Here is a 57,671-nt window from a genome sequence, read left to right on the forward strand (position 1 = left end):
TTCGGTCAACTGTTGATATGTCATAGTGATACACTTTGTCTTTGGCGAGAAGAAGCGTACCACGGTCAGCAGTTGACCACCTCTCCACCTTTAGCAAAAAGTGTCGCACTTATTATATGAATCCCCGCGTGGGTTAATAAAGCCCTTGATAGGGTGAACTTTCAGGCCATTAGGTTCTCCAATCGCTGAACGCCAGTTTTAGGGGGATATAAAGCGCCTCTGAAAGTTGTTTAATCGGCGTAAATATTATTTTTTGTCAGAAAAAATGCAGATTTTGAGCGCTGATCTCGCTACTATCAGAGCCTGTTTTTCAGATTTCATCAGAAGGGGTTAGAAACGTGCCGGATAAAATGTCGATCTGGAGCCTAGTGGCAAATGCCAGTTTTGTTGTTCAATTGGTTATGTTGCTGTTATTGGTGGCTTCAGTGCTGTCTTGGGTTATGATTTTTCAACGTCACTTTGTGTTGCGCCAGGCGCAGCGTAAGTTACGCGCCTTCGAAGATCGTTTTTGGTCCGGTGTCGACCTTAGTCAGCTGTTCCGGGAAGTCAATGCTGATCCTGATGCCGATAATGGCGCTGAAAATATTTTTCGCGCAGGGTTGAAAGAGTTTAGTCGCCTGAGTCAGCAATCCGGTGCCGATAGTGATGCCATTATGGAGGGCGCTCAGCGGAGTATGCGTGTTGCTCTAGCGCGTGAAGAAGAGAAGCTGGAAATGCATCTGCCGTTTCTAGCCACCGTAGGTTCAACGAGCCCTTATGTGGGCCTGTTTGGTACGGTATGGGGGATCATGAACTCGTTTCGAGGCTTAGCGAATGTGCATCAGGCAACGCTAGCTTCAGTAGCGCCGGGCATCTCGGAGGCGTTGATTGCCACCGCGATTGGTTTGTTTGCTGCAATTCCCGCGGTTATTGCTTATAACCGGTTCTCGGCTAAAACCGAAACCCTAATGAATAGTTATGAGACCTTTGCGGATGAATTTTCAAGTGTTCTGCACCGCCGTGTGCACGCTTCAAACTGATCTGTAACGGGCGGCTACTATGATTCGCAGAGTAAAAAAGAAACGTAAGCTGAATGCCGAGATCAATGTTGTGCCATACATCGATGTGATGATGGTGCTATTAGTGATCTTCATGATTACGGCGCCGATGCTGACTCAGGGCGTTGATGTACAATTACCTAAGGCGGGGTCCGATCCGGTTGATACTCAGGATAATGAGCCGCTGATTGTGACAGTCGATAAAGAGGGGCGCTACTATATCGATGTGGGCGGCGACCCCCTGAAAGCGATCAGTGGTGAGGTTGTCGAGGAGCGGGTGGCTAAAGTCTTAAGTAGCAATCCGAAGAAACTATTGTTGGTTCGTGGTGATAAAGGTGTCGATTATGACCATGTTATTCAATTGATGACCCTTTTACAGCAGGCAGGTGCTGAAAGTGTCGGACTGGTAACAGAGTAATTTGATTGTGAATTTACGAAGCTACCTATTTCCCACACTCTTGGCGCTGGTGCTCCATGCAGTCATTCTCAGTGCGCTATTCTATAGCTGGTTGGGCTATGCTGAAGATAAGAAACACCTGACCCCGCGGCATGTAAAAGCGCAGATCGTTGATCTGAAGTCACAACTGCAGGCTCAGCAACGGGATAAACAGGCAGAGGCGAAAAAGAAAGAAAGTGCCCGCCAGCAGGTTGAAGATCGCAAGCAGGAAGCCCGTGAAAAAGCAGCTCGAAAAAAAGAGCAGGCACGGCAGAAGCAAAAAGAAGAGCAGGCTCTAAAAAAAGCACAAGCTGAAAAGAAAGCAGCGGCTAAAAAACGGGATGAGGCAAAGAAGAAAGCCGAGGCCCTGAAAAAAGAAACCGCGCGTAAGAAAGCCGAAGCGCTGAAACAGCAAAAAGCTGAGCAGGCGGTTAAAGAGAAGCAGCAGGAAGAGGCTCGCCGTCAAGCGCAAGCACAAAAAGAAGCAGAGCGTAAAAAGGCCGAGCAGCAACGTATCGTGCGTGAGCGGAAAGCACAGCAGCAGCGAGAGGCTGATTTGGCCGCCGCACTTGCCGCTGAAGAGCAGGAGATGCAAGCGTTGCAGGATCAGCAGGCAACCGCCGGTTACTTAGAGTACATCGCTGCTGAGATTGAAAGTAACTGGCGTCGGCCACCGAGTGCCCGTAACGGTATGACCGTGGTGTTATCGTTGCACCTACTGCCGACCGGCGAAGTAGATAATGTTTATGTTGTTAATGGTAGCGGTGATAGCCATTTTGATGAAAGTGCTATCCGTGCGGTTAAGCGGGTTGGCCGATTCAGTGAATTGCAAAAAATGGACCCGATACTGTTTGATAGAAATTTTAGGAAGTTAACCCTTGAATATAACCCGTCAGATCTTCGCAGGTGATCAGTGATGCAGCGTAGTTTTATATGTCTCTTTCTTTGTTTTTTCAGTTTGTTCGCGCGGGCTGAGTTGACGGTTGAAATTACTCAGGGCGTCGATGAACCAACACCGATAGCCGTAGTTCCGTTTGCCTGGAGCGGCAATCAAGCCTTGCCGGATGATATTGCTAAGGTGGTGGGGGATGATCTCTACCGTAGTGGTATGTTTAAGGTGATGCCTAGGGATAATATGCTGAGCTTCCCTTCTGACCGTAGCTCTTTGTATTTTAGAGACTGGCGGATCAGCGGCAGTGAGTTTATTGTCATCGGCCGCATCAGCGAATCTGAAGGGCAGTTAAACGTCGGCTTTGAGCTATACGATATCCTTAAAGAGGAGCGTATTCTCGGTGAAGATATCAAGGCTAATCGTGATAACTTACGCGCGGTGGGTCACTATATTAGTGACAAAGTCTTTGAAGCGTTGACGGGGGTGCGAGGGGCATTCTCTACCCGTATCGTTTACGTTACCGCTAAGCAGTTAGCGCCTTCTAATCATCGCTATCGACTGATGTTAGCCGATTCTGACGGTCATAATCCGCGAACTATTTTGGAATCTAAAGAACCTATTTTGTCACCAGCTTGGTCTCAGGATGCATCAAAACTGGCCTATGTGTCATTTGAATCGGGACGTCCTGCGGTTTACATCCAGTATCTAGCAACCGGAAAGCGTGAAAAGGTGCAGTCTTTCCGTGGCTTGAACGGTGCGCCGGCCTGGTCGCCGGATGGTAAGAAGCTGGCATTAGTGCTTTCTAAGGATGGTAACCCTGAAGTCTATGTGCTCGATCTGCAGCAGCGACGGTTAACGCGCATCACCCATCATTTTGGCATCGATACCGAGCCATCATGGTCTCCTGATGGCCAATCACTGATCTTTACCTCGGATCGAGGCGGACAGCCGCAGATCTATTCTATCTATCTGCCAACCCGAGATGTCACACGATTGACCTTTGAGGGGCAATATAATGCTCGTGGGCGTTTGACCCAAGATGGCCGCTTTTTGGCGATGGTGCATCAGAACAATGGCTCGTTCCATATTGCTGTTCAAGACCTGCGTACCGGTCGGGTTGATCTGCTAACGGAAACCTTTATGGATGAGTCGCCGACGATTGCGCCCAACGGTAGTATTATTTTATATGCGACCCAAGAGGGCATTCGCGGAGTATTGGCTGCGGTGTCATTGGATGGACGGGTTAAATTCCGACTGCCTTCCTCTGATGGGGATGTGCGAGAGCCGGCTTGGTCGCCTTTCCGGTAACGCGGAAGTGTGTTGATTTTGCACCAAGTGACGGCGTTGAGTGACAAGGTGACGCCATCAACCCACAAAGTTAAATCAATTAGTTAGAAAAGTTGATCGATTGTTTAACGGCTATTGCATTCGGGCGTAGCAACCTTTACTTTAAGCAGGAATAAGGTATGTTTCGCATACGATTGGCTAATTATTAGGAGTGTTTCATGCGTACTATGAATATTGGTAAAGCTACTGCTTTGGCGTTGACGGTTGTTTGGGCGGCAGGTTGTAGTACTACAAACACAACAGATACTGACACAATGGGCGGCGGTGCAACAACAACAGCACCTACTACCACTACTCAGCCTGTGACAGACTCTTCTATGTCTGGAACCTCTATGGCTGATGTTAAAAATCTAGCCACTATCTTTTACTTTGACTTCGATCAGACTCAAGTAAAAGCTGAAGCGGTTGCAGCGCTACGTGCTCATGCTAAATACCTAGCGGCTAACCCATCTGCGACAGTTGTTCTCGAAGGTCATGCTGATGAGCGTGGTACTCGTGAATACAACATGGCTCTGGGCGAGCGTCGTGCACAAGCGATCGCACGTGTATTGACTGTTAATGGTGTATCTAACAGCCAGATCGAACTGGTTAGCTTTGGTGAAGAGAAGCCTGTTGTGATGGGTCATAACCCAAGTTCTTGGGCTCAGAACCGTCGTGTTGAACTGAAATATTAATCGCGTAAGGTTTTAGACTCTATGCGAAAAGCATATAGCTTTGCTGCGGCACTGGTGCTATTTAGCACTGGTGCCCTAGCAGCCGATCCCGTCAAGGTGATCGAATTACAGATTGATGAAAGTTCTGCGAATGGCTCAACGGCTAACAGTGGTTATCAGTTCGGTAGCAGTAACGATACTGCGATGTTATTACAGCAATTGCAGGAAGAGGTGCGTTCACTGCGCGGTATGGTTGAGCAACAGCAATACCAGCTTCGTCAGATGGAACAGCAGCAACGTGATCGCTACCGAGATCTAGATCGTCGTATTGCGGCAGGGCAGAGCAGTACGCCATCCACTTCGTCGTCTTTACCTGAGACAGGCGAGCCGGCTTCGACTTCATCCTCAACTACCCAGCCGCTTCCAGCGCCGGATAGTACGCCGACGGATGCTCAGGCCTATCAGCAAGCGTTCGGACTCGTGCGCCAGAAAGATTTTCCGGCTGCGCTTGATGCCTTTGATAAATTCATTGAGCTTTATCCCAATAGCGCTAGATTGCCTAACGCCTATTACTGGGTAGGTGAAGTCAATTTGGCAGAGCAAAAGCTAGCACCGGCTAAGGCCGCTTTTGAACAGGTATTGCAGACGTTTCCGCAGCACCGCAAAGCAGCAGATGCATCTTATAAGCTAGGCGTTATCTATCATCAGATGGGTGAACAGGCTAAAGCGAAAGAGATGTTTAATAATACTATCTCACGTTATCCTGAGAGTTCCGCTGCTAATTTAGCGCGTGATTATCTAAAACGATAACGGCTAAAAATCCTTAAGGTTTGACAATGAGTACTTCCTCCAACAATGCCGTTGTATTGTTATCGGGTGGCCTTGATTCCGCTACCGCGTTGGCGATGGCTGTTGAGCATGGCTATAACTGTTATGTGCTGAGCTTTGATTATGGCCAGCGTTCACAAACAGAGTTGACGGCGGCTAAGCAAATTGCGGCTAATCTTGATGTAAAAGAACATCGTGTCGTGCGGCTGAATCTTGAAGATTTTGGCGGCTCAGCCCTAACCGATAATGACATTGATGTGCCAGACCACGAAGAAGAAGGCATTCCGGTCACCTATGTGCCCGCACGTAATACCGTGTTTATGTCTTTGGCTCTGGCTTGGGCTGAAGTGCTTCACGCTCAGCATATCTTTATCGGCGTCAATGCGGTGGACTATTCCGGTTATCCTGATTGTCGTCCCGAGTATATTGCGGCGTTTGAGCATATGGCTAATCTGGCGACTAAAACCGGCGTTGAGGGTGAGCGTTTAACGATTGAGACACCGCTGATCGACCTAACTAAGGCGCAAATCATCCAAGAAGGAACCCGTTTAGGCGTTGATTACGGGTTAACCGTCTCCTGCTATCAGGCGGATGATGATGGCCGTGCCTGTGGTGTATGTGACAGCTGCCGATTAAGGGCGAAAGGGTTTGAGGATGCGGGCGTGGTTGATCCAACCCGTTATGTGCAGGGGGCTTAGGCTTCTTGTGCAATAATCTTTAGATGAGTGGCAGATGCAAACCGCGATAAAAAGGAGCTGTAAGGCTCCTTTTTTGTTATCTATGTTCCCACTTTATACAGAATTAACCTGTTTTGATTAACCATGGTGGTATAATATCTACCGTCTAAAATCAGTTACCGTTACATTATCCGATTAAGAAAATTTGTCGATGTTGAATAAACAAGAGCTTTCAGATCGTATCCTTGTTCAGGAATATTTTGCTAAAGAGCATCTTCCTGATGCCATGGATCTGCAGCAGCAAGAAGAATACAAAACCCGTATTAAGCAGCTTCTCAAAGAGAAGGATGCTTGCCTTGTGGCGCATTATTATACTGATGAGGTGTTACAACAGCTGGCTGATGAAACCGGTGGCTGTGTCTCTGATTCACTGGAAATGGCCCGCTTTGGCAATAGCCATCCAGCCACGACATTGGTTGTTGCTGGCGTTAAGTTTATGGGTGAAACGGCGAAGATATTGAATCCTGAAAAACGGGTTTTGATGCCGACGCTAGAAGCCACCTGTTCACTAGACCTTGGCTGTCCAGCGGATGAATTTACCGCTTTTTGTGATGCCCATCCTGACCATGAAGTGGTTGTCTATGCAAATACCTCCGCTGCCGTTAAGGCGCGTGCGGATTGGGTGGTCACCTCGGGTATTGCGTTAAAGGTGGTTGAGCATCTGGCGGATCAGGGTAAAAAAATTATCTGGGCGCCAGATAAACACCTAGGTCACTACGTGCAAAAGCAAACCGGCATCGAGATGTTGATGTGGGATGCTGCCTGTATCGTGCATGAGGAGTTTAAGGCGCAGCGGTTGCTTGATCTTAAAAAGGTTTATCCCGATGCGGCGGTCTTAGTACACCCTGAATCACCCGATGCGGTGGTTGAGTTGGCCGATGTTGTCGGCTCAACGACACAAATTATCAATGCTGCGCGGGAGTTACCGAATAAGCAGTTTATTGTAGCGACCGATCGCGCTATTTTTTATAAGATGCGTCAAGCGGCACCGGACAAAGAATTTATTGAAGCGCCTACGGGTGGTTCAGGTGCGACCTGTCGTAGTTGTGCGCACTGTCCTTGGATGGCGATGAATGGACTTGAGAATGTATTGCATGCATTGGAGCATGGTTCAGACGAAATCATCGTGGATGAGGCATTGATTGATGATGCCCGTCGGCCATTACAGCGGATGTTAGATTTTTCAGCACAAAACGGCTGATTATCGCTATTTGAAATCAAAAAAAAGCCTGCGTTTGCAGGCTTTTTTGTATCAGAGGTTTAGCGCTTAGGCTTCGCGGCGATCAACCATAAAGGTACCGTAACCGGTGGCCACTAACTTATCGCCAACATGAACATCGGTACGCATTTTAACCCGACGACGTTTCTCATCAATCTCTTCGATCGTGCCGGTTGCCTTAGCAGTGTCGCCCATATATACCGGCGCTTTAAATTTGATGGTTTGGTCGATATAGATAGCGCCCGGTCCAGGCAAGCGGGTACCCGCAACGGTGGATATTAGCGCCGCAGAGAACATGCCGTGTACGATGCGGTTTTTGAAAGGCGTCGTTGCCGCATATTCACTGTTAACATGGATCGGGTTATTGTCACCGGAGATGCCAGCAAACATATAAACGTCGGATTCGGCGATCGTTTTAGCATAGGAAGCACTCATGCCGACTTCCAAGTCTTCTAGGTAGTATCCGTGCAGTTCATCCATTAGTCATTCCTCTTTATTTCAATTGGCATTTTGGGCGACGTCTATCGGCTGTTAGGGCTAAAGCCTATGCCCTGTATGGGTCGTTATGATCGCTGTTATGCTTATAAACCTAACGCAGTACGTTAGGCCTTTCAATGGGATAACTCATTATAACGCTAAGTTACGCCGCTTTTTGTTGCAGTGCGAAAATATTATTACATTATTGGCTGTCGGTATGCTCCCTTGTCAGCCTGTGCCATCATCAGCGTCATCAAAAGGGAGGGTATAGCGTTCACTTGATGGATAATCGGCATATCATCTGTTCTTTAGTATTGCAGTTTTACTCGGGCTATGGAGAATGAAGCACCCTAAGAGTGCGTATGGATAAAGTGAGTTATGGTAACCAAAGTATTGCTGACACTACTGGTGCTTCTGATTGCCTATGTTTATCTGAAGAGGCGTGCTTTATTGAGTCAAAGAGTTCAGTGGCCTAGCGCATTAGACCAATCGACGACCAATTCGAGAAGCGATAGACAGCAGCGTGATCCTATTAAGATGATCGCGGTACTATTCCTATTGGTGTCGTTTCTGCTAACCCTGGGCTTCTTTGTTTACCACTGGGTAGATGGTCGCCAATTACTCAACGTTACCCTCATCTCTTCACAGAGTAGTGAGCCGCTTCACTATCAGGTATACAAAGCTGAGCTGCAGGAGCGTAGTTTTACCACTACCCGTGGGCAGGTTATCCGCTTAGGTGCTCAGGATCGTTTACATATCGAACCGTTAAAAGAGTGAGTGGGCTTGGTTGATGCTTTTATCGTTGAGCTTTTAGAGTGTCGTCTTTGTAAGCTAAGCCTCAGTCTATCTCGTTAGTAGGACCATTTTTTTCTGAGTTAATCACCCGTTAGTGCTGATCTTCATTTACACTGTCTTCAGCAGCTGATGAGTATTACAGGGATTTTGTATGTTTCAATGTACCAGTCTTCATAGCCACAAAATATTGCCACTGAGCATCAATAGTGATGGTGATCACCGGTTGCTGGCGAGTTCGGGTTATCAGCTCCCTCTATGTTGGTTAATGCTGTTTCAAGAAAGCGATCTTCAGGTGCAAAAGGTCTATAGCAATGAAGGTGAACAAACCTGTGAATATACAACGCTGATCTGCTCGAAAGCGGAGGCCTTGCCACGCTATCAACTGGCTGCGGAACGCTTTAAGCGTCTATTAGGTCAACGTTGCGATACCTATTTTGATTATTGGCATCAGTATCTTGAATATAATGCTGATGAATACCTCTTTCTCGATGCGACGGCGCTTTGGATGACGGGGGATGAGCAAGCCTATCTCGATAACTTAAATCTTAGCCTCAGTGGTATTCGTTGGGTGATGTCGGATGAGTGCCCGTTGCAACCTAGCCGGTTGGCTTCACTGCCGTTTATCGGGCGTTTTGTAGATCCGTTGGCGCCGATCTTGAAACATGAGGGTCTTCGTCATTTGCTCATTCAAAGTAATGTGCTGGATGCTGACGGCGGAATTTATATCGATAAGAGTGTGCTTCAGGGTAATATCTGAGGTGACGTTACTTGTGGGCCTAGTCAGGACTGAGAGATTATGAATATAACGGTTATTTTATTGTCTCTCTGTCAGGCATTACTCACCACCGGTAATGTATTGCTGATATCGGTGAATGCTCTGATTGGTCAGCAGCTTTCCCCATCTCCCGAGTTAATTACCCTACCTATCGCGATGCAGTTTGTCGGACTCATGTGTGCCACCATTCCTGCATCTTTGGTGATGGCCAAAATAGGGCGCAAGAACGGCTTCTATTTGGGTAATAGTATTGGGATCGCGGGTGCTCTGTGTTGTATTTTTGCCCTGCAGCAAGGACAGTTTCTGTTGTTTTGTGGCGGTACGTTTTTGCTCGGTATTGGGATCGGTTTTGGTACCCTGTACCGTTTTGCGGCGGTCGAAGCCTGCGCCGATGAACATAAAAGTCGAGCGATCTCGTTTGTGATGGCCGGTGGCGTGATTGCGGCTGTATTGGGGCCTAACTTGGCGATCAGTAGCCGCAGTTGGCTCGATGATAGCGTCTTCACCGGCGCGTTCATCGGCTTACTATTGCTCTATGTCACCGCGCTTATCTTGCTCTCTTTTGTACGCATGACCGATGTTGTGGTGAGTCCGCAGCATCGCCGTACGAGTCGCCCGATCGTCGAGATTATGTTGCAACCGGTCTTCATCGTGGCGGTTACCATTGGTATGGTTAGCTATGCGGTGATGAATCTGATTATGACGGTGACGCCTGTTGCGATGGCCCGTTGTGGCTTCGATTTTAGTACGGCCGCTTGGGTGATCGAATGGCATGTGTTGGGTATGTTTTTACCCTCGTTTATTACCCCACGTTTGATTAGCCGCTTTGGTTTGTTATCGGTGATGCTGCTGGGGGCGCTGTTGATGCTATTTTGTATTCTGCTAAATCTTCATGGTGTCAGCCAATGGCATTTCTGGGCTGCTTTGTTCTTATTAGGGATTGGTTGGAATTTCATGTTTATCAGTGCCACACAGCTGGTGACGTCGAGCTATCAAACCGCAGAGAAATCAAAAAGCCAAGCCGCTAATGAGTTCTTGGTTTTCGGGACCGTGACGATTTCGGCCTTTAGTTCCGGCTGGCTTGAGTCGACTTTGGGCTGGCAGATGCTGAATACCCTTATGATACCGGTATTGGTATGGGCGGTATTGGTGATTGTTGTGTTTCGCAAGGCTGTCGTTAGGCATCTCGCTGAAGCCAAGTAGGCTGTTGTTTTTAGTTTGTTTAGCTATCTCACTCAATGTTCTGCGCAGTGCTCAGATTGGGGGATAGGGGCTTGTGAAAACCCGCTAAGTATAGTGCAATGCTGCACATTAATGGACGTTGGAATGAATCGATGAAAAGTTATCTGTTTACAACTGAAACGGATCGTGGCGGTGTGATGCTGTGCGATATTAATGACTTTGATACCGCCGTGGCGTACCTCTGTAAACGGTTCGATGGGGTAGTGAAGATTGAGTCGGCAGAACAGGTTTGGCAGTTGTCAGAGACGCCATCGATAGCGGATAACTCCATGGCCGCTGAGGCCAATCAAATTGAATCTACATCGGCGCCGGTCGATGAACATGCTGAGTCACCGGATCTATTCGGTTGATCCGCTAGAACGGTCGATCGACTGTTTGTTAGATGCGTTTTTCTATAGTCCGTACAATCAAAGGATGACAAGGGGCGGCTGAATGTTTCAGATTTATCATTCCAATAAACTTGATCTACAAAAGGATTTGTTAGTACGTCTCATCAGCCGAGAACCTCTTGCTAACCCTTTCCAAGCTGAAACAATCTTGGTACAAAGCCCTGGGATGGCCCAGTGGCTTAAGCTAGAGCTGGCCGATAAGTTAGAGATCGCCGCCAATATTGATTTTCCTTTGCCAGCAAGCTTTCTTTGGAGCAGTTTCTCCGTTGTATTAAAGGATGTTCCAGAGCGTTCCGCTTTTAATAAGGAAGCATTGACCTGGGCATTGATGGAACTGCTGCCGCAACAGTTAGACCAGCCTGAATTTGCACCTTTACAGCGATATCTTGAGCAGGATCAGGGGCAGTACAAACTGTATCAACTGTGTGGCAAGGTTGCGGATATCTTTGACCAATATTTGGTTTATCGCCCGGATTGGATCGCCAGTTGGGAAGCCGGTGATGATCTTGTCGATATCAGTCGTTCCCAGCCTTGGCAGCCGATTCTCTGGCGGATCTTGCAACAGCATATTTTGAGTTTGGGGCTATCGCCTTGGCATCGGGGCAATATGTTCAACGGCTTTGTTGAGGCGTTGAAACAGGGGCATTACGACCATGGACAATTACCGGCTCGGTTGTTCGTTTTTGGTATTTCGGCACTGCCACAAAATTTTGTTGAGGCGTTACAGGCGCTAGGTCAACGTATCGATGTTCACCTGATGGTGTGTAACCCCTGTCAGTATTACTGGGGTGATATTGTCGATCCAAAATATCTTGCGCGGCTCAATCAGCGCTGGTTATCCAAGCCGGGAATGAGTGCCGATAATCTGGCCGACAATTACTATAGTCATGGTAATCCACTGCTATCTTCAATGGGTAAACTCGGACGGGATTATCTGTTTCAGATACAGGACTTGGGGGCGCCGGAGATTGAGCTGTTTGAATCCTGTGGTCGGGATACGCTATTACAATCGATACAGCAGGACATTCTTGAATTAGACGACCCGTCGTCAGATGCGGTGTTGGATAGCGATCAAAAACGTCTGTTATCGTCTGATGATGGCTCGGTGCAATTACACAGCGCCCATAGCCCATTACGCGAAGTCGAAGTGCTCTATGATCAGCTGTTGGCGATGCTCGATGAGCAACCGGATCTATCGCCCCGAGATATTATTATCATGATGCCGGATGTCGCGGCTTACGCGCCCTATATCGAAGCGGTTTTTGGTAATGCTCCCTATGAACGCTATATCCCATTTTCGATTTCGGATCGTACCTTACAGCAGGAAAGTCCGTTACTGTTGAGTTTTCTGCGTTTGTTGGGGCTGCCTGAAAGTCGTGTAGCGGTGTCTGAGGTATTAGAGATCCTCGAAGTGCCGGCGGTACTGCGTCAGTTTAATCTCGATAATGACCGCTTTGAGCGTCTTTGTCGTTGGATTGACGCCTGTCAGGTACGTTGGGGCATCGACGCTGAACAACGTCATCATCAGGGTGTGCCGGCCTTCGATCAGAATAGCTGGCGCTTTGGCTTGCGCCGGATGCTGGCGGGTTTTGCCATGGGGCAGAGCGAGTCTCTGTGGCACGGTATCGATCCCTATGCAGAGATCGAAGGGCTCGAAGCGGAAGATCTGGGGCAGCTCGCTGAGTTTGTTGAACTGCTGGAATTCTGCTGTGAGCGGTTAGCCGATGATAAACCGATCGCTGACTGGTTTGAGGTGATTAATGATATTTTGCAACGCGCCTATCAGCCCGATGAAGATGACGAGATCCTACTGAGTCAGATCCGTCAGGTGTTAGAGCGCCTACAGCAGCAGCTCAGTGACAGTTGTTATCAGGCACCGCTTAGCTGGGCGATTATCCGTGATTATTTGACCTGTGAGCTGGGTGAAAGCCGAACCGGGCAACGTTTTATGATCGGTGCGGTTAACTTCTGTACCCTGATGCCGATGCGTTCCATTCCCTTTAAGGTTGTCTGCTTGTTGGGGATGAATGATGGTGTTTATCCTCGTTCGATTCCACCGATGGGGTTCGATCTGATGGCAGAGTCCCCCCAGCGGGGAGACCGATCACGCCGCGATGATGACCGCTACCTGTTTCTCGAGGCCTTATTGTCCGCACGGCAGATACTCTATATGAGCTACATAGGCCGTAGTGTTCAGGATAATAGCCCTAAAGTGCCCTCGGTATTGGTGAGTGAACTGCTGGAATATTGTCAGCAAAACTATCGCTTTGATGATGAGGATATCGTGCAACGGTTACTCACCGAGCACCCTTTACAGCCCTTTAGCGCCCGCTACTTCTCCACCACGTCGCCTCTGTTTAGTTACGCCGAGGAGTGGTTGCCGCTCTTACGTAATGAAGGCAAATCAGAACAGAGCTTTATTACCCAGCCATTAACGCCCGAAGTGCTAGAGGAGCTGGAGCTATCTGAACTGCTGGGGTTTGCCCGTAATCCGATTAAACACTTTTTTCAGCGTCGTCTTAAAGTCTATTTTAATAACAGTATGCTTGAGCTACAGGATGAAGAACCGTTTCAGCTCGATGGGCTCACCGGCTATCAACTCAAACAGCAATTATTAGCGGCGGCGATTAACGATCAACAACCACAGTGTTTTGAACGGATGGTGGCGTCTGGATTACTGCCGGTCGGTATTGCTGCCCAGTTACAAACACGTAAGTTACGCGATGACTGTCAGGTGATGGCCGATAAAATTCGGCGTCATCTTGATCAGCCTAGACGTATCGAGTGCCAGTTAGGTCTAGCGGGTATCCGTTTGAGTGGTTGGTTGATCGGTGTGCATGAGGCCGGCTTAGTACGTTATCGGGCGGCCAATTCGAAGGGACGGGATCTGGTACAGCTGTGGCTTGAGCATCTGGTGTTATGTGCCAGCGGGTATGCGCTTAAATCATATTTCTTTGGTTTGAATGGGCGACACTGGTTTGAGCCGCTGTCGCCGTCTAGGGCCAGTGAATATTTAGAGGGGTGGTTAAATACCTATCGGCAAGGGATGTGTGAGCCGTTACCTCTGCCTGCCGATACCGCTTGGGTGTTGGCGGCGACAACATTGGAAAAAGGTGAAGAGAAGGGCGAGGCTGACGCTATGAAGTGTTTTAACGTCGATGCTTATAGTCAGATAGGCGAGTCGGGAGACCTATATATCAGTCGGGTATATCCTGATTATGCGGCGTTGGGTCCACGGTTTGCCGAGTTAGCCGAAGCGCTGTATTGGCCCTTGGCTGAAGCATTACAACAGGATGATGGCGCGAGCGTGAATGAGCCTGAAGGAGAGGGCGCATGAGTCAAGTGAACATACTCGATCCTCTGCATTTTCCGCTGTTCGGTCGACGGCTGATTGAAGCCAGTGCCGGTACCGGTAAGACATACACGATCACCGCGTTGTATTTACGACTGCTGTTGGGCCCTGAGGGTCTATCGTCGGCACTGCGGGTCGATCAGATTCTAGTGGTTACCTTTACCGAAGCGGCGACAGAGGAACTGCGTGACCGTATTCGCAGCCGGATTCAGGACGCGTTTATGGTGTTTCGCGGGGCTGAAACCTCAGATCCTTTCTTACTGGCCTTGCGGGATCAGCAGGAGGATCTGCAGCGTTCAGCGCGGATGCTTGAATATGCCGCCCGGCAGATGGATGAAGCGGCTATTTTTACTATCCATAGTTTTTGTCAGCGGATGTTACGCCAGCATGCCTTTGAAAGTGGTAGCTTGTTTGAAACACAGCTGATAACCGATACCGCTGCGTTACAGCGTCAGGCTCTGCTCGATTGCTGGCGTGAGCTTATCTACCCCGCCGAGAGTGAGCTGAGTGAAGCGATTCAGGAGGTCTGGCCCAATCCGGATAAATTACAGGCAGATCTGAATCCGCTGTTAGGTAAGCCCGATCTCAAGCTTATCCCATCGCTGGATACCAGCAACTTACAGCAGCAGTGGCAGGCGAGTCAGCAATGGCTTGAATCGTTTCGGCAGCAGTGGCTCGATCACTTAGAGCAGCCTGATGTGGATCTAGCCGAACTGATTCAAACCTCTGGGGTGAATAAAAACAGTTATCGCAAAACCTCTGTGCCTAAATGGTTGGCCGCCATCTATGACTATGCGCGGGGTGTGAGCCGCTCGGTACCTGAGGATGAGATTGAAAAACTTTATCAGTCGCGCCTGACCGAAAAAACGCCGGCCGGTAAAAAGGTCCCCGAACATCCGTTGTTTCGCCTCTGTGATCTTTATGAGGAACATCGTTTGCCGCTGCGCGAGCTGTTATTGACGACTATCAGACAGCAGATAGAGCAGCGTTTCGCTAAACTGAAGCAGGATTACCGGCTGCTGTCATTTGATGATCTATTGAGCCAGTTGGACGCTGCCTTACAGCAAGATGCTAGTGGCATACTGGCAGATGCGATTGGTAAGCAGTACCCGATCGCCATGATCGATGAGTTTCAGGATACCGACCTGCTGCAATACCGTATTTTTAGTACCCTCTACCCCGATAATCCGCAGCGGGGTTTGTTTATGATTGGTGATCCTAAGCAGGCGATCTACGGTTTTCGCGGGGCGGATATTTTCACCTATATCAAAGCGCGTCGCGAGGTGGCTGATCACTACACCTTGGAGACCAATTGGCGTTCATCCCGGCCGATGATACTGGGGGTCAATCAGTTGTTTCAACACAGCCCGTCGCCCTTTATTTATAACGATGATATTCCTTTTCTGCCGGTGAAAGAGGCTGGGAAGGCAGATAAGACACCCTTTACGCTTTATGGTCGTACGCCAACGGCGTTGCAGTTTTGGTATTCGAGTGAAGAGTTTATTAGCAAGCTGGATTATCTTGAGCAAATGGCCGACGCCTGTGCGTGCGATATCGATGCCAAATTACAGGCGGCCGCTGAAGGTAAAGCACTGATTGGTGATCAGCGGTTGCAGGCTAACGATATGGCTATCCTGGTGCGCAACCGTCAAGAGGCGGCGGCGGTCATGGCATCGTTGGCAGACAGGGGAATTCACAGTGTCTACCTCAGTGGTCGAGACAGCGTGTTCAATAGCCGGGAAGCCTTTGATCTAAAACTGCTGCTGCAAGCGATCGCTGAACCTCAGGATGAGCGTCGTTTAAGGGCGGCGTTGGCGAGTTCGCTATTGGATTATCCGGCTAGCTGGTTGGATCAACTGAGCCATAATGAGCAGCTATGGGAGCAGTTAGTCGCTGAGTTTAGCGATTACCGTGAAAAATGGTTGCAGCTGGGGGTGCTACCGATGCTGCGTCGTTTGATGCGGCAACGTCAGCTAGCCGAAACATTACAGCAGCAACCCCAGGGTGAGCGCCGCTTGACCGATCTTCTGCACCTCGGGGAGATTCTGCAGCGGGCCAGCATGGAGCAGGAAGGTATTGCCGCGCTGTTACGTTGGTACAGTGATCAACTGCAGAACCCTAATGGTGAGAGTGATGAACAGCGTTTACGGCTGGAGAGCGATGCCGATCTAGTGACGGTGATCACGGTACATAAGAGTAAGGGGTTGGAGTATCCACTGGTCTTTTTACCCTTCGCCTGCACCTTTAGAAAAGCTAGCGTACCGCTATTTCACGATGAGACTGGGCTCTGTTTTCATCTGGATTCCAAGGATCAAGATAGTCTCGAACAGGCGGAAAAGGAACGCTTAGCCGAGGACCTGCGGTTGCTCTATGTGGCGCTGACGCGCTCGGTCTATGGTTGTTATATCGGCCTTGCCGCTATTGCCGATGGCCGGTCTAAGAAAAGTGGTTTGCACCGTACTGCGCTCGGTTATCTGTTATTGAAAGGCGCGGAGGACGATAAAGATCTTGCCGAGCGATTAGAAACACTTTGTGAAGATAAGTTGATTGAGTGCGTTGAACCCCCTCATGGTGATCCCCAGCGAGGCTTGTTTGATCTGCCCGACGCATTACCGCCAAGCTGTGAGGCGCGTCGTTTTACGCGTCGACTACGGCGAGATTGGCGTATTTCGAGCTACTCCGCGCTGGTTAGCCATCATAGTAGTGCGCCACCGTTGCCGGGTTTAGATCTCGAGGTAATTGACGAACGCAACGATCTCGATGAACTGCAGGCCGATGTGGTCGATGATATCTTCAGTTTTCCCAAAGGCGCTCAGGCCGGTACCTTTTTACATGAGTTGTTTGAAGCGATCGATTTCACCGATCATGAGCGGGGCTTAGAGGCGATTTTAGAGCAAAAATGTCAGGTGTCAGGTTATGAGACCCGCTGGATACCGGTGCTGCGACAGTTATTGAACGATGTGTTGCACAGCCCACTGGGTGCCAGCGAAACTGAAGTTAGTTCACCCCGTTTAGTCGATATCGGTACCCAGCAGCGATTAGTCGAGATGGAGTTTATGCTGCCCTCCGCGGGCCTGAATGCGACCCGTTTGAATCAGATTATTAGGCAGTATGATCCGTTATCTCAACAGGCTGGTGAGCTGCAGTTCGATACCCTGAAGGGGATGCTGAAAGGGTTTATCGATCTTGTATTTGAATATCAGGGGCGCTATTACGTTCTCGATTATAAATCGAATCACCTAGGTCATCAGCCTGAACTCTATAGCGGTGCGGCGCTTGAGAATGCAATGATCGAACACCGTTACGATTTACAATATCAGTTATATACCTTGGCTCTACACCGACTGTTGAAGTTGCGCTTGCCGGATTATGACTATGAACGTCATGTCGGTGGGGTGTTTTATCTATTCCTGCGGGGTATGAGGCCAGAATTACCGAATAGTGGTGTGTATCATTGTCGTCCTGAAGCGGCGTTCATCGAGCAGTTAGATCGACTATTCAAGGAGGGGCAGTAATGGAGTTGTTGCAGGCATTACGACAGTTGCAATTGATTCGGCCACTAGACCTTCAGTTTGCGCGCTTTATCCATGCCGAAGCCCTCAAGGATGACCTCCCCGCGGAGGATGGCGAATTGCTATCGTTGATAGCGGCGTTGGTCAGTCTACAGTTGGGCAAGGGGGAGGTTTGTCTTCCTCTCAATCACTATCACACACTCATTGAACACTGGCCGATGCGGTTGAAAGAGCACGCGGCAGCATTACTCGCTGGCCTATCCGAAGATCGGCTATTAGCTTTTTCGGTGATCTCCGATGGGCAGGATGAAACGCCCTTGGTGTGTAGTCGTGGGCGTTTGTATCTTTATCGCTATTGGTTTTATGAAACCGAAGTGGCGGCCACCATTCAGCGGCTAACTACGCCCATTGATGTGGCGACATCAACTATAAAAGCGGGCTTGCAGCGGCTGTTTGAGACTCGGTCGGGTGAAACCGATTGGCAGCAGGTGGCGGTTGCCGTGGCCTTGAGTCGTCGGTTTTCGGTCATTAGCGGCGGCCCTGGAACGGGTAAAACGACCACGGTGGCGCGATTGCTAAGCCTCTATGCCGAACTCTTTAGTGAACAGCATCAGCGTGCCCCCCTGATTCGATTAGCCGCCCCCACTGGTAAAGCCGCGGCGAGACTCAGTGAATCCCTCGGTAAGGCACAGCAGCAGTTAGATATGACGGCGGCTGTGCAGGCGATGATTCCTGATCAAGCCGTCACCTTACACCGCTTACTCGGACCGCGTCCGGAGAGTAAAAACTTTCGCCATAATCGTGATAATCCATTACACCTCGACCTGCTGGTGGTCGATGAGGCATCCATGATTGATCTACCGATGATCTATCGTCTGTTGGATGCACTGCCATCCCATGCACAGTTAGTCATGATTGGTGATCGGGATCAGCTAGCCTCAGTCGAGGCGGGCAGTGTGCTTGGGGATATCTGCGCTTGGCAGCAGCAGGAGGCGACCGGCGAGCTCTGCTACAGCCCTGAACAATTGGATTATCTTCAGCAGGTTTGCGATCTACCTGCGCCGCCCTCTGAACCGGGGAACAACCCGGTTGCCGACGCGCTAGCACTGCTGCGTAAAAGTTTTCGCTTTGATGAGAACAGCGGTATTGGCCATTTAGCGAGAGCGGTGAATGGTGGTGATGGGCAGCGGGCGGTGCAGTTATTGACGGAAGGCTGGAGCGATATCAGTTTTGTTCCCCTCTCCGAGCAGGGTTATCAGCAGATGGTCGTCGATGTTGCGGCGGGTTATGGCCACTATCTTCAGTTGATGCACAGCGGGAGTGATGCGAAACAGCTGTTAGCGGCTTTTAATCAGATACAGCTGCTCGCAGTGGTACGCCAAGGGGTCTATGGGGTCGAAGGTCTGAACTTGGCGATCGAGGCGCAACTCCAAAAGCTGGGGCTGATTCGCGTATCTGGCGCATGGTACAGCGGCCGACCTGTGATGATCACGCGCAACGATTATCAGTTGGGGCTTTATAACGGCGATATTGGTATTGCGGTTGCCGATGCGGATGGCAAGCTGAGGGTGTGGTTTGAACTGCCTGACGGCGAGTTAAAAGGTGTGCTGCCCGGACGATTACCGGCACACGAAACTGTATACGCGATGACGGTTCATAAAAGTCAGGGATCTGAGTTTGATAAAGTGGTGATGATCTTACCCGCGGAAGATAGTCCGCTGTTGACGCGGGAATTGATCTATACCGGTATTACCCGAGCTAAACATCGTTTTGTGCTGCATGCGACGGCGCAGTCGTTAAAAACAGGAAGCCACCGCCGGACGGAAAGGGCCAGCGGATTAAGCTGGCGACTATGGCGACCAAACGGGGCTTCTTAGTGGGGCTGTTCAGCGAGACTTTTTAGCGAAATTTTTAGCGAGACTCTTTAGTTGGGCTTTTTAGCGGAGCTTTTTAGCTGGGCTTTTTAGTTGAGCTATCGAGTCTCGGGTAGAACATTACGCTTTAGTGTCGGCTTCCTGGGCATCAACGAAGGCTGCAAGCTCGGTGTAACCGCCGATATGGTCTTTACCGTGGAAGATTTGTGGCACGGTGTCTACTGGCTTGCCGACGGTTTTTTCCAGGTCTTCTTTAGTGATACCTTCTTCATGAATATCGATATAACGATGATCATAACCTTTCATTTCACATAGTTGCTTGGCACGGGTACAAAAGCCACAGCCCTTACGGCCAAATATAGTAATTCGTTGCATATATTGCGCTCCTTAAATCTGTTTGAATGTATTGGAACAGTTTATCAAGACTGAGGCTAATTGCCTTTTTTAATGTTTTAGATAGACAAAGGTTATCGTGAGGGTATTCTTGGTTTAGAATAAAATCTATCAAGAGATAACGGGTAGTACTGTGCCAGAAAATATTCCGATCCATCGGCTTAAAGATATGCCGGTATTTGGTGGATTGCGTGAAGATATCATTAAATTGATACTTGACGGTAGTCATTACGTTGAACGTGAAGAAGGCGAACCGTTCTTTCTTGAAGGAGAACGGGGTGATTCTTCCTTTATAGTCGAGACGGGTAGCGCAGCACTGTTTAAGGTGGGAGCGTCCGGACAGCGGCATCAGATCCGGTCTTTTTTACCCGGAGAGTGTTTTGGTGCTATGGCGCTGTTGGGCGTTTACCCTCGTAGTGGCATCGTCAAAGCGCTAGAGCCTTGCCGAGTGGTCGAGATAAAAGCTGATCAGCTTTTCTCGGTCTATCAGGCGGACCCCGAGCAATATGTGCTGATTTTTATGAATATGGCTCGGGATCTTAGTAGACGACTGCGGGACACCGACGAGCAATTGGTTGACTGCTTGGATCAACTCTTGCCTCGTTAACCGAGTCGCAAGGTTCAGGTCGTTTTGATCATATACAGTGAAAGCTCTGGCGATATGCCGGAGCTTTGTCGTCTCTGGCGTTTGCTAATCAAGTTGCTAATGAGGTTGCTAACGAGATTGGTAAGCCAATAGGTTGCCTAGCTAGGTTGCTCGCAGGGCGCATAAAATGCCTTTTGCCGGTTGTTGCTGAAAGGTACAATGCAGGCCATAGGTGAACCTGAAGCGTTTTCAGTATCAATAACGGAGAGAGCATGAAAAATAGGTATGATCTGCTAATCGTTGGCGGCGGTATGGTGGGTGCGACTATTGCGGCAGCATTAGGGAATACCGATCTTCGGATTGCGGTTGTTGATCAAGCCTATCCGCAACCTTTTGTGGTGGATGCAGAGCACGATCTGCGCGTTTCAGCGCTGAGTATTGCGTCAGAGAGAATATTTCAAACCCTTGGTGTTTGGGATGGCATTATGGCTCGTCGAGCCTGTCCCTATCAGCGGATGAAAATTTGGGAAAGCAGCGAACAGCGAGCGGCCACCGAGTTTGTCAGCGATGATATCGGTGCCGACCACCTTGGGTTTATTGTAGAGAATCGCGTCATCCAGTTAGCGCTACTCGAACGTTTGGGGCAACTGGATAATGTCGATCTTATCTGTCCAGCCGAGATCTTGGATATCGATTACTCCCCCGGTTGTAGCTTAGTGAGGCTGGCCGATGGTCGGGAGCTGATTGGCAAGTTGATGGTGGCGGCTGATGGTGGTGGATCGAGAGTTCGGTTGGCTGCCGGCATCGGCGTGCATAGCTGGGATTATGATCAGCATGCGCTGGTGGCATCGATCGTCACGGAACAGCCACAGCAGGATATTACCTGGCAACAGTTTACACCGACGGGCCCCTTAGCCTTCCTGCCTTTATCGGGACATAGAGCCTCATTAGTCTGGTATAACCGGCCGGCTGAGGTAAAACGACTACTGAGTTTGGATGAAGCGGAGTTCATCAGTGCCGTTGTTGAGGCTTTTCCGAAGCGGTTAGGTTCGATAGAGGCTTTGCTTGAACGGGGTGCATTTCCTCTACGGCGTCAGCATGCGTCGCAGTATGTCAAAGAGGGGGTAGCCCTCGCCGGTGACGCGGCTCATATGATCAATCCGCTGGCGGGTCAGGGGGTCAATATTGGTTTGTTGGATGCGGCGGCGTTAGCCGAGGTTATTCTGACGGGTCACCGCGAAGGGCTGGATATCAGTGATCTGACGTTGTTGCAGCGTTATGAGAAGCAACGGCGTCATCATAATCTGATGATGATGCAGCTGATGGATGGCTTTTATCGGGTGTTTTCAAACGATCTGCTACCGCTCAAATTGCTGAGGAATTTAGGACTGGGTGCGGCTGAACGATTAACGCCGGCGAAAAATCGTGTAATGCGTTTTGCCATGGGGTTGGAGGGGCGTCTACCTGCGCTAGCGCGAGGTGAGCAAATAGGTCAGTAAGTGGCAGCCGTGGAGAAAGACGGTTAAGACAGACCGTTGAGAAAGGCAGTTGAGAAAGGCAGTTAAAATTTGAGTTGTTGATACTATCGGTTGTGATGATGCATAAAAAAACGGAGCCAAAAGGCTCCATTTTTTTATATCAGAAAAGCTTATTTCGCTTCGTCTGCTTTTTTCGCTGCAGGGGCTGGTGCCGCCGCTTTTACGGCAGGAGCTGTTTTTGCAGCAACTTTCGCAGCAGGTGCTTCAGCGGCAGGTGCTTTTGCGATAGGTGCTTTAGCAGCAGGCGCTATCGGAGCCGTTGCTTTTTTAGCAGGAGCGGCTTTTTTAGCCGGAGCTGCTGCTTTTTTCGGTGCGGCAGGCTTAGCTGCTTTCGGCGCCGCGGCTTTTTTCGCCGGTGCTGCTTTAGGCTTAGCCGCCGGCGCTGCTTTTTCAGCGGCAGCAGGAGCCATGAACTTACTCAGATCTTCAAAGTAGTTCATGTCTTTTAGGCCGAGCCCATCAAAACTCTTTTCAATAATGGCAGTTAGCTCATCTTTTGCTGCGTTAAGAGCAGCCATCTCTTCTTCTGCAACGCTGCTCAGCTTAGTTTCAAGCTGCTTAACATAATCAACCTGAAGTTCGATTGCTTCTTTAGGATCTTTGATAGAAGACAGTGCCTGCATTTGCGCCATGGTAGCGTTAACAAAGTCAGATACATAACCGGATTGCAGCTCAATGAGTCTTTCAACCGCTTTTTTGTTGATCTCAGCCATATCAACAACGGGCTTCATATTCTTTTGGACGTCTTTCATCATTTCTTCGTACATGTTTTTTTCACCTGTGATCGCAAGAGTTTCAATCTTTGTGCGTTGCAGCAATTCTTTTTACTATATTAGGCGGTCACAATAAAGTCAATTGAATTGTTGCGGTGCAACAAAGCGGTATTTTATAAAAGAACACAACTGTTTAGCAGAAGTTTCCGGTAGTACTACCCTAAAGGTCACCAATGAAATAAACATGACATTGGGCAAATATGTAGACTATATCGGTCTCTTCGTTAGTAACTGTAGCTCAGTTCTCAATCACTGTAAGAGGAATGTGGCATTTCTTTGATGTGGGCAGGCTAAAAGGTGTTGATTTAGTTACAATGATCTCAATATCTAGAGATTAAGATCACAGACATTGGATAACGCCATGACCCGCCAACCGGCTTTTCAACTTAAGCGTACGGAAACAATTGAGTCACTGGGCATCGATGTGCAGGAATATGTGCATTCCCGTACCGGTGCTTTGCATTATCATATCGCAGCTGACAATCAGGAAAATGTCTTCCTGGTCGCATTTCGCACCGTGCCCGAAGATAACTGCGGGGTGGCGCATATTTTAGAGCATACCGCCCTCTGTGGTAGTGCTAAATACCCCGTGCGAGATCCGTTTTTCATGATGAGCCGTCGCTCTCTGAATACTTTCATGAATGCTTTTACCAGCAGTGATTGGACCGCCTATCCATTCGCCAGTCAGAATCGCAAAGATTATTTCAATCTGCTGGATGTCTATCTTGATGCGACTTTTTTCTCCCGTCTCGATCCGCTTGATTTTGCCCAAGAAGGCCATCGGATAGAGTTCAGTGAAACTGAAAATACCGATAGCCCCTTGGTTTATAAAGGGGTCGTTTATAACGAGATGAAAGGGGCAATGAGTTCGCCGGTATCCACCTTGTGGCAAACGCTGACCCGCTATCTATTTCCTTCCACCACTTACCATTACAACTCAGGTGGCGATCCAGAAGCGATTCCTGATCTCAGCTATGAAGAACTTATTCACTTCTACAAAACCCATTACCATCCATCGAATGCGGTGATTATGACCTTTGGTGATATTCCGGTTGAGGAGTTGCAGCAAAGGATTGAAGACCAAGCTCTGTCTCAGTTTGAAAAACTCAGCGACGAAATTACTGTCGAAGATGAAAAACGTTATTTCTCGCCGGTAAGAGTCGAAGAAGCTTATGCACTCGATGATGAAGATTACAGTGCTAAAACCCATCATGTACTCGCTTGGTTGTTGGGGCCCAGCATTGATTTAGAGCAGCAGCTTAGAGCGCATCTGCTATCCCGTGTGTTGTTGGATAACAGTTCATCTCCTCTGCGTTATGCACTTGAATCGACCGACTTAGGGGCGTCTCCTTCACCTTTATGTGGTTTGGAAGACTCTAACCGCGAGATGGCCTTAATGTGTGGTATCGAGGGAAGTGAGCCTGAGAAGGCTGCTGAATTCGAACAGCTGGTATTGGATACCTTGGCGGATGTCGCCGAAAACGGTGTTCCGCAAGAGCATCTTGAAGCGGCACTGCATCAGCTTGAATTGAGTCAGCGAGAGATCAGTGGTGATGGCTACCCTTACGGTATGAGTTTGATCTTAGCGTCGCTGTCCTCTGCGATCCATCGTGGTGATCCAATCGCCTTGCTCAACCTTGATCCTGTGTTAGCTAAACTACGCGAAGAGATTAATGATCCCGACTTTATTCCAGCGATGGTGCGTGAGTTGTTGGATAATCAGCACCGGGTTCGCATCACGCTAAGACCGGATGCTAAGTTGGCATCACGCCGTGATGCAGCAGAAGCGGCCAAACTTGAAGCGATTCGCCAGCAGCTCGATGAGTCAGAGAAACAGGCGATTATTGATCAGGCTAAAGCATTAGAGCAGCGTCAAAATCAAATTGATGATGAATCGGTACTCCCTAAAGTGACTATCGATGATGTGCCGGCGAAGATGCATATTCCGCAGGGGTCTGAAAATACCCTGAACGGTTTTAATTATCACTTCTACCCGCAAGGGACCAATGGCTTAGTGTATCAGCAGGTGATTATGGATCTGCCCGCACTGACCGAGGCGGAACAGCAGCTGTTGCCGTTATACAGTTACTGTGTCACTGAGCTCGGTTGTGATGGGATGAGCTACCAAGATACCCAAGCGTTGCAGTCACAGGTGTGTGGCGGCATTCATGCTTATTCATCGGTACGTGCCGATGTGAATGATGAGCAGCAGGTGAGCGGCTATATGACGCTATCGGGTAAAGCGTTATTGAATAAACAAGCGCAACTGACCGACCTGATGTACAAAACATTGGAGACGGTGCGTTTTGATGAGTTGAGCCGTATTAAAGAGCTGGTGTCGCAGCAGCGGACCCGTAAAGAACAGAGTGTGACGGGGCAGGGGCATAGCCTTGCCATCATGGCGGCGGTGAGTCAGTTATCACCTGCGGGGCATCTGGCGCATAATTCCCGTGGATTACAGAGTATTCGCGCTATTAAAGCGCTCGATGAGTCGCTACGTGATGAGGCAAACCTACAACAGTTGGCCGACGCATTGTCGCAGTTACATCAAAAAATACTGGCTGCGCCACGGCGTTTTCTGATCGTAACCGAAGCGGAATACCAACAGACATTGGCTGATACTATGGCTGCCCGTTGGGTTGGCGCTGAGGTCAAAACGGATAAGGGGTTTGTACCCTTTACCCTGCCGGCCACCCGTGAAGCGGTTAATCAAGCTTGGACCACCAGTACTCAGGTGAACTTCTGTGCCAAGGCTTATCCTACCGTGCCGGTGGAACATCCCGATGCGGCGGCGCTTACGGTGTTGGGCGATTTCTTGCGCAATGGGTTTCTTCATCGGGTTGTACGGGAGCAGGGCGGTGCTTACGGTAGTGGTGCTGGTCAGGATTCCGCCGATGGCGTATTCCGTTTCTTCTCATATCGTGACCCCCGTTTAACCGAAACGCTCGATGATTTTGATGCCTCTATCGCATGGTTACAGAGCACCGAGCTTGAGCCGCAGAAGCTGGAAGAAGCAATACTCGGGATCGTTAGCAGTATTGATAAGCCCGGTTCGCCAGCCGGTGAAGCGAAGCAGGCTTATCACAGTGCGTTGTTTGGGCGTACCCCAGAGCAGCGTGAACGTTTCCGTCAGCGAATTCTGACGGTCACACTGGATGATCTTAAACGGGTGGCAGCAAGCTATCTTAAACCTGAGCTGGCGAGTGTCGCGGTGGTGACTAGCCCGACAGCCGCGGCTGAACTGACCGATCAGTTCGAGGTTATCGCCATCTAATTGCTGCGTTAATGATCAGAGGAAAACCCATTAGCCCTTCTGTCACTGGCAGAAGGGCTTTTGTTCTTTATGAAAAGTAATCAATTTTTAGTGGGCGCCGCTCTAATACTGTTTTCCGAAATGTTTCTGGTGTTATCGGGGATGGTGATTAAGCAGATCTCAGCCGATTTACCGACCGAAATGATCGTCTTTTTTCGTAACCTGCTAGGGCTTATGCTGTTTATGCCCTGGTTAATGCGTAAAGGCACTCGCGTATTGCGCACCAGCAAATTACGTTTTCACCTTATGCGCGCGACGGTTGGTGTGACGGCGATGACCTGCCTGTTTTATAGCTGGGGGCACTTACCTCTTGCACAGGCAGCATTGCTGAAGCAGACCGCGCCCTTCTTTATGCCATTGATTGCGTTGTGGTGGTTAGGCGAACATATTTCAACGCGGGTTAAGTTGGCAATCTTGGTGGGTTTTATCGGTGTTGCACTGATTCTCAACCCCCAGGAGAGTACGGTTAACCTTGGGATCTTGATTGCACTGGCGGGGGCCTGCTTGGGTGCTCTAGCGAAAGTCACCATTAGGCGGATGCGCGATACCGAATCGCCACAGCTTATCGTGTTTTACTTTGCACTCTTTAGTGCCATTCTGTCGGCGATACCGGCATGGTTAACGGGGGCGGGTTTAACCTTGATTCAATTTGCTTGGTTGCTGGTGTTAGCCGCCACCTCAACCGTTGCCCAGCTATCACTCAGCAAAGCCTATGGCATGGCACCGGCGGGTCAGTTAGCGCCATTTACCTATGGCTCAGTGGCGATAGCGGCCTTGTTTGGCTGGTGGATATGGGATGAAGTGCTAGGCCTGCATACCTTATTGGGTATTCTATTGGTTAGCTGTGCGGGTATCGGTGCGCTGCTCGGCAAACAACAGGCAGCAGCGAAAACAGTAACCGATCCAACGTTATGAGTCTGCTGGCTTATCAATTAAAAGCTTATTAGTTGATCGATTGATAGTGGGCGTCGAGTTACGGCGGCTAATATCACTCACTGGTCTCACTGTCTTCGATGGACGTTTTGGGTAGCCCTTGAATCTGTGAATCGCTGCGGTACGGCACCTGGCTGCTAGGTACTCGTTTCGAGGCCTGTAACAGGTGAGCCGGTTGGTCATCAAAAAAAATATGTGGCCGCAGCGCACTTAACACAGGCTCTTTACTCATACCACCGAGAAAAAACGCTTGATCGACGTTCACATCCCAGGCTCTTAGGGTTTTGATCACGCGCAGGTGGGCAGGCCCATTGCGGGCGGTAACGATCGATAGCCTAAGGGGTGAGACGTCGGCACCTAGCTTTCGGTTGAGTCGAGATAATACCCGTACCAGTTTAGCAAAGGGGCCATCGGGTAGGGCGACATCTTCATTATCCGATTCGTTTTGCTGAAAACGTTCGAGCCCTTCGGTTTTAAATATGTATTCCGATTCATCCGAGAACAGCACGGCATCAGCATCGAAGGCGATGCGGATTTTATCACGGTCGGGTTGATAGCTTTCCGGTGGATCGTAGATCAGTGCGGCGGCGCAGTCCTGAGTGTCGATGGCGATCTGTGCGTCGTCGGAATGGCGGGTAAGCAGTAAATCAACACTGTAGGCGTGTAAGAACGGACTAAGTGGTTCGCCGCCGGTGAATGCAGAGCGGGTAATATCCAGATGATAATGTTGAATCGATTTTAAAATTCTTAAGCCGGTGTCGGGGCTGTTTTTTGACATCACCACGACCTCGACAAGGCGTTCATCGGATAGGGCGTTAAGGCTTAGCAGGGCTTCGACAAGATAGAAGGCGGTGCCTTTACCCAGCACTTTGTTTTCTTGCTCAAACTGATAGCGGCGGTAAGCCTCTACGTCTTGCTGTTGATAGATACTATTTTCGTGCTCAAGATCGAACAGTGCTCGGCTGGAAACGCCGATGACCAGTACCTCATCTAAATCGAAACTCATGTGAATCATCCTATCGCGGTGATCGTTACTGCCTATATTTTACCTAAAGCGGAGTCGGTTAAATAGCGTCTGTTGTTGAATCGCCAGTACGTTGTTCAATAAATCGCCAGCTTTAGGTATCATGCCTCCTCTACTCTTATTCTGGCGATTGATATTGAGCGTTTTCCGTTTTCCTGTGCGTCGTTGGTTGTGGCGCCTATTGTTGGCACTGTTCCTCATACCGTTTTTGGGGGTGTTGATGTTGCGTTTTGTCGACCCTGTTGTATGGATGTGGCAATTACAACGGGAACTGAATCCCCCCGCTAGCTACCCGGCTGAGACTCAGCATCATTGGGTATCATTAACAGAGATCTCGCCGGCGATGCAGCTGGCGGTGATCGCCTCTGAAGATCAAACCTTTCCTCAGCACTGGGGGTTGGATATCGATTCTATCTATGCGGCTATCAGCAGTAACCAACGGGGTGGCGCTGTGAGAGGAGCGAGTACCCTGACACAACAAACGGCGAAAAACCTGTTCCTGTGGCCAGCTAGGAGCTATCTACGTAAAGGGCTAGAGGCGGGATTAGCCGTGTTGATGGAATTGTTGTGGAATAAACCCCGTATTTTGGAAATCTATCTGAATATTGTCGAGTTTGGGCCGGGTATTTATGGCGTCGAAGCCGCCAGTCAGGCCTATTTTCACAAACCGGCTAAGCAGCTCACGGCGACGGAGGCGGCTCGGCTAGCCGCCGTGTTACCGAACCCTTACCGGCTGAGCGCTGCGGCTCCCAGTGATTATGTTTGGCAGCGTACTCAGTGGATTCAAAATCAGATGCGTCTGTTGGGGCCTAATTACTGGCCAGCCTCTTAGGGTTCAGTGATAGGCGTCGCAGCGGTACTCTTCTCTCTATCTGAGATCTGGCGTGGTTAGACTGCCTACCGTTCTAGCGTATAGAAAAGATCACCACCATTATGTTCGGTCGCGGTTTGGGTTTCGACACTCCATGATTCATTCAGCTTATAGCGCATAAAAAAGGTATGGGTGGACTCTAATAGCCCCACGCCGTATTTAACATACAGACGGGGGGAGAGATATTTACCGATATAGAAAGAGGTATCGGTGGTATCCCCAGCAACTCCTAAGTCATCGATATCGAAGGTCTCTGAAATCTGTTCTGCGATACTGTTTCCGCCTTTCAGTGTTAGAGCCGAGGCCGCTTTGAACAGCAGTTCCTGCTCTGTCATGGCGCTGCCACTAGCCCCCAGGGCGTGACCAAATATCAGATAAGAGAGTTGATTGCTTTCGGGCATGACGGGATCAGAAAATAGCGTTAGTCGAGGATCGCTCAGGGTACCTGATACCTTTGCCCCCGCCGTTACATCATCGACAGTGCGTGAGACACGCAGGTCTAAGCCTGGGTTATCGATAGGGCCGCCGCTATAGACCAAGTTACCACGGGTAATATCCAGATCCTGTCCATAGAGACGATATTGTCCGGTGGCGACCTGCATGATGCCAGTGGCGCGGGTCACTTGACGGGCATTGTCTTCCACCAGAATACTACCGAGCAAGCGACCCTTGAATCCGAGTGCGTCTAAATAGACCTTATCGCCGAGGGTGATGCGCAGTTGAGTCTCCAGTACCCGTTTTTTATTACCTCCTTGCCCGTCTGAGGATTGACTGCTGGCTGGGTCAATAATCACCACATCCTCCGATAGGGGTGAGCTAGTATCAATGCTGGGGGGCTGGATATGAGCTTCTGGAATTTTCAGCTCTCCGCTTAAACGGATGAGTTGCGGCTCAATGTTGAGTTTAATCTCCGGTGAGATCCAAGCTTGAATATCTTCGGTGGCCAGGGCTTGAAAGCGTTCTCCCTGCAAGGTGATCTCACCATTATCGAGGATAGGGTTATATCGACCGCTGATATTGAGCGGCCCCTTGCCAGATTGTAATGCGCCTGTCAGTTGTAGATTGTTATCGCCGGGTTTGCCGATCAGCGATAGGTTGATCCCTTCGAGTTTGATACCGAGGGCTGGCAAGTCGGTGCTGGCATCACTGAGTGTTAGGTGTCCCTGCATCAAGGGTTGATCAATCCGCCCCGTCACTGACATGTCAGAATCGATTTGCCCCGTGATCGCCTGTAGTTGAGGGGCGAATAGCGAGATAAACTTAAGGTCACTCAGGGCGAGCCTGAGTTGGGCGTCGAGTTTTTGGCTAGTATTAAGATCATCAATCGCTACCTGTGCGGTTAACTGTCCGACGGGTTGCAGCAATGGCAGCGAAAGGCTCGCATTAAGTTGGTTATTCTGGCCATTGAGATCGAGTTTAATATCCCCGGCAATGACCTGTATGTCTTCCTCTTCGAGTTGTGCTTCTGCGCCTTTAATGCGTGCGCTACCCGTGAAAATAGGAGGGTGATTCGGTTGTTGTGAGAAATTGATATCAGCTGAAAAGTCGCCTTGTAAGTCGATCTGATTGGGCATCCAAGCGCGTAGGTGGTTTAGTGATAGTTGCTGGGTTTTCAGTGTGCCGGCCATGCCATTCTCTGCCGACCACTGACCGCCAACGCAGAGTGAGCTGTTCTCTTTACCGGATTCCAAGCAGAGGTTAGTCATGGAGGCATCGCTGCGACTGAGTTGCAGCGGCACGGGGCGGGACAGGTGCCACGGGCCGAGATCTGATTGGGTCAGGTCGAGCTGATTAATCTGACCGCGCCATTGCGCTTCTTGCCACTGCCCCTTGAGGCTTAGATCTATATCGGCAGGGCCTTGCTCGGTTGTCAGTGTGAGTTGATGTTGTGCGGCACTGCCTTGACCTTTCAATGAGAGTTGTTGCCAGTGTTGTCCCTCGAGTTGCAGCTTAGTCGCCGTCAGTTGAATATGGGAGTTTTTATCGGTCCCGAGGTCGATATCGAGGTCAGCGGATAAAGAGCCGCTTTGGTAACGCTGATACTGTAGGTTTTGTCCGTTAAGTTTTGCGATCAGATGGGGTAACGCCTTTGTGCCGGTCAATGAACCCGATCCATGTAGGTCACCTTTTAACGTAGGTAGCAGCTGGCTCAGGTCGGGTGATTTGATACTCCAATTAAGGTCCAGTTGTTCATCTAATCGGCCTTGGGTTTTTAGTTCTGTTGAGGCTAGATTGAGTTGTAACTGTGGAATGCTGATTTGGCTGCCATTGATCGCTAGGCTGCCCTGTGCCGTGATCGGCTCGTTGCGTAGGACACCGCTTAGTGATGCCAATGTTAGTTGCAGTTGTAAGGGCTGCTCCGGCGGTTGGCTGCCCGAGATGCTGCCTTTTATTCTGAGCTTACCCGGCCACTCAGGCCAGTGACTCGCAGGGTTCAGTTGAGTGCCCGAGAGGTTGAAATTCCAACTAAGGGGTTGCCAAGCGAATGATCCATCGACCTGAATCTGGCCGTCTAAGGTGTCACCGATTAAGCGAATGTCGTTCAATGATTGTTGGTTACCGGTGCCGGTGAGCGTCCATTGGCCGGTCGGTATACTGGTGTCGGCAAGGGTACTGTTTAGCCTCAACGTATACTGCTGTAGGTTACCGTTAACCTGCAGTTGCCCCGATGGACTGAGATAGTCGGCATCGCCAATAAAAGGGTAACCTAGGTTTTGCCATTGGCCTTTAATATCAAAACTGATCGGTGTGTTGGCAAGATCAACATCGCCTTTCAGTGCTACCGCTAGCGGTTTAGCTAGGGTTATGTTTGTTTTGTTAGTGGGCGCTGTTGGTGGGATTGTCTGTAGCAGATCCAATTGCTCAATTTGCAGTAAACGGCCGGCTAAATGTAGCTTGAGGGTTAACTCCGTCGAACCGATCTCCGGCAGGGTGGTTTGCCAGTGACTGTTGAGTTGTAGTTGTTCCGTGTTGCCGCTAGCGTCCGCCGAACCGGTTAAACGGCCCGTTAGTTCAGGCGTCAGCTGCGTTAACTCAGCGTTAAAATCCTGCAGGCTTAGCTCGCCGCTAGGGTTGGCTAAAAGATTTTGTAAGGATGCGGTGATCTCTGTGCTCACCAAACCGGATAGTGTTTGCTGTATTTGAAGCTGATTGAGGTTGCCCCTGAGCGTGCCTTTAATACTTCCCTGTCCGGCGAGGGTTTGCTGCTGCGGTAATTTGAGGTTCCATTGAGTATTCAGCTCAATGGGGAACGGGCCGTTGGGTGTCAGTTGACCCTCTAGCGTTAGATCAGCTTGTGGTGCGGTGATACTAAAATGATCTAAAATTAATGTTTGTGCATCGGAATGTAGCCTGAGCTGGATATCAGATACCTCTGTTGTAGCGACGGCGTCCTCTTTCGTCAGCTGATTCAGGGTGAGTTGGCTTATCTGCAATTGATCGATCTGGAACGACAAGGGTAGCGTGATCTCAGGCAGCTCTGGTGAATCCGCGTTGGCTTCGTTATTCGTTGCGCCGGACAGGGTAATCGTGGGCTGTTGCACCTGTAACTGCATAATATGCAAACGGCCTGAGAGCAGGGCAGAGGGTTGCCAGTCAAGTGCAAGGCTCTCCAGGGATAAGACTATGTTCGGCTGTGTATAGCGGACATGACTGAGCTTGAGGTTATCTAGTAGCGAGCCATCTATCTGTTCAACCTGCAGCTCTCCGGGGAGCCAGCGTTGACTGGTGCTGATCAGTTGCTGCAGGCCACTGGAGGTACCTAATAGATAGTACAGGGTGCTGATGAGTAGGAGGATTAACAGGGCGAGCAGTAAGAGCGCCGCTTTGATAAAACGCTTAACCCTTGAGGTATGGGGCGTGGGGTTTTGTGTTGCACTAGCGCTCATAGGTCGGTCCCTAGGTTGAAATGCAGATGGATGCCATTATCATCGTCGTCATCTTGAGGTACCGCTAGATCGAAACGCACGGGGCCGACCGGTGAAAACCAACGTAGGCCAACACCGATACCGGTATGTAGGCTTAGATCCGTATCGTTAAAGGCGTTGCCGCTATCGATAAAGGCGGCCACTCCCCAGTTTTCAAATAGGCGGTAATCAACCTCGACGCTGCCGACCAGCAAGTTACGTCCGCCAACTACATCATCGTCATCATCCCGTGGCCCGAGGCTCTTATAATCATAGCCTCGCACGCTGTTATCGCCGCCGGTAAAAAAGCGCAGGCTGGCGGGTAGTTGATCGAAATCGTTCACCCAGGTCGTGCCCACTTCCGCACGGCCGAGGAGGCGAAATTTATCGGTGATGCTGTAGATGCCTTTCGCATTGAGGCGGGTCTGAATAAAGTCTTCGGTGGAGATCAGTGCTTGACTGGCACCCCTCAGTTGCGATGAAAAACTGTAACCGTTTTTAACCTGTAAGCGGTTTTTTGTGGATACCGTATTGTAATTCACCTGAGGAATGAGGAAGTAAGAGGTATCTGTTTCGCCGCTAAAGGTTGATTCCTCCTGTTGGTAATTGAGTGCTAACACCTGTTGCCATCGACCGCGCTGCTGCTGTTTGGAGACGCCGATAGAATAGTTGCGGGTATTAATACTATCGGAGTCTTCATCGAGCAGGCTCAGCTGTACCGCATAACGGTCTTCGCGGGGGTTGGTGCCGGGAATGGAATACTCTGCAGAGAAGTTAGTAATGATCTCTGAGGCGAGCAACTGAGTATTGAATTGATGACCTTGACGATTGACCCAGCGTTTATTCATACCCAGCTTGGTTCTCGCACCGGTGTCGGTACCGTAGCCAAATCCGGCTTGATATTTCGTTTTTTTATTGGCGTCTAAGTCAACAAACACCGGTACTTGGGTGTCACTCATCTGGTTCCAGAGGGGGCGTACTTCGACCCGTTGAAAGTAGTCACTATCGATGAGTGCCGATTGGAGTTCAATCAGCTGACTGTTTTGAATCGGATCGCCGGTTTTAAATGAGGCGTACGACTGAATAAAATCGTCATCAATGGGGCTCGGTGAGAAAGAGATCTCACCCACACTAAAGCGTGGGCCGCTATCCATATGCAGGCTGATGGCCGCACTATAATCTTCTAGGTTGACTTCGACCCGGTGTTGAGTCAATTCCGCTTGATAGTAACCCCGCTCGACGGCTAAAGAGCTAAGCTGTTTTTTTAACTGTTCATATTGGCTGTGCACCAGCGGTTGGCCGACGCGAAGTGATGTTTTGGCAAGTAGTTGGTTAAAGGCGACATCATCCTTTGCGGCGCCTATGAGTTGGATGTCGAGCTGAGTAATGGGTAATCGCTTGCCAGGCTGGATATGATACTGGGCGATCCAGTCTTGTCCTTTTTTACTTAGGTTGGTTTCAATCGTTGGTTGATAGAAACCCAATGGCTGCAACGCTGTTTTGATCTCACCCTCGGCTAGATTATGAAGATAGCGTAATCGACTGGTGTTGCTAATCGGCTGACCATCGAGGGATTCAAGGCTTAAAAAACTACGGATATTTAGTTTTTGTTCTGCGTTGACGCCATCAATATCGATGCTGAGGGTGTCGGCCATGAGATGACATGAAGTACTGCCGAGAAGTAGCAGAAATATCAAGCGTGTTAGCGTCATCATTAGGTTTCTATCGCTGAGAAAAGCATAAGCAGTAATTATACCGGCTCATCGTGTTTTTAATACTATAATCAATTCAATGGATCTCTGTCATCAGTACTTTATGTTCACTGTTGATGGGGCATACCTAGGTGTTTTGAGACTAAGCAGTCCTCTTTTTAACCGTGGTTAACTTTTTGCTATCGGTTTAGATAAGAATGCTGTATATCGTCATCTATAAAATCACTGACAAGCCCTGTTCGGGTGTCCATGTTTGTCAGTGTCGAGGCTTTAGTTACCAATCCGGTGGGTTGGTTCACTTTAAAATTTACTCATGTTTAGTGTTGGTGTTTTATCAACTCATCGATAGGTGAGCGGAGGTTGGTGTGGGCAATAAGGATAAAAAAATCATCGGTTGGCGGGAGTGGGTGTCACTGCCGGAACTCGGTATTGATCAAATGAAGGTTAAGGTCGATTCAGGCGCAAGGACCTCTGCATTACATGCGTTTCGGGTAGAGCCGTTTCAACGGGATGGGCAGGATTGGGTGAGTTTTGATGTTCACCCGCATCAACAGGATGTAGAGACCGTGGTGAGCTGTGAAATGCCGATTAAGGATATTCGCACGGTGACCGATTCCGGTGGTCATCAGAGTCAGCGGTATGTGATTGAAACCCTGGTGTCGATCGGCACAGAGCAATACCCCATCGAACTGACGTTAACGGGTCGAGATACGATGCGTTTTAGGATGTTGCTTGGAAGAACCGCCATGAATGGTCGCTTTTTAATCGACCCTGAAGGTGCATATTTAATTTCACAAGGCAAACATCAGCCTGAGTCATAAGGATTTTTTCATGAAAATAGCAATTTTGTCCCGTAATGTTTCTTTGTATTCTACTCGTCGTTTGATTGAAGCAGCTGAGGCTGCTGGCCATGAAGTGCAGGTCTTAGACGTTTTGCGCTGTTATATGAACATTAACTCTGAAGAGCCAAGCATCCATTTTAAAGGGCAGGATTTAGGCAGCTTTGATGCGGTGATCCCTCGAATCGGCGCGTCGGTTACTTTTTATGGTACGGCGGTGCTGCGTCAGTTGGAAATGATGGGTGTGTATCCTCTGAATGAATCGGTAGCGATTAGCCGTTCACGAGATAAGTTACGCTCCATGCAGTTGCTCTCCCGTAAGAAGGTCGGTATGCCTATTACAGGGTTTGCCAGTAAACCGGGTGATATCCCTGATCTCCTTGATATGGTCGGTGGCGCGCCGGTGGTACTGAAGCTGCTCGAAGGTACCCAGGGTATTGGCGTGGTTCTAGCCGAAACCCGTAAGGCCGCAGAGAGTGTATTGGAAGCCTTTATGGGCATGAAAACCAATATCATGGTGCAGGAATTTATTAAAGAAGCCGGTGGCGCGGATATTCGCTGTCTAGTGATCGGGGATAAGGTGGTGGCCGCTATGAAGCGGCAGGGTCAGGAGGGAGAATTCCGTTCTAATTTGCACCGCGGAGGCTCCGCTTCGTTGGTGAGAATTACCCCTCAAGAGCGAGCCACGGCCGTATTAGCAGCTAAAACCATGGGGTTGAATGTGGCGGGTGTCGATCTGCTGCGCTCCGAGCGTGGTCCACTGGTGATGGAGGTTAACTCTAGTCCAGGACTTGAAGGGGTAGAACGGGCAACGGGTAAAGATGTTGCCGCCAGTATTATCAGCTTTCTTGAAAAAAGTATGGATGCGAAGAAAAACTCAACCCGCACCCGTGGTAAAGGTTAATACATTATGTCACAACTGAATCAGCCTATCGAAATTGCTGGGTGTATTGTTCAGCCCGGTGAGCGCAAAACGATCCATGTCGATCTGGCGCGCCTCTATACCAATACCCATTTAGATTTGGATATTGAGGTTATCCATGGTCGCCGTACAGGACCCACATTGATGGTCTGTGCCGCGATTCATGGCGATGAACTTAATGGCGTGGAAATTTGCCGCCAGTTACTTAAACATAAGTCGCTACATCGGATTGCCGGTACCTTGATTATTGTGCCGGTGGTGAATATCTTTGGCTTTATTCAACAAAGCCGCTATTTACCCGATCGACGTGATCTGAACCGTTGTTTTCCGGGGAGTGAAAAAGGCTCTCTGGCGAGCCGAATCGCCTTTATATTTCGCACTCAGATTCTTAGCCACTGCACCCATGTGGTGGATCTGCATACAGGGGCTATTCATCGCAGCAACATGCCACAGATTAGAGCGAATTTAGATAATTCTGTTGCCAGAGAGATGGCGAACGCCTTTGGTGCGCCGGTGATTATCGATTCTAAATTACGTGATGGATCACTGCGACAGTGTGCCGATGAGGCTGATATATCACTGATTCTCTATGAAGCGGGTGAGGCCCTGCGGTTTGATGATAGTGCGATCCGCGGGGGAATTCGCGGAGTGATGAATGTGGTGCGCCATCTGAAGATGTTGCCGGCATTGAAGCGCTCTAAAAAAGAGTTAACCTCGGTTGTTGCTAACTCTTCCGCGTGGATCAGAACCAACTCTGACGGTGTGTTCCGCTCGGTGGTGTCGGTAGGTCAGCGAGTGACGAAAGGACAATCCATGGGTATCGTGGCGTCCCCCTTTGGTACACAGGAAGAGGAAGTCGTCGCCCAGCATTCCGGTATTATTATTGGCCAGAATAATATTCCAGTGGTTAATGAAGGGGATGCGCTGTATCACGTGGCACGTTTTGAAGAGAGCAGCCTGGCAGCTGAAAGGCAGGTTGAGCGGATTACGGAACAGATTGATGCTCACCCGATGCCGGAAGATGTTGATTAAGGTGCCTTGTCAATAATAGATGTGGCTACGGTTAAACGTTTGTTTGTATTTTGATCGTTGCTAGTGACAGATACATAGATGATAGAAGTCACCGATACAGAGATCCTTGATAGATTCCGTATCGGTGTTTGTTGATTCAGATCTCTTTGAGCAGTTTTATCGGCTATGCCGGATGTTTAAGTGAATCTAGATAGCAGGAAACTGCTTCCGTGGGGTCTGACTCTGGGGTAACAAGGGCTTCGATGCCTTGGCGGGCTAAACGTTTAGGTAAGCCTGCACCCATACCGCCGGTTAATAACACATCAATACCATCCAGTGGGTGTGCCGCTAAGGGCTCACTGTTATGAAAGGACTGTTCTTTGGTCAGTTCTAGCAGTGTTTTATCCGTGATCTGCTGATCATTAATAGTGAAGACCCAGAAATTACGACAGACGCCTGCATGGGGCGTCACGGTTTTTCGGTTTTGACTGGTAATAGCGATTTTCATAAGGGTTTCTCCCCGCTTTGTTCATTAGAGGCGCTGGCCGCAGTCGCATCCTCCTGTTCTGGCTCGTAACCGGTAATCATCGGTTTAATCAGGCTCAGTGGTGTTTTACCCATGGTCGCCATGTACACATGCGCAATAATAAAGATCATCATCAAAAAGGCCGCCGCGGTGTGGGTTAGGGCGATCCATTCGAGTGGTATATTGCCAAGACCTATTTGATCCAGTTGGTTATAGAACAGATATAACAAGCCGGATACCCAGATCAGTGGCGAGATTATCAACTTGAGCCATAGGTAGGCAAGCCGCTGTAATGGGTTATGCTTGGCTAGGGTAGTTTTTTTGAAAGGGTGGGCGGCGCCGGTAAAAGTACCCACCGCATAATAGTAGATAACCGCCCCTAGTTTATCGGTTACCGGTATGTATTGACGCCACTCTCCGGTCGTAAAGTGCCAGAAAATAGCAAACACCCAGAGGGTAATCAGCGCCCAAGCGGCGGTTGAATGTAGTTGCACCGCTTTGCCGAAACCAAGCACCTGATAGGTGCCATGTACTTCAAAGCCGGTAAACAACAGGAAGAAGATCAACGCGGCCTGAGACCAGTGCCAGAAGCGTTCAAAACGTTTGAATACCATCACTCTGCTCATTTCTTATTCCTCCGTCTGCGTAGTGCTGAGATACCACGTCCACCCGCATGTGCCGCACTTCCGATTAACATCAATAGAGCGGTGCCCCAACCGATTTTATCGAGCAGTGAGTTGTGATCTCGTGCTGGAATATAGATATCGGGTATTCCATTGAGCCGGCTATTACGCGCATGACAACTGCTGCATTTAACGGCACTGTCTGCGGGGCCAACCATATGACTGATTGGCCAGTACATTTCGGTTTCGATGAAATCGAATTGGCCGCTATAGGGCTGTCCGGCTATTTTGGTACCCGCGGCGAGGGCTTTGGCCCAGTCAAAATTAGTCCATAAAGCACTATCATCGGTCGGGCTATACACATGGTTAATGAGCAGGGTTTTGTTAACGGTATCGAACGGTTGTTTGCCATGCATGATTTTGAATGGCCAGATCCGAGCATCAGGATCATGAGCGCTACCCTCTATCCAGTTAACTTGGACAGGCGGATGATCACTATCGATGGTGTCCGTTTGCAGGGTGTAGTGGACGGTACCGTTAAACCAACGATACTCTGGTGTGACATTTTCGGCATAGTGGAAGTCGCCTTTGGTGCTCAGGTAGCTGAGATGGCCATTTTCATCGTAAACCGTCATCGGTTTGTTGTTTTCATCGAGCTTGCCTGCCGTTGACCAATCCCACCAGGTTTTAGTCGCCACACCTCCCCGAGCAAAGGCGGGAATATGACAGCTTTGACAGGCGACTCGGTCAACGTGTTCATTGAGCTTCTCTTCATGGTGTGGGGCTGCGCCATGGCATGATTCGCAAGAAGCCCTGCTCATATCGGTATGCCCGGGGACATCGATACCTTGGGTGTCGTGAGCATTTCCTTGGTAGCGGCTACCGGCGGTGATATGGCCTGTCGTGGTATGGCAGTCAGAACAAGCAAAGTTAGCGCCTTCGGCCGATAGGTGGACATCCAGTGATTTCGGTGGATTAACCAGTGATGAGTCGAGATCACCATGTTTAACTCCGTCACCTCCGCCACCGTAGAAGTGACATGAGCCACAGTTGGCGGGCTGGCTATGGCCGACATTTTGCGCAATAACGGTCAAATCGGGAGGGGCTTTCATATGCCCGCTGTCGAGGGGGGACTCCATCGGTTGATAGGCTGGATGACCGGCCGCGTTCGGAAGCTTAATGTAACCGCCCGTGGTGTCGTGACAGACGAGGCAATCGACACTGGTTTCATCCGTGGGTGGCGGCTGTTTCATATCCTCCCAACCGTAACCGGCGTGACAGCTTGTGCAGCGGGGTTCGTTTGAAGTGACTGAGCCGCAAAAGCTATTAATAACGTGACGTTTACCCAGTGTTTGAAGTGTTTTTGGCTGAACATACTCCCATGTCCAGTGGAGGCTCTGTTGGACTTGTTTAGCCGCTTCGGTGTGGCATTGAAGGCAAGCTTTAGTGACTTCGGGGCCACTATGAAACTGCTGCTGTAGAACTTTAAACTCTGAGTGGTCAGCCGTCGTGATGTTCTGATCCAGCTTTTCACTGGCGATGACTGCATAAGCATCGGTACTCAGACATGCGAGAATGATCAACCACAGAGATAACTGAGCTTTGCAAAAAAGATCCATCTCTGACTCCTTTCTAGTAGCGCTTTCTAGTAGCGCCAAGGATTAAGCGTGCCATTTCATATTAGCAGTGGCTAAATTAATAAACCATTATATGTTGGTTTACATTAGATGTGCGTCAATAAAAACATTGGCCATTAGCATGAACTCACAACTAGGCCATAAATAAGGCCAGAAAAAGCGCTCACAGAAAAAGACAGAAAAAGACAGAAAAAGGTCAGAAAAAGAAGCGAAGAGGCTGAAACAGCGAGGCACTAGAGGCGAAATAGAGTGTTAAGCCGTCAGCGGTAATACGCTCAAAACGGATAAGCGCGCATTGCCTGGGGGTAAAAACTATTATCGATAAGGCTGTCGATAAGGTAGTAGAGTCTAGGTGTGCCGACGGATGCCTAAAGGAATTGGGTGGTATTTAGCGGCTTGCTGTCACCGAGCCACATAATGTATTTAGTGTGGTCATCAAGATCGCTGCCGGTTACTGGGTGAATAAACACCGTGAGCCCGTTACGATTAAGCATTAACCAGGGAAGCACATTGCCGATCTGCTCTGCACTAAAGGATAGCTGGCAACTCCACTCAGGGTGAGGTCCTACGGGTTTCTGATGGACGCGACCCATGGCGACAGCGAGGTGATCGCGGGCCTGCTCACAGAGCTTGGTTGCTTGATTAAGGGTATTGGCATCGAAGTAAACATGTGCGTGATAGGCCCGAATGTCGGATGCTGCCAGTGTCATAACATTTCCTATGTGTGATGGTGTTGATAGATGATAGATGATAGATGAAAGCGATTTATAGAAGCAATTGTTATCATAAAGATGCATCATTACTCGCTAAAATGGCTTTGCCTATACAATGCGAGAAAGCGGCATCTGCCAACGGTAATAATAGGAGATATGATGAATAAAACCCATGTACAGGCATCCCTGACGCTGGATGCTGCTTTATTAATGGCAAAGGCGGCCATCGATAAAGGTAATGAATTAGGTATTAAGATTAATGTCGTGGTGGTCGATAGTGCGGGTCACCGGTTGGTGTCTCTGCGAGAACCTGGGGCACCGATGCCATCGATGGATTACGCTGAGAAAAAAGCATATACCGCCGTGCATTTTAAACGGTCCACTGATAAATGGGCTGAGGCGCTTGAGGGGCAAGCGGTGCTGGCAAACGGCCTAGCACAACATGAAAAAGTGGCTTTGTTTGGTGGTGGCCTCCCAGCTTGGGTTGATTCGGTGGTGGTAGGGGCTGTCGGTGTGTCCGGCGGTAAGGTTGCTGAGGACATAGCCTGTGCCGAAGCGGCATTAATGATACTAAGCGATGGCGATTCATAGGGGGGATAGTACAGATCTTCACTAGCTAGCTAGTGATAGGCGTCAGTTGACCAAAGTCGAGAGTGGTTATTATCTTGATAAAAGCGAGGCAGCTTTAGATGACCGTTATCTTGATATAGCCGAGGGTCTAAAGGTGGGCAATATAAGATTAAGTCTTGTTAATAGCAGTGAGCAACCAGTACATATTAATTATGTCATCGGCTAACGGCTGAGAGAAAGACGACTGGATCGCTTAACGGTGAGCCAGTGGACCTGTGAAGAAAGCCGGCAGTTCGGTTGAGAATAGGTTGATGACTTTTTGTACGCTATTAGAAAGGATCTCTTTTAGATAAGCCGCGCGCTCTTCATTAGCTTCTGCAACGATGGCTTGTAGATCACTGTTGCTCGATTCAGCGTCGAAGTTATATTTGATCATGATGGTATTCCTTTGAATGTTTACGATAAGAGACATCTTAGACCTTCGTCTAAAGTGAAACAAACGAGTAATTCTTGCACCAAAGGTTAGAAAAATTCATCATTTGGGTTGTTTTTTTATCAGATTCTTTACGCCTCTCAGTGTTAGAGTCTCATTCGTGACAGATGAGTTGACATGCAATACCTCAATACCGACAGCGGTCAAATGTAAACTTTATACTCATTAGTTTTTATTATTGGAGACTGTCGATAGCGTTGTCTAAGAGGGTATCGCAAAGCCCGTGTAGATCTATGTCTATATAAGCTCGTTAATAGCGGGATTAATCTTTACAATTCAGCCAGTTTTTTTAACGTATTACCTCCTTCGTCATATAGGTTGTCGCGTGTCGCAATTAGTCCGTAAGTTTTTTCTCCCGGTGATTTGTCCTGCCGCCATTGTGTCTACCATTCAGCAGGCCTTATTGGTGGTTTTACCCTTATACGTGTTATCGATTGGTGGAACCCTAGCGGAATCAGCGATGATTATCGGTTTTAAGGGGATTGGTATGATGCTGGGTGATCTACCAGCAGGCTTACTGTTAGCGCGATTTGGTGATAAACGCTTAATGCTGGGTGCGGCCGTCACCTCTTCTCTGTCTTTGGCTCTGATGGCTCTATTTCCTACGCTGGGCGTGTTGACGGCAGCGGCATTATTACTGGGTTTTGCTCATGGCAGCTGGCTGGTGGGACGAATCTCCTATGTCTCCGATGCCGCCGCGCCGAATGAACGAGGTCGGGTGATGTCGCTATCTGCGGGCACCATTCGGCTCGGTAATGTGGTGGGGCCCTTACTGGCAGGGTTTATGATTGCGGCGCAAGGGTATCAGGTTACACTCGCGGTCTTCACCCTCAGTTCTTTGTTGGTGGTGCTCTTTGTGGCTTTATGGGTTGTCTATAGCAAACCTCATGGAGAGGATAGCCATCATGTGGCCGCGTTGCAAGATGCGGTGGTCGACAACCGCAAGGTGTTGTTAACGGCGGGTGTCGCATCTCTGGCTTTGATGTTGGTACGCGCATCCAGAGCGTTGTTATTACCCCTCACCGGCGCGGCGTTATTGTTGGACGAAACCAGTATTGGCATGGTTATCTCCATTGGCGCGGTGGTTGATACGTTACTGTTTTACCCCGCGGGTACCATGATGGATCGCATTGGTCGTAAGCCGATGTTTATTGCAAGTTTGACGTTACTGGGCCTGAGTATCAGTTTGCTGCCGATGGCCGAAGGGTTGTGGAGCTTAATTCTGATCGCATCTTTGATGGGGCTGGGTAACGGGGTTTCTGCGGGGGTGATTATGACGGTGGGGTCGGATTTAGCACCTCGATTAAACCGGGGCGGCTTTATTGGTATCTGGCGCCTGCTGTCGGATGTGGGTTCTACTTCGGGCCCATTGCTGATTGGCTTGATGGTGAAATTATCGGGGCTGGCGATGGCGAGTTATAGTATTGGTCTGTTAGGCCTTTTGGGTGGAGCCTTCGTGGTGAAAGCGATGCGCGAGACTCACCGTAAGGATGATAGGGTTGAGGTTGATAGGAAAGGGTAGCTTTCAATGCTTAGCGCATGGCATCACTGTAAGTCGTTTAGGTGAGCAGGCTTTGAGCGTTGATCTTCGTCGTTTAAATTTGTTGGCTGATGATTGGGTCGTCTAACAAAACCCCGCTGCCACGGGGTTGCTAGAGAGAGCAAGAGTCGCGTCTGTTAAAGCATGGTGCAGGCTTGTATGACGTCTAGGTTCCTTATAGCGATGGAATGACCGTTTCCTCATTACCACCATGTTTAACGCCACCGAGCAAAATGGTTTTGTCTTTCGTAATGGTGCGTACCAGTGCGGCATAATCTGCAGCGCCATCTCCGTCGGGCAGAAACTCAAAGATGGTTTCACCGTGCGAAGGTGAGCGGCTTAATTGCTCGTCATAGCGTATTGGGGTGCAAACCTTATCGTTGTATAAGCTCTGTAGCTTGCGATAGATATGCTTGGGTTGTTCCACTCGGGTGTCGAGAAAGGTCGGTAAGATATAATTGAGATCTATATCTTTGTATTTTTTAATCGCGTGAAGGTTTTTAGTAAATTCCGCTAACCCATGGAGTGACATCACTTCTAATGAGACCGGAGTCAGTACTTCGGTGGCATAGAAGAGTACGTTGACAGTTAGCTGATCCCAGCCCGGTGAGGTATCGATAATGACGTAGTCGTAAGCGGTATCTACTTCTGCCATCGCTTCCGATAGGGTCCATTCAGAGCCAAAACTTTTTTTATCGATGATGCGTTTAACGCCGGCCAAGGATCGGCCGCCACTGAGTAGCCATAGATTGGGTCTGGCTTCGACGATTGTTTCTTTGGCGGTGAGTTCGCCGGTCAATAGTTCAGTTAAACCCGCGGGTGGTTTTTTACCCAGCATGAAGGATGACTGACCCTGGGTATCCGTATCGATTAAGAGTACCTTATAGCCCGCCATCGCCAAGCCGGCACTGAGGTTAACCGCCGTGGTTGTTTTTCCGACTCCGCCTTTGCTGAGTGATACGCAAATTTTTCGCGGGGTCTTCGGTACTCTAGGGGTTTCAATGATCGGAGCGGGTTGTGGCGCAGCAACAACGGCAGGCTGCGCCGCTGGCGGCTGTACAACTGGTTTCGATTGTATTGCATCGGGCTGAACAAGGCCGTTGTGATCAAGATTGATGACAAACTTATGCTCGCAAGCTTTACAGCGCACCACGAACCGTTTTTTCTCAGCAAAACGGCTGGTATCGGCATGATGTTTACGCGAGCAGTTTGGGCAAACAATAATAGTCATGGGTTAGCCTTCTTAAGGTCATCAAGGATGGCGTTTAATGCAATCTTAGCAAGCCTTTCTACCGAGACATTGGTCTTCGATTTAGTGATAAATTTAAGACTGATCTTGCCCTTTAGTTTCCAAGCATGAATCGCAAACTGATCATTTTCGGTTTCCCAGATGAGTTCGCCCTGATTTTTGGGTGGCTCTGCAACAACGGAGTCTTCGGCATCACAAAAAATAATATTATTGAGTTGCTGAAGTTCATCGATACTGTCGTCGACATCATCGCTTAACAGCGAGTCCATAATATCCCGATTTTTTGGCTCAGGCATCTTCAAATATCTCTTTACGGAGGTGGAGTAATGCCTGATCTAAGGCGCTGCGGGTTGTTTCATCGATGTGCTGCCATTGGATACCGCATATCCAATTACCTTCCTCATTCAGTGATGAGTGGACCACTTCACCGACTAAGCCGTCAAAATGGAATTCACCCAAAACGATCTTGCAGTCAGGTGTAATATCCGCGGAAGAGAGGGGGGCAGTGGCATCAATAGCAATGCAGACACCTTCATTGCTGATATCTATAAGCGGGTATGTTGAGTCATTCGTAATCAGTAGCGAGGTTTCTCTGTCTTTGACAGGGATGCGGTATGACTTTCGGGAGACCTCTATTGACTCTGAATCATTGGGAATCTCTTCAAATTCCAATGTGTCATCCTGTATCAGTTTCATCGCATAACCTCTTTGAACATCTGTCTCTTCCGCCATCAATTGAGTAATAAGGCGATCGTTATCGTGTACAGGCCTTATGTTTGCTGCTGGTGCCATAGGCTATAAGCAGTGATTACCTCAGGTTGAACGTATCAACTAAGGTATGTCATGACCATCTATAATGGTTATAAAAGCAGCAATTAAGGGGTATCACAAGGCTTGCACCTCTTAAAATGGGTATGAGTAAATAAAACTTGATCATTCGGATCATTGCTCTGTAGCAGTACGCAATTTATATATCAGAGAGTTTTACGCCTATTAAAGCGCGTTTTTAATCTGCTCTCTGACCTGTTCTGCTTCCCGTTGACGCTCTTCCAATCTGGCGATATCACTGCTGCTGAGTCCTTTTTCGCGTAGGGCGAATTTAATCTGTTGCAGTGCTTTATCGGTAGCCCCTATCAATAGGAAGTATTCGACTCGGGCTTCGTGGACACCCAAGGTATTACCGGCTAATCCTTGGGTTTCGGCTAATTCATACCAGATAAAACTATTATCAGGAAAGCGTTGGCTTAATTCACTCAGTATGCGGGCTGCTTTTTTATACTGACGGTTAGCGCTCAGTGCTTTGGCGTAGCGCTGCCTGACGGGGTAGCTGTCGGGGTAAAGCTTATCCAGCTGTTCCATCTGCCGTAACGCATCCTGTGTTTCGCCAGCGGCGAGTGCGAGTTCGGCGTAGGTCAGACGGATATAGAGATGTTGCTGTAAGTTACTGGGTAAGCTTTTTAATGCGGTTTTGGCTTGGCTATAATCACCTTTTTTTATCAGGGCTAGGGCTAAGCCATAGTTACTCAGTTGGTCATCGGCAGCGCTGAGTTGGTAGCCCTTAATGAGCTGATTAATATCCTTGGTGTAATACACTTCTACCCTTTTTTTCAGCAGTTGGTAGTCGTAGCCTTGCTTCTTGTAGGTGGGTTTAGGCAGTTGGCTTGCTCGGTTTTCGGCGTCCGCTATGCGGGATTCAGTGACGGGGTGAGTCAGCAAAAACTCCGGAGGATTTTGTCCGAGAAAGCGACTAGAGCGCTGTAATCGGGAAAACATGCGTGGCATAGCATAGGGGTCAAAGCCGGAGTTAGCCATATTCAACATACCGATACGGTCTGCTTCTTGTTCGTTACGGCGGGTAAAGTTGATACTGGCTTGTTGGCCTGCCGCCATTGATGACGTAATACCGGCCATGCCCGCTTGAGAATCGGCACTGGCAATCAGGATGCTGGCTAAAATACCGGCCAGTAGTAAGGGCGTGTTGCGGCGGCTCTCTTCTAATTGTTGTGCGTAATGGCGTTGCGATAGGTGGGCAAGCTCGTGGGCAATGACCGATGCAAATTCCTGTTCATCTTGAGCGCTGAGTAGTAAACCAGCATTGATTCCGACAACGCCACCCGGCACGGCAAAAGCGTTTAACGCGGCGGTGTCGAGTACGATTAGCGCTAGGCGGTGATCCTGTAGTTGACTATTTGCCGCGATTTTCCACAGTAGGCCATCGATATAATTAACCAGCAGTGGGTCGCCATATTCTGCTGCGCTACCCCGTAGCATCCTGGCCCAAGTGCGGCCTAGTTGATATTCCTGCTCAAGTGAAATAGTGGCGGAGCTGTTGGCTATTAGAGGGAGTTCATTGGCCTGTATCGGCGAGACGGCACTCAGCGATAGGATGCCCGCTAATAGATATCGTGTAAGTCCAGTTCGCAATTTTTTGATCCTTATACTGGGTTTCTGTGGCCACAGAAACAGTTAAGTGTAATTGTGGTTTATAATACCCCGTTTTTTGGTATATATTGCTGTCCTCTTAACTGTATCAGGACATTTTTTATGACTGAGTCCCACTGGGATGAACAACTCGACACCTGCGGGCTAAATTGTCCGTTGCCTTTATTGAAAGCAAAGCAGGCGTTACATAAACTGGCGTCGGGTAAAATTCTCAAAGTGGTGGCAACAGATGCTGGATCACAGCGGGATTTTAAGGCCTTTGTCGATCAATCTGACCATCAGATGCTGGAATCGTTCAGCGAAGGTGGTCGGTATACTTATTTTATCCAGCGCGGTTAAGGGAGCAAAGTGTGAGAAAAATTTTCAACAAGTGGATCGATAACTACTTTTCCAATGAAGAAGTCATTCTGTTGTTGGTGCTTTTGGCGGGCGCCTTGGGGGTTATTCTCTATTTGGGACAGGCGCTAACACCGGTCTTTATCAGTATTATTCTCGCATTTCTAATGCAGGGCATGATTATCTGGTTGAAAGAGCATCATGTACCTCACCTTGCATCCGTGATGCTGGTCTTTACCTTCTTTATTGGTGCGTTGCTATCGTTGCTACTGTTTATTATGCCGCTGGCGTGGAAACAATCGGTTAACCTGTTTAATGAGTTGCCGGGGATGGTGACTCAGGCCAAAGAAGTTCTGTTATTGTTACCGCAGCAGTATCCTGATGTTTTCTCAGAACAGCAGATTACTCAAATTATCGATTTGACCACGACCGAGCTAAGAAAGTTGGGGCAGATGGTCGTAACCTATTCCTTGAGCTCGATTACGGGATTAGTCGCGTTGCTTATCTATGTGGTCTTAGTGCCGATTTTGGTATTTTTCTTTTTAAAAGATGGCAGCAACCTAGTGCGTTGGTGGGTCTCTTTTCTACCACAAAAGAAAGCGATGCTTACCCAAGTTTGGACTGAAATGGATCAACAGATCGCCAATTATGTCCGCGGTAAGGTGATAGAGATTGTTATTGTTGGCTCAGTTACCTATGCCGCCTTCACGCTGCTCGGTATCAATTATGCGGCTCTGTTAGGCATTATGGTGGGGCTGTCGGTGCTGATACCCTATATTGGTGCCGCACTGGTTACATTACCCGTTGCTTTGATCGGCTTCTTTCAATGGGGTTGGACGAATGAGTTTTGGTACTTGATGCTGGCCTACGGCATTATTCAAGCGCTCGATGGTAATGTGTTAGTACCACTACTGTTTTCGGAAGCGGTTAATCTGCATCCTGTCTCTATTATTATTGCGGTGTTAGTGTTTGGTAGTGTTTGGGGGTTCTGGGGTGTATTTTTTGCCATCCCACTGGCTACCCTTATCAAGGCTATTTTGAATGCTTGGCCGAAAAGCCATGCCTTTGTCCAAGACGATAGAAGCGCCGAGACTAAATAATAAAAGCGACCCTAAAATATGCCTCCTCAGACATATACGCACGAGTCATTAGGCTCTGCCGACCTGACGCTTAATTCGATACTTGATCTGATCGTCGAAGGTATTTGGGATTGGAATGGTGAAACCGGCAACGTTGTGCGTAGTCCTGGTTGGTATCGTATGCTGGGCTATCCTGTAGGGGTTTTGCTGCCGGATGTGTTTACCTGGGAGGAAATAATTCATCCCAATGAATATGCCGATGTGATGTTACATATCGAGCAGTACATCAATGGTGAAAGCGATGTCTATCATATTGAGTATCGGTGTAAAAAGCTTGATGGTAGTTATCTCTGGATCGAAGATAGGGCGCGAGCGGTACAGCGCGATAGCGATGGTATTGTTACGCGGTTGATCGGTAGTCATCATGATATTCATGATCGTAAAATGGCTGAGGAAGAACTGGAACGGCAAACCTTATTACTTCAACAGGGTAATCAAACCCTTGAGAGGTTGCTAGCTCATAAAGCTGAAGCCTTAGAGGCAAGTAATCGCCAGTTGCAGGAACAGATAGTTAAGGTTGAACGAATTTCTCATACCGATGCGCTAACTCGGGTCGCTAACCGTGAAAAAGCGAATCTAGAGCTAACTAAAGAGATATCCCGTTCTCAGCGTTATAATCACCCCTTGTCGTTAGTTTTTTTTGATATCAATGATTTTAAGCTGATCAATGATAACTATGGTCATAATGTTGGTGATCAGGTATTGGTTGAGCTGGCAAAGAGGGTCTCTTTGGCGCTGCGGAGTATTGATAGTCTCGCGCGTTGGGGTGGGGACGAGTTTTTGATTATCTTGCCGAGTTCAGATCTGCAACAAACATCCGGCGTGGTTTTAAAGTTGCAATCTGTGATTGCGGCAACAGCCTTCGTGAATAATATCGATCTTGAATGCAGTTTTGGTGCGGTTGAGTACCAGCAAAATGAAACCATGGTTGAACTGTTTCAGCGGGCGGATCATGCGATGTATGAGGACAAAGATCCTGAGGCTTTCAGCGCGAGAAAAAAGATCACTGATTGAGCGTTGTGCTCGTGTCGATTGATTTGCTTATGCATGGTTGAAGCGGAAAGGTATCTGTTTTTATATAAGAGTATTCAATACCCTGCCCGGCGGGCAGGGCTATTACGAAGGAGCGTTGTTTTCGATCAACGCTGTTTCATCTTATAGCGCTTTTGCCGCTTCGAGTACTTCGGCAACATGTTCTTTGACCTTCACTTTACGCCACTCTTTACGCAGTACGCCTTCAGCATCAATTAGAAAGGTGCTGCGTTCAATCCCCATATGCTCTTTGCCATAGAGTTTCTTCAATTTAATAACATCAAATAGCTGACACAATGTTTCATCTGGGTCGCTGATGAGTTCGAAGGGAAAGGCTTGTTTGGCTTTAAAGTTTTCATGGGCGCGCATACCGTCCCGTGAAACACCGAAGATCTGAGTGTTGGCCTCTTGGAATTGATCATAGAGATCACGAAAATCTTGCCCCTCGGTGGTGCAGCCAGGGGTGCTGTCTTTAGGATAAAAATAGATAACCACGTTGGAACCTTTGAGTTCGGATAGCGTCACAGTGGTATCGCTGGTGGCTACAGCAGTGAAGTCGGTTACTGGCTGATCAATTATTGGCTGGCTCATGTATTTTCCTTAAAATCGGGCTTAAAAACGACGCTTATCTTATTGATATCAGTTAGAATGATACGCTTTTTATACGATAACAGATTACACAGTTTTGGCAGCCACTTTAACCATCGTTTTTTGAATTTTCAGATTACGCTAACTTATTGAGCTGAAATGGGTTGAGCCGCAAAACGCAGGCAAGTACCATAGACCATTCTGTATACCTCTTGATGGAGACCATGATGATTACTGGCAGCATTGTTGCTCTTGTTACCCCGATGAATTCAAACGGTGATGTCGATTGGGACGCGCTGGATAAACTGGTTGATTTTCATCTGGAGAAGGGCACCGACTCAATTGTCGCGGTTGGCACCAGCGGCGAATCAGCAACTCTGAACTGTGATGAGCACTGTCAGGTCATTAAACGGGTCGTTGATCGAGTTGCTGGCGCGATTCCGGTCATTGCCGGTACCGGCGCTAACTCTACCCAAGAAGCGATTGAGCTAACGACAGCGGCTAAAAATGTTGGTGTTGATGCCTGTTTGTTGGTGACGCCTTATTACAACAAGCCGACCCAAGAAGGCTTGTTCCTGCATTTTAAAACCATTGCTGAAGCGGTCGATATTCCACAGATTCTTTATAACGTGCCGGGCCGCACGGCTTGCGACATGCTGGCTGAAACGGTTTTACGTCTAGCTGAGATACCGAACATTATCGGTATTAAAGAGGCTACTGGTGATCTTGATCGTGCGAAAACCTTGATTGATGCGGCGCCGAAAGAGTTTGCGATCTATTCAGGAGATGACGGTACTGCGGTTGAACTCATGCTGCTAGGTGGTGACGGTAATATCTCCGTAACGGCCAATGTTGCTCCATCGCAGATGGGCGAGCTTTGCCGTTTGGCCATTGCCGGTGAGGTTGAGGCGGCTCGTGCGCTACAGGCATCTTTAATGCCACTGCATACGGCGATGTTTGTCGAATCTAACCCTATTCCTGTGAAATGGGCCGTGTCAGAAATGGGCTTGATAGGATTAGGTACTCGGTTGCCGCTAACAGTGTTGTCTGAGCAATACCACAATCAAGTACGTGAAGCGCTGAAAGCCTGCGAAATTATCTGAAACTAACGGACAAGCATAATGAGAATAATTGCCTTGTTGCCTCTGGCAGCAGCTGTGTTAAGTATTGCTGGATGTGGTTCTTACTCAAACCCGATTTACGGTGAGAATGGAATTATCAACGATCGCAGCCAAAACTACGAAGAGGCGCAGGCAACTAAACGACTCGAGCTACCGCCTTCTCTTCAGGATCGCTCTAAACCGATGCAGGATGCGTTGGATATTCCAAATGCTGGGCAGACCGCCTCGCAGCGCAGTAGAAGTTTTTCGGTTCCTCGTCCAGAGTTCTTCTATGCTGATGCCGGTAATGGTTCGGTTAATCTGAAGCGTGAAGATGGCGAGAAAATTTTGGTCGTTGATGAGCCTATCGGCGATGTTTGGGTGCAGTTGCAGGATTTCTGGCGCTTTAACAATATTGGCTTAGCTAAATCAGCGCCACAAGAAGGGGTTATTGAAACCGATTGGATCGATGTGGATGCTAAAGAGCTAAGTTTTGTCGATAGTATGATTAAACGGCTGACGTTCCAAGATATCGACGGTCCTGTTAGCGATAAGCTGCGGGTGTCGGTGCGTCCGGTTGCGGATGACTATAATCGAACCAGTATTACGATGCAGCATGTGCGGGTGGCGCAGGACGAGAAAGATCAACCGGTTAGCTGGAGTGATGACGCGACAGATGTTGGTTATAAAACCGATATGATGTTTGAAATGCTGCGTTATCTGAGTAAGTCGACCAGTAATAGCGAGAGCATGAGTATGCTTGAGCTGCGTCGCCAACAAAATAACCTGCCGCAGATGGGCCGTGATTCTAAAGGCTTCCCTGCGCTGAAGATTACCGTGCCGGTTGATCAGGCATGGGCAGAGATTATTCAGGCGATCGATCAGACCGACCTTGATGTAGGTACCCGCGATCAACAAGCAGGTATTATTTATATGACCTACACGACGTCAACACCGTTTGAAGATACTGAAAAGATGGGCTTCTTTGAGTGGTTACATTCCGACCGTGACGAGATTACCTTTGATAGTGGTAATGCGTTTGGTCGGGCACTCGGGTTTGATGACGATGAAGAGGATGGCGCGCCTTCTTATAGCACCAATAAGGTTAATGGTGGCAAAGAAGCTATCGATAAGAGCGAGGACCTTGCTAATCAAAAAGGCTTTAAGATTTGGCTAGGTGGCGAAGTGTTATACATCTTTTCAGATGATAAGGACGCTGTCTACAATGACGAGTCAGGCAAGTATGAACATGTGGGCCAATATCAGCTACATATGAATCGTACCGCCAGCGGTGTATTTTTAACGGTTAAAACGCCGGACGGCTATTCTGCACCGGCGGTTGTGGCTGATGAGATACTGTGGCAAATCAAAGAGAAGATTTGATCGGCTTAAAAGCTGAAGCCTAGCTTTATTAGGTGATAGATAAACGTTAAAAGGGCCTCGTAATTGAAGGCCCTTTTTTTATTGTTAACGTGATGGAAAAGAGCGATGAAAGCAGTATTTCTAGATCTAAATAGTCTTGATTGTGATGACCTTAATCTCGCCGAGTTGAAGGCTCAGTTTACAGAATTCAACGGATATCCAGCCACGAGCCAGCAGCAGGTTGCAGCACGGATCGCGGGTGCGGATGTTGTTATTGTCAATAAGGTAGAGCTGGATGGTGCCGCGCTAGCAGGTGCCACTCAGTTGAAGCATGTGTGTATCGCCGCGACGGGCACTAATAATGTGGATCTTCAGGCTGCTGCCGACAACGGTATTACGGTGTCTAATTGTCAGGCATATGGCACAGCGTCGGTGGTCCAGCATGTGATGTCGATGATGTTGGCTCTGCATACCAACCTCATTGCCTATAATGAAGCTGCGCGTAATGGTCAGTGGGCGCAGGCTGAGCAGTTTTGCTTGCTGGATTATCCGATTCAGGAGCTTAACGGAAAAACTTTGGGTATTGTTGGCTATGGAAACTTAGGGGCGAGTGTCGCTCAATTGGCCAGCGCTTTTGGAATGAAGGTGTTAGTCGCGCAACGTATTGGTGGTGATACGGTGGCGGGGCGTGTTGCGCTGGAAGAGTTGCTGTCACAGGTTGATGTGTTGAGTCTGCATTGTCCGTTAACGGCGCAGACCCGTGATCTTATTGATGCCGATGCGATTGTACAGATGAAAACCGGTGCTTTTATTATCAATGCGGCCCGTGGCGGTATCGTCAATGAGGCGGCACTGGCTGCTGCGTTGCGTAGTGGCAAGTTAGCCGGTGCCGCGACCGATGTGTTAATACAAGAGCCGCCGGTGGATGGTAATCCGCTGTTGGCCGATGATATTCCAAACCTAATTGTAACGCCCCATAGCGCTTGGGGCAGTGTGCAGGCGCGTCAACGTATTGTCGAGCAGCTTACGGAAACCATCGAAGGTTTAAAGCGGGGTGAGCGCATTCGCGTGGTGAATTGAGCTAGATTTCCATTGATAGCGACCCGTAAGGGTTAAGGTGCCTCTGGTTAGAAGGGGCAGGGTGCGTTAAAGGATAACCGCGCCTGACTGACCGGATGGTTAAAGCTTAGGGATTGAGCATGTAGTAGTAAGCGCTCGGAACGTTCTCGTTGGTCTGGCTGAGCATAGAAACGGTCACCAAGAATAGGGTGTCCAAGGTACTGCATGTGGACGCGCAATTGGTGCGAGCGGCCAGTAATCGGTGTGAGTTCGACCCGAGTCGCATTATCTAAGGGTTCGATGACCCGCCATCGGGTCTGCGCCGGTTTACCCTGTTCATGATCGACTATCTGTAAAGGGCGGTTTTCCCAGTCGCAGCGCAGTGGTTGATCCACCGTACCGCAGGAGGCTAGTAACTTGCCACCGACAATCGCTTGATAGCTTTTTTCGGTGAGCCGATCTTGAAACTGAATGCTGAGATGGCGGTGGCTTTCTTTGCTGAGCCCCAACACCATAATGCCTGAGGTGGGGTAATCGAGTCGGTGCACGATGAGAGCGGTTGGAAAAAACGGCAACACTCGACGCCAGAGGCAATCCTGTTTGTCCTCTCCGCGACCCGGCACGGAGAGTAGATCAGGATCTTTGTTGACCACTAGGATGTCGTTATCGGCGAAAAGAATCGCGTGTTCATCAATAACGGGTGTCATCTCAGCGGTTAATGCCTTTGCCGGCAAATAGTTTCTTTTTCTGCTGTTTCTTTTTCCCGCGTACAAACAAAGCCATTGATTCAATATGGTGAGTCTGTGGGAACATATCCATCACGAGAAATTGCTGTAACTGATAGCCTTCTGTGGCTAATAGTTCACTATCGCGAGCCAGTGCGCCTGGGTTGCAGGAGATATAGAGAATCAATTCGGGTCGCTGATTGCAAATTTGTGGAATTAGTGAAGCGGCACCACTGCGAGGCGGGTCAAGAATGACCTTGTTGTAAGACTCGCGAAACCACTGTAACCCCGTTAAATCATCCGCCAGATTGCCGCAGAAAAACCGGCTGTTATCGAGTTGGTTTAAGCGGGCGTTTTGTTCGGCCTGCTCTACCATGGATATGCTACCTTCGATACCCGTGACCGAAGCGCCCGCTTGGGCGGCGGGTAGGGAGAAATTACCCAGGCCGCAGAACAGATCAAGAATCTTATCGTCAGCTTTAAGGTCCAGTAACTGGCAAGCCTTAGAGACCATCTGTTGGTTGATCTCGGCGTTAACCTGAATAAAGTCACCCGGACGGAATTGCAAGGTGAGTTGGTTGAGTGAATAGCTCACCGGCGCAACTTCACTGTTATCGGGATCAGTGCCGATGATCTGCTGTTGTAGGCTTAGGCCGTAATGCGACGCTAGCGTGGTAAAGATGGCCAGGTGTTGATCGTTAAGTGGTTTCTTTAGTCGCAGGGATAAGTAGCCGCCTTCATCACCTAGGTCGATATCTAGCTGAGTGATATATTTGATGTCCCCGCTATCACGTAGGGCGTCTCTGGTGCGGCTGAAAATATCACTAACACGTTTGTCCAGCACGACACAGCTATCGAGCTGAGTGAGTAGATGGCTGCCTCGGCGACGAAAACCAATAATGGGTTCGCCATCGGATAACTGGTTAATGCCAATCCGGGCGCTGCGGCGGTAATGCCAATCAGAGGCCGTTAGCGGCTCGACTATTTTGGTAGGCTTTGTATGGCCGATCCGTTCTAGTTGTTCCACAACGAGCGACTGCTTTAACTTCAGCTGTTCAGCATTATCTAGATGTTGCAGATCGCAACCGCCGCATTGTTGGTAGTGCGGACAGGCGGGTTCGATTCGGTGGCTAGAGGGGGTTAAAATCGCGTCAGTATGGCCAAGGTAAAACTTGGCTTTTTCTTCTGTCAGTCGCGCAGATACCTGCTCTCCCGGTAGAGCATTGGCAATAAATGCCGTTTTGCCCTGATATCGCCCAATGCCTCGGCCGTCGTGGCTGAGAGATTCGATCTTAAACTCGACCGCTTCGGTGGGTAGAGGGTGGGTTGGCTTGCGGGCCGGGCGCTGATTTTTTGGACGGGAACGGTTCGGTTTCATGGGCTTCTCCTGACGAAGGCCGGATTCTACCAGTCACCGATGATGAAAGCATCCGCAACGGCGTGAATCACCGTTAGATTAAGAGGTATCGATAGGCTTTTTACGGGTAGACGGTGCGGATGGGCATAAAGTTGGCTTTAAGGTGGTTTTGTCAGCGTAAAGACTTCATACGGATGGCGTCGAGGGTATAAAATCTGCGTAACGTTAATTAATGGGTTAGAGAGGGTCTATGTTACAAAAACCGCCGTCAGCGGAGCATCCTTTTGCTCCCTTTGTTCGCATTCTGGGTAAAGGTAAACAGGGGTCTCGTTCGCTTAGTCAAACGGAAGCGCGTGACGCGATGGAGATGATTTTAGATGATCAGGTAGAGCCTGAGCAGTTAGGTGCTTTTTTGATGCTGTTGCGGGTTAAAGAGGAATCCCCCGAAGAGTTGGCCGGTTTTATCGAAGCGGTTCGTGGTCGATGTGGCGCGCCGGCGTCATTGCAGGTGGATCTAGATTGGTCAACTTACGCGGGTAAAAAGCGCCAATTGCCCTGGTTTATTTTGGTGGCATTGTTATTAGCCGAAAGCGGTATTCGGGTGTTTATGCACGGCGCTAAAGGTCATACGCCTGAGCGTATCTATACCGAGGACTGTCTGGCATTGTTTGGCATTAAGGCCTGTTCCGGTTGGGACGAGGTGGCGCAAACCTTAGATGCTCACCGGTTCGCTTTTATGTCGATTGATACATTGAGTCCGCGTATGAGTCGGATTATCAATCTACGTCCCGTGTTGGGGCTGCGCTCTCCAGTACATACGCTATGCCGACTGATCAATCCACTGCATGCTCGCCACACTGTCGATGGCGTGTTCCATCCGGCGTATGGGCCGATGCATCAGAAAGCGGCACAGTTGCTCGGTGTTGAAAATGGGTTAACGATTAAAGGTGATGGTGGAGAGGCTGAGATTAAACCCGATGCTGAATGTGATCTGCAATGGACCAGAGGCAATGATTATTCGACCAGTGTATGGCCCCGCTATTATCCAAAGCGATTAGTGAAACAACCGCTCGATAACGCGGATTTACTTAAACTGTGGCGTGGAGACATAGAGCATGAATATGGAACGGGAGCGGTGATCTCGACGTTGGCCTTGATGCTGAAATTGCTTAATAAGGCGGATGATGAAAGCTGCATCCCCTTAGCGGAGCAGATGTGGCAAGGTAGAAACAAAGCCCAGTATTAGTCGCACTGGTGGCATAAAGCCTGTGGGTTTGTCCGATAGACTGCTCTATCGGACATTGGTTTTAATCTCTTCTTAGCTTATCTGACACGGCAATCGGGCTTGGGTAGTTAAAGATGACAATATAGGTCGATAGCAAGAAGGTCAGAATGGCAGTTGCCTGTATGACATGGGAGGCTTCCTGTCCAATCATGGAGGCACCGGTGGCCATATAGGCGATCAGTAATGAAAACTCACTTATCTGGCCCAGTCTGAAGCCTACTTCCCAAGCAAGGGTTTTGCTATCACTGATATTGTGCAGTAGAAAGCGAAACACGATCGGCTTAATCACCAGCACCAGCAGCGCTAGAATAATGGACGGAATAATAATCTGACCTACGAGTCCGAGATTAAAACTCGCCCCGATAGAGAAGAAGAACAGAATAAGGAAGAAATCTCGCAAAGGCTTTAGGCTAGTGGCGATATACTGGGCGATCGGACTGGTTGCTAAGCTGACGCCTGCAATAAAAGCGCCGATCTCCGCAGATAAACCGACCGCATGGGCGAGTTCAG

51 protein-coding genes (1 of these 51 running past the window's edge) are annotated in these 57,671 nt (G+C 49.1%); 32 read left to right on the forward strand and 19 right to left on the reverse strand.

What is annotated here, in order from left to right; translation table 11 throughout:
* The first annotated feature begins 338 nt into the window (after nt 1-338).
* The 8 genes from tolQ (at nt 339) to nadA (ending at nt 7,131) form a co-directional block, all read left to right on the forward strand.
* The gene (gene tolQ, locus EH243_RS10180) at nt 339-1,019 is read left to right on the forward strand and encodes a protein TolQ (protein ID WP_241235052.1); all 681 of its coding nucleotides are present in this window, start codon (nt 339-341) and stop codon (nt 1,017-1,019) included.
* A 19-nt stretch (nt 1,020-1,038) separates the two neighbouring features.
* Nucleotides 1,039-1,455: a protein TolR gene (gene tolR, locus EH243_RS10185; protein ID WP_126158559.1), complete on the forward strand. Its 417-nt coding sequence runs from the start codon at nt 1,039-1,041 to the stop codon at nt 1,453-1,455.
* A 7-nt stretch (nt 1,456-1,462) separates the two neighbouring features.
* Complete coding sequence (tolA, locus tag EH243_RS10190) at nt 1,463-2,383, forward strand: cell envelope integrity protein TolA (protein WP_164549094.1); 921 nt, start codon at nt 1,463-1,465, stop codon at nt 2,381-2,383.
* A 6-nt stretch (nt 2,384-2,389) separates the two neighbouring features.
* Complete coding sequence (tolB, locus tag EH243_RS10195; RefSeq protein ID WP_126158561.1) at nt 2,390-3,673, forward strand: Tol-Pal system beta propeller repeat protein TolB; 1,284 nt, start codon at nt 2,390-2,392, stop codon at nt 3,671-3,673.
* A 197-nt stretch (nt 3,674-3,870) separates the two neighbouring features.
* Nucleotides 3,871-4,386, forward strand: coding sequence for a peptidoglycan-associated lipoprotein Pal (pal, locus tag EH243_RS10200; protein WP_126158562.1), 516 nt, complete (start codon nt 3,871-3,873; stop codon nt 4,384-4,386).
* 21 nt (nt 4,387-4,407) lie between these two features.
* The gene (gene ybgF, locus EH243_RS10205; protein ID WP_126158563.1) at nt 4,408-5,175 is read left to right on the forward strand and encodes a tol-pal system protein YbgF; all 768 of its coding nucleotides are present in this window, start codon (nt 4,408-4,410) and stop codon (nt 5,173-5,175) included.
* Between the two features lie 26 nt (nt 5,176-5,201).
* Nucleotides 5,202-5,891, forward strand: a complete 690-nt coding sequence (gene queC, locus EH243_RS10210; RefSeq protein WP_206441590.1) for a 7-cyano-7-deazaguanine synthase QueC — start codon at nt 5,202-5,204, stop codon at nt 5,889-5,891.
* A gap of 190 nt (nt 5,892-6,081) precedes the next feature.
* Nucleotides 6,082-7,131 carry a quinolinate synthase NadA gene (gene nadA / locus EH243_RS10215; protein ID WP_126158565.1) on the forward strand — a complete coding sequence of 350 codons (1,050 nt, stop codon included), beginning with the start codon at nt 6,082-6,084 and terminating at the stop codon, nt 7,129-7,131.
* A gap of 66 nt (nt 7,132-7,197) precedes the next feature.
* Here nadA and EH243_RS10220 read toward each other — a convergent pair whose 3' ends face one another.
* Nucleotides 7,198-7,629 carry a MaoC family dehydratase gene (locus tag EH243_RS10220; RefSeq protein WP_126158566.1) on the reverse strand — a complete coding sequence of 144 codons (432 nt, stop codon included), beginning with the start codon at nt 7,627-7,629 and terminating at the stop codon, nt 7,198-7,200.
* Between the two features lie 375 nt (nt 7,630-8,004).
* Between EH243_RS10220 and EH243_RS10225 the strand changes: the two genes are divergently transcribed.
* From EH243_RS10225 to recD, 7 genes are all read left to right on the forward strand, one after another.
* Nucleotides 8,005-8,403, forward strand: coding sequence for a hypothetical protein (locus EH243_RS10225; protein WP_126158567.1), 399 nt, complete (start codon nt 8,005-8,007; stop codon nt 8,401-8,403).
* Nucleotides 8,404-8,572: 169 nt separating this feature from the next.
* Complete coding sequence (locus tag EH243_RS10230; RefSeq protein ID WP_126158568.1) at nt 8,573-9,178, forward strand: hypothetical protein; 606 nt, start codon at nt 8,573-8,575, stop codon at nt 9,176-9,178.
* 39 nt (nt 9,179-9,217) lie between these two features.
* Entirely contained in the window at nt 9,218-10,399 is a 1,182-nt protein-coding gene (locus EH243_RS10235) for an MFS transporter (RefSeq protein WP_126158569.1), read from the forward strand.
* Between the two features lie 98 nt (nt 10,400-10,497).
* Nucleotides 10,498-10,788 carry a hypothetical protein gene (locus EH243_RS10240; RefSeq protein ID WP_126158570.1) on the forward strand — a complete coding sequence of 97 codons (291 nt, stop codon included), beginning with the start codon at nt 10,498-10,500 and terminating at the stop codon, nt 10,786-10,788.
* A gap of 82 nt (nt 10,789-10,870) precedes the next feature.
* Nucleotides 10,871-14,164: an exodeoxyribonuclease V subunit gamma gene (gene recC, locus EH243_RS10245; RefSeq protein WP_126158571.1), complete on the forward strand. Its 3,294-nt coding sequence runs from the start codon at nt 10,871-10,873 to the stop codon at nt 14,162-14,164.
* Nucleotides 14,161-17,694, forward strand: coding sequence for an exodeoxyribonuclease V subunit beta (recB, locus tag EH243_RS10250; protein ID WP_126158572.1), 3,534 nt, complete (start codon nt 14,161-14,163; stop codon nt 17,692-17,694). The genes recC and recB overlap by 4 nt, the downstream gene beginning before the upstream one ends.
* Nucleotides 17,694-19,568 (forward strand): exodeoxyribonuclease V subunit alpha, encoded by a 1,875-nt coding sequence (gene recD, locus EH243_RS10255; RefSeq protein WP_126158573.1) that lies wholly within the window; start codon nt 17,694-17,696, stop codon nt 19,566-19,568. The genes recB and recD overlap by 1 nt, the downstream gene beginning before the upstream one ends.
* Before the next feature lie 117 nt (nt 19,569-19,685).
* Here recD and EH243_RS10260 read toward each other — a convergent pair whose 3' ends face one another.
* Nucleotides 19,686-19,940 carry a GrxA family glutaredoxin gene (locus EH243_RS10260; RefSeq protein WP_126158574.1) on the reverse strand — a complete coding sequence of 85 codons (255 nt, stop codon included), beginning with the start codon at nt 19,938-19,940 and terminating at the stop codon, nt 19,686-19,688.
* 151 nt (nt 19,941-20,091) lie between these two features.
* Between EH243_RS10260 and EH243_RS10265 the strand changes: the two genes are divergently transcribed.
* Together EH243_RS10265 and EH243_RS10270 are read left to right on the forward strand one after the other, a co-directional pair.
* Nucleotides 20,092-20,565: a Crp/Fnr family transcriptional regulator gene (locus EH243_RS10265; RefSeq protein ID WP_126158575.1), complete on the forward strand. Its 474-nt coding sequence runs from the start codon at nt 20,092-20,094 to the stop codon at nt 20,563-20,565.
* Nucleotides 20,566-20,816: 251 nt separating this feature from the next.
* Nucleotides 20,817-22,043 carry a UbiH/UbiF/VisC/COQ6 family ubiquinone biosynthesis hydroxylase gene (locus EH243_RS10270; protein ID WP_126158576.1) on the forward strand — a complete coding sequence of 409 codons (1,227 nt, stop codon included), beginning with the start codon at nt 20,817-20,819 and terminating at the stop codon, nt 22,041-22,043.
* Nucleotides 22,044-22,192: 149 nt separating this feature from the next.
* Here the strand turns inward: EH243_RS10270 and EH243_RS10275 are convergent, their stop codons facing one another.
* Nucleotides 22,193-22,900, reverse strand: a complete 708-nt coding sequence (locus tag EH243_RS10275) for a phasin family protein (RefSeq protein ID WP_241235053.1) — start codon at nt 22,898-22,900, stop codon at nt 22,193-22,195.
* A 316-nt stretch (nt 22,901-23,216) separates the two neighbouring features.
* Here EH243_RS10275 and EH243_RS10280 point away from each other — a divergent pair, with 316 nt between their 5' ends.
* A complete protein-coding gene (locus tag EH243_RS10280) occupies nt 23,217-26,129 on the forward strand; it encodes an insulinase family protein (RefSeq protein WP_126158577.1) in 2,913 nt (970 codons plus the stop codon).
* Nucleotides 26,130-26,198: 69 nt separating this feature from the next.
* The gene (locus tag EH243_RS10285) at nt 26,199-27,083 is read left to right on the forward strand and encodes a DMT family transporter (protein WP_126158578.1); all 885 of its coding nucleotides are present in this window, start codon (nt 26,199-26,201) and stop codon (nt 27,081-27,083) included.
* A gap of 73 nt (nt 27,084-27,156) precedes the next feature.
* On the opposite strand, the gene EH243_RS10290 is transcribed toward EH243_RS10285, so the two are convergent.
* A complete protein-coding gene (locus EH243_RS10290; protein WP_126158579.1) occupies nt 27,157-28,107 on the reverse strand; it encodes a 5'-nucleotidase in 951 nt (316 codons plus the stop codon).
* Nucleotides 28,108-28,261: 154 nt separating this feature from the next.
* On the opposite strand from EH243_RS10290, the gene mtgA reads away from it, so the two are divergent.
* Nucleotides 28,262-28,957: a monofunctional biosynthetic peptidoglycan transglycosylase gene (gene mtgA, locus EH243_RS10295; protein ID WP_241235054.1), complete on the forward strand. Its 696-nt coding sequence runs from the start codon at nt 28,262-28,264 to the stop codon at nt 28,955-28,957.
* A 65-nt stretch (nt 28,958-29,022) separates the two neighbouring features.
* Here mtgA and EH243_RS10300 read toward each other — a convergent pair whose 3' ends face one another.
* Together EH243_RS10300 and EH243_RS10305 are read right to left on the reverse strand one after the other, a co-directional pair.
* Nucleotides 29,023-32,883: a translocation/assembly module TamB domain-containing protein gene (locus tag EH243_RS10300; protein WP_126158580.1), complete on the reverse strand. Its 3,861-nt coding sequence runs from the start codon at nt 32,881-32,883 to the stop codon at nt 29,023-29,025.
* Entirely contained in the window at nt 32,880-34,616 is a 1,737-nt protein-coding gene (locus EH243_RS10305; RefSeq protein ID WP_126158581.1) for an autotransporter assembly complex protein TamA, read from the reverse strand. Before EH243_RS10305 ends, EH243_RS10300 begins: the two co-directional genes overlap by 4 nt.
* A 362-nt stretch (nt 34,617-34,978) precedes the next feature.
* Here EH243_RS10305 and EH243_RS10310 point away from each other — a divergent pair, with 362 nt between their 5' ends.
* From EH243_RS10310 to EH243_RS10320, 3 genes are read left to right on the forward strand one after another with little or no spacing between them, the layout of a single operon-like run.
* Nucleotides 34,979-35,434 (forward strand): ATP-dependent zinc protease family protein, encoded by a 456-nt coding sequence (locus EH243_RS10310; protein WP_126158582.1) that lies wholly within the window; start codon nt 34,979-34,981, stop codon nt 35,432-35,434.
* A 10-nt stretch (nt 35,435-35,444) separates the two neighbouring features.
* The gene (rimK, locus tag EH243_RS10315) at nt 35,445-36,356 is read left to right on the forward strand and encodes a 30S ribosomal protein S6--L-glutamate ligase (protein WP_126158583.1); all 912 of its coding nucleotides are present in this window, start codon (nt 35,445-35,447) and stop codon (nt 36,354-36,356) included.
* Between the two features lie 6 nt (nt 36,357-36,362).
* Nucleotides 36,363-37,406, forward strand: a complete 1,044-nt coding sequence (locus tag EH243_RS10320; RefSeq protein ID WP_126158584.1) for a succinylglutamate desuccinylase/aspartoacylase family protein — start codon at nt 36,363-36,365, stop codon at nt 37,404-37,406.
* A 163-nt stretch (nt 37,407-37,569) separates the two neighbouring features.
* Here EH243_RS10320 and EH243_RS10325 read toward each other — a convergent pair whose 3' ends face one another.
* The 4 genes from EH243_RS10325 to EH243_RS10340 all read right to left on the reverse strand — a co-directional run bounded on the left by EH243_RS10325 (nt 37,570) and on the right by EH243_RS10340 (nt 40,881).
* On the reverse strand, nt 37,570-37,893 hold the full coding sequence (locus EH243_RS10325; RefSeq protein WP_126158585.1) for a NifB/NifX family molybdenum-iron cluster-binding protein: 324 nt from the start codon (nt 37,891-37,893) through the stop codon (nt 37,570-37,572).
* A complete protein-coding gene (locus EH243_RS10330) occupies nt 37,890-38,537 on the reverse strand; it encodes a cytochrome b/b6 domain-containing protein (protein WP_126158586.1) in 648 nt (215 codons plus the stop codon). The genes EH243_RS10325 and EH243_RS10330 overlap by 4 nt, the downstream gene beginning before the upstream one ends.
* Entirely contained in the window at nt 38,534-40,153 is a 1,620-nt protein-coding gene (locus tag EH243_RS10335; protein ID WP_126158587.1) for a tetrathionate reductase family octaheme c-type cytochrome, read from the reverse strand. The genes EH243_RS10330 and EH243_RS10335 overlap by 4 nt, the downstream gene beginning before the upstream one ends.
* A gap of 386 nt (nt 40,154-40,539) precedes the next feature.
* Nucleotides 40,540-40,881, reverse strand: coding sequence for a DOPA 4,5-dioxygenase family protein (locus EH243_RS10340; protein WP_126158588.1), 342 nt, complete (start codon nt 40,879-40,881; stop codon nt 40,540-40,542).
* A gap of 162 nt (nt 40,882-41,043) precedes the next feature.
* Between EH243_RS10340 and EH243_RS10345 the strand changes: the two genes are divergently transcribed.
* Nucleotides 41,044-41,475, forward strand: coding sequence for a GlcG/HbpS family heme-binding protein (locus tag EH243_RS10345; protein WP_164549096.1), 432 nt, complete (start codon nt 41,044-41,046; stop codon nt 41,473-41,475).
* A 232-nt stretch (nt 41,476-41,707) separates the two neighbouring features.
* Here the strand turns inward: EH243_RS10345 and EH243_RS10350 are convergent, their stop codons facing one another.
* On the reverse strand, nt 41,708-41,890 hold the full coding sequence (locus tag EH243_RS10350) for an RSP_7527 family protein (RefSeq protein ID WP_126158590.1): 183 nt from the start codon (nt 41,888-41,890) through the stop codon (nt 41,708-41,710).
* A 382-nt stretch (nt 41,891-42,272) separates the two neighbouring features.
* On the opposite strand from EH243_RS10350, the gene EH243_RS10355 reads away from it, so the two are divergent.
* Complete coding sequence (locus EH243_RS10355; RefSeq protein WP_164549097.1) at nt 42,273-43,469, forward strand: MFS transporter; 1,197 nt, start codon at nt 42,273-42,275, stop codon at nt 43,467-43,469.
* Nucleotides 43,470-43,662: 193 nt separating this feature from the next.
* On the opposite strand, the gene EH243_RS10360 is transcribed toward EH243_RS10355, so the two are convergent.
* From EH243_RS10360 to EH243_RS10375, 4 genes are all read right to left on the reverse strand, one after another.
* Nucleotides 43,663-44,718 (reverse strand): AAA family ATPase, encoded by a 1,056-nt coding sequence (locus EH243_RS10360; protein ID WP_126158592.1) that lies wholly within the window; start codon nt 44,716-44,718, stop codon nt 43,663-43,665.
* On the reverse strand, nt 44,715-45,032 hold the full coding sequence (locus tag EH243_RS10365) for a hypothetical protein (protein ID WP_126158593.1): 318 nt from the start codon (nt 45,030-45,032) through the stop codon (nt 44,715-44,717). The genes EH243_RS10360 and EH243_RS10365 overlap by 4 nt, the downstream gene beginning before the upstream one ends.
* Nucleotides 45,025-45,432 carry a PilZ domain-containing protein gene (locus EH243_RS10370; protein ID WP_164549098.1) on the reverse strand — a complete coding sequence of 136 codons (408 nt, stop codon included), beginning with the start codon at nt 45,430-45,432 and terminating at the stop codon, nt 45,025-45,027. The genes EH243_RS10365 and EH243_RS10370 overlap by 8 nt, the downstream gene beginning before the upstream one ends.
* Before the next feature lie 297 nt (nt 45,433-45,729).
* Complete coding sequence (locus tag EH243_RS10375; protein WP_126158595.1) at nt 45,730-47,160, reverse strand: M48 family metalloprotease; 1,431 nt, start codon at nt 47,158-47,160, stop codon at nt 45,730-45,732.
* Between the two features lie 120 nt (nt 47,161-47,280).
* Between EH243_RS10375 and EH243_RS10380 the strand changes: the two genes are divergently transcribed.
* The 3 genes from EH243_RS10380 to EH243_RS10390 are packed head-to-tail and all read left to right on the forward strand — an operon-like array spanning nt 47,281 to nt 49,667.
* Entirely contained in the window at nt 47,281-47,517 is a 237-nt protein-coding gene (locus EH243_RS10380; protein WP_126158596.1) for a sulfurtransferase TusA family protein, read from the forward strand.
* A gap of 11 nt (nt 47,518-47,528) precedes the next feature.
* Nucleotides 47,529-48,614: an AI-2E family transporter gene (locus tag EH243_RS10385; protein WP_126158597.1), complete on the forward strand. Its 1,086-nt coding sequence runs from the start codon at nt 47,529-47,531 to the stop codon at nt 48,612-48,614.
* An 18-nt stretch (nt 48,615-48,632) separates the two neighbouring features.
* A complete protein-coding gene (locus EH243_RS10390) occupies nt 48,633-49,667 on the forward strand; it encodes a sensor domain-containing diguanylate cyclase (protein ID WP_126158598.1) in 1,035 nt (344 codons plus the stop codon).
* A gap of 141 nt (nt 49,668-49,808) precedes the next feature.
* On the opposite strand, the gene EH243_RS10395 is transcribed toward EH243_RS10390, so the two are convergent.
* Nucleotides 49,809-50,276: a peroxiredoxin gene (locus EH243_RS10395; RefSeq protein ID WP_126158599.1), complete on the reverse strand. Its 468-nt coding sequence runs from the start codon at nt 50,274-50,276 to the stop codon at nt 49,809-49,811.
* A gap of 224 nt (nt 50,277-50,500) precedes the next feature.
* On the opposite strand from EH243_RS10395, the gene dapA reads away from it, so the two are divergent.
* From dapA to EH243_RS10410, 3 genes are all read left to right on the forward strand, one after another.
* A complete protein-coding gene (dapA, locus tag EH243_RS10400) occupies nt 50,501-51,376 on the forward strand; it encodes a 4-hydroxy-tetrahydrodipicolinate synthase (RefSeq protein WP_126158600.1) in 876 nt (291 codons plus the stop codon).
* An 18-nt stretch (nt 51,377-51,394) separates the two neighbouring features.
* Complete coding sequence (gene bamC / locus EH243_RS10405; RefSeq protein ID WP_126158601.1) at nt 51,395-52,756, forward strand: outer membrane protein assembly factor BamC; 1,362 nt, start codon at nt 51,395-51,397, stop codon at nt 52,754-52,756.
* Nucleotides 52,757-52,861: 105 nt separating this feature from the next.
* Complete coding sequence (locus tag EH243_RS10410) at nt 52,862-53,815, forward strand: 2-hydroxyacid dehydrogenase (protein WP_126158602.1); 954 nt, start codon at nt 52,862-52,864, stop codon at nt 53,813-53,815.
* 47 nt (nt 53,816-53,862) lie between these two features.
* Here the strand turns inward: EH243_RS10410 and EH243_RS10415 are convergent, their stop codons facing one another.
* Nucleotides 53,863-54,528 carry an RluA family pseudouridine synthase gene (locus EH243_RS10415; protein WP_478212947.1) on the reverse strand — a complete coding sequence of 222 codons (666 nt, stop codon included), beginning with the start codon at nt 54,526-54,528 and terminating at the stop codon, nt 53,863-53,865.
* Entirely contained in the window at nt 54,503-55,897 is a 1,395-nt protein-coding gene (rlmD, locus tag EH243_RS10420; protein WP_126158603.1) for a 23S rRNA (uracil(1939)-C(5))-methyltransferase RlmD, read from the reverse strand. The genes EH243_RS10415 and rlmD overlap by 26 nt, the downstream gene beginning before the upstream one ends.
* A gap of 229 nt (nt 55,898-56,126) precedes the next feature.
* On the opposite strand from rlmD, the gene EH243_RS10425 reads away from it, so the two are divergent.
* On the forward strand, nt 56,127-57,122 hold the full coding sequence (locus tag EH243_RS10425; protein WP_126158604.1) for a glycosyl transferase family protein: 996 nt from the start codon (nt 56,127-56,129) through the stop codon (nt 57,120-57,122).
* Nucleotides 57,123-57,183: 61 nt separating this feature from the next.
* On the opposite strand, the gene EH243_RS10430 is transcribed toward EH243_RS10425, so the two are convergent.
* Nucleotides 57,184-57,671 carry the final stretch of a cation:proton antiporter gene (locus tag EH243_RS10430; RefSeq protein WP_126158605.1) on the reverse strand. The gene runs 682 nt beyond the window's last position, so 488 of the gene's 1,170 nt are visible here — the last part of the coding sequence; its start codon lies beyond the right edge, outside the window; the stop codon is at nt 57,184-57,186.

It is taken from the genome of Amphritea opalescens (assembly GCF_003957515.1).
In the GTDB taxonomy this organism is placed as follows: Bacteria; Pseudomonadota; Gammaproteobacteria; order Pseudomonadales; family Balneatricaceae; genus Amphritea; species Amphritea opalescens.

Bases quoted from the DNA above. Each gene is read 5' to 3' on its own strand.
- tolR (WP_126158559.1), top strand. From the start codon at position 1,039: ATGATTCGCAGAGTAAAAAAGAAACGTAAGCTGAATGCCGAGATCAAT.
- tolB (WP_126158561.1), top strand. From the start codon at position 2,390: ATGCAGCGTAGTTTTATATGTCTCTTTCTTTGTTTTTTCAGTTTGTTC.
- pal (WP_126158562.1), top strand. From the start codon at position 3,871: ATGCGTACTATGAATATTGGTAAAGCTACTGCTTTGGCGTTGACGGTT.
- ybgF (WP_126158563.1), top strand. From the start codon at position 4,408: ATGCGAAAAGCATATAGCTTTGCTGCGGCACTGGTGCTATTTAGCACT.
- queC (WP_206441590.1), top strand. From the start codon at position 5,202: ATGAGTACTTCCTCCAACAATGCCGTTGTATTGTTATCGGGTGGCCTT.
- nadA (WP_126158565.1), top strand. From the start codon at position 6,082: ATGTTGAATAAACAAGAGCTTTCAGATCGTATCCTTGTTCAGGAATAT.
- EH243_RS10220 (WP_126158566.1), bottom strand. From the start codon at position 7,629: ATGGATGAACTGCACGGATACTACCTAGAAGACTTGGAAGTCGGCATG.
- EH243_RS10225 (WP_126158567.1), top strand. From the start codon at position 8,005: ATGGTAACCAAAGTATTGCTGACACTACTGGTGCTTCTGATTGCCTAT.
- EH243_RS10230 (WP_126158568.1), top strand. From the start codon at position 8,573: ATGTTTCAATGTACCAGTCTTCATAGCCACAAAATATTGCCACTGAGC.
- EH243_RS10235 (WP_126158569.1), top strand. From the start codon at position 9,218: ATGAATATAACGGTTATTTTATTGTCTCTCTGTCAGGCATTACTCACC.
- EH243_RS10240 (WP_126158570.1), top strand. From the start codon at position 10,498: ATGCTGCACATTAATGGACGTTGGAATGAATCGATGAAAAGTTATCTG.
- recC (WP_126158571.1), top strand. From the start codon at position 10,871: ATGTTTCAGATTTATCATTCCAATAAACTTGATCTACAAAAGGATTTG.
- recB (WP_126158572.1), top strand. From the start codon at position 14,161: ATGAGTCAAGTGAACATACTCGATCCTCTGCATTTTCCGCTGTTCGGT.
- recD (WP_126158573.1), top strand. From the start codon at position 17,694: ATGGAGTTGTTGCAGGCATTACGACAGTTGCAATTGATTCGGCCACTA.
- EH243_RS10260 (WP_126158574.1), bottom strand. From the start codon at position 19,940: ATGCAACGAATTACTATATTTGGCCGTAAGGGCTGTGGCTTTTGTACC.
- EH243_RS10270 (WP_126158576.1), top strand. From the start codon at position 20,817: ATGAAAAATAGGTATGATCTGCTAATCGTTGGCGGCGGTATGGTGGGT.
- EH243_RS10280 (WP_126158577.1), top strand. From the start codon at position 23,217: ATGACCCGCCAACCGGCTTTTCAACTTAAGCGTACGGAAACAATTGAG.
- EH243_RS10285 (WP_126158578.1), top strand. From the start codon at position 26,199: ATGAAAAGTAATCAATTTTTAGTGGGCGCCGCTCTAATACTGTTTTCC.
- EH243_RS10290 (WP_126158579.1), bottom strand. From the start codon at position 28,107: ATGAGTTTCGATTTAGATGAGGTACTGGTCATCGGCGTTTCCAGCCGA.
- EH243_RS10300 (WP_126158580.1), bottom strand. From the start codon at position 32,883: ATGAGCGCTAGTGCAACACAAAACCCCACGCCCCATACCTCAAGGGTT.
- EH243_RS10305 (WP_126158581.1), bottom strand. From the start codon at position 34,616: ATGATGACGCTAACACGCTTGATATTTCTGCTACTTCTCGGCAGTACT.
- rimK (WP_126158583.1), top strand. From the start codon at position 35,445: ATGAAAATAGCAATTTTGTCCCGTAATGTTTCTTTGTATTCTACTCGT.
- EH243_RS10320 (WP_126158584.1), top strand. From the start codon at position 36,363: ATGTCACAACTGAATCAGCCTATCGAAATTGCTGGGTGTATTGTTCAG.
- EH243_RS10325 (WP_126158585.1), bottom strand. From the start codon at position 37,893: ATGAAAATCGCTATTACCAGTCAAAACCGAAAAACCGTGACGCCCCAT.
- EH243_RS10330 (WP_126158586.1), bottom strand. From the start codon at position 38,537: ATGAGCAGAGTGATGGTATTCAAACGTTTTGAACGCTTCTGGCACTGG.
- EH243_RS10335 (WP_126158587.1), bottom strand. From the start codon at position 40,153: ATGGATCTTTTTTGCAAAGCTCAGTTATCTCTGTGGTTGATCATTCTC.
- EH243_RS10340 (WP_126158588.1), bottom strand. From the start codon at position 40,881: ATGACACTGGCAGCATCCGACATTCGGGCCTATCACGCACATGTTTAC.
- EH243_RS10345 (WP_164549096.1), top strand. From the start codon at position 41,044: ATGAATAAAACCCATGTACAGGCATCCCTGACGCTGGATGCTGCTTTA.
- EH243_RS10350 (WP_126158590.1), bottom strand. From the start codon at position 41,890: ATGATCAAATATAACTTCGACGCTGAATCGAGCAACAGTGATCTACAA.
- EH243_RS10360 (WP_126158592.1), bottom strand. From the start codon at position 44,718: ATGACTATTATTGTTTGCCCAAACTGCTCGCGTAAACATCATGCCGAT.
- EH243_RS10365 (WP_126158593.1), bottom strand. From the start codon at position 45,032: ATGCCTGAGCCAAAAAATCGGGATATTATGGACTCGCTGTTAAGCGAT.
- EH243_RS10370 (WP_164549098.1), bottom strand. From the start codon at position 45,432: ATGAAACTGATACAGGATGACACATTGGAATTTGAAGAGATTCCCAAT.
- EH243_RS10380 (WP_126158596.1), top strand. From the start codon at position 47,281: ATGACTGAGTCCCACTGGGATGAACAACTCGACACCTGCGGGCTAAAT.
- EH243_RS10390 (WP_126158598.1), top strand. From the start codon at position 48,633: ATGCCTCCTCAGACATATACGCACGAGTCATTAGGCTCTGCCGACCTG.
- EH243_RS10395 (WP_126158599.1), bottom strand. From the start codon at position 50,276: ATGAGCCAGCCAATAATTGATCAGCCAGTAACCGACTTCACTGCTGTA.
- dapA (WP_126158600.1), top strand. From the start codon at position 50,501: ATGATTACTGGCAGCATTGTTGCTCTTGTTACCCCGATGAATTCAAAC.
- bamC (WP_126158601.1), top strand. From the start codon at position 51,395: ATGAGAATAATTGCCTTGTTGCCTCTGGCAGCAGCTGTGTTAAGTATT.
- EH243_RS10410 (WP_126158602.1), top strand. From the start codon at position 52,862: ATGAAAGCAGTATTTCTAGATCTAAATAGTCTTGATTGTGATGACCTT.
- rlmD (WP_126158603.1), bottom strand. From the start codon at position 55,897: ATGAAACCGAACCGTTCCCGTCCAAAAAATCAGCGCCCGGCCCGCAAG.
- EH243_RS10425 (WP_126158604.1), top strand. From the start codon at position 56,127: ATGTTACAAAAACCGCCGTCAGCGGAGCATCCTTTTGCTCCCTTTGTT.